Raw genomic sequence first — 55843 nt, 5'->3', positions numbered from 1 at the left:
CCTGGTGACCGGCGCCTCGGCCGCCATCACCGCGATCGACACCGCGATCAAGGGCATCTCGACCGCGCGGGCCACGCTCGGTGCGTACCAGAACCGGTTCGAGCACACCATCAACAACCTCAACACCGCGGTGGAGAACCTGTCGGCGTCCGAGTCCCGCATCCGCGACACGGACATGGCCTCGGAGATGGTGTCCTTCACCCGCTCGCAGATCCTGACCCAGGCCGGGACGAGCATGCTGGCCCAGGCAAACCAGGCGCCGCAGAACGTCCTGTCGCTGCTCCGATAAATCAACAGACCGTGAGCGGAGCCCGACCTACGTTGGGCTCCGCTCAACGGTTTCTTAAGTTTCGATTCGGTGACGGTGGATTCTGTCGATCTCTGTTGACACGTTCCCCACCGGTAACAAAGGCTGCTGAGAGCGCTCTCACGAAGGAGTCTCTCGGTGCGTTTCAGGACAAAGGTGCTCGGTGCGCTCGCCGCGCTCGCCGTGGCGGTGCCGGTCGGCATCGCGGCGATGCCGTCGGCGTCGGCGCTCGGACCCAACCTGCTGCCCTTCACGGTCAAGAACACCACGGGCCGCGGCGACGCGGTCTACCTCTACGTCATCGGTGTCAACCTCACCACCGGCCGCCTCGGCTACGCCAACGCCGGCGGCACGTTCACCAACTGGGCCGGCGGGTCCAACCCGCCCTCCCCGGCGCCGGACGTCGCGATCGCCGGCCCCGGCAACGGCGGCAGCACCACGATCCAGCTGCCGAAGAACATGTCCGGCCGGGTGTACATGTCTCTGGGCCAGAAGCTGAAGTTCTTCCTCACCCCCGACGGGCTCGTCCAGCCGGCGCCGTGGGCCGCCGGCGACCCCAACCACGACATCCTGTTCGACTGGAGCGAGTTCACCTACAACGACGCCGGGCTGTGGCTCAACAGCTCGCAGGTCGACATGTTCGCCGTGCCGCACGAGGTCAGCGTCACCGGCAGCAACGGCGTCACGACCAGGACCGGCGCGCCCGTCGCCAACGGCCGGCAGAACGTCATCAACCAGATCAAGGCCCAGTCCGGCTGGGGCAACACCGTCGTCACCCGTGCCGACGGCACCGTGCTGCGCGTCCTCGCCCCGGGCAAGGCGGCCGACGCCGGGCTGTTCAGCGCGACGTACCTCGACCCGTACATCACCAACGCCTGGAACGCGTACACGTCCAAGACCCTGACGGTGGTGCCCTTCACCGACCAGCCGGGCGTCAAGTACTTCGGCCGGACCAGCGGCAACGTCATGAACTTCACCAACGGCTCGGGCCAGCGGGTCGCGTCGTTCAACAAGCCCAGCACGAGCAACGTCTGGGGCTGCGACGGCACGCTCGGCGCCCCCAACGACCAGGTCGTCGGCCCGATCGCCCGCACGCTCTGCGCGGCGCTGCACCGCGGCACGCTCGGCACCATCGACACCCAGCCCGGCGGCGGGGCGGCGGACTTCTACAAGAGCTCGCTGACCAACCACTACTCGCGGATCATCCACGCGAACATGGCCGACGGGAAGGCGTACGGGTTCGCCTTCGACGACGTGCAGAACCAGGAGTCGCTGGTGCACTCCGGCGACCCGCGGTCCGCCGGCATCACCCTGAGCCCGTTCGTCGGCGGCACCACCCCGCCGCCCACCGGCGGCGGCACCACGCAGCCCCCGGCGGGCAACGTCAGCGGGATCGCCAGCAACTGGCACGGCAAGTGCATCGACGTGCCGAACTGGAACTTCAACGACGGCCAGCGCCTGATCGTCTGGAACTGCACCGGCGGCACCAACCAGCGCTGGACCTGGGTCAACGGCACCCTGCGCACCGAGAACAACAAGTGCATGGACGTCGCCTGGGGCTCGAAGGACAACGGCGCCGCGATCCAGATCGCCAACTGCAGCGGCAACGCCGCCCAGCAGTTCGTCCTGTCCGCCGCCGGCGACCTGGTCAACCCCCAGGCCAACAAGTGCGTGGACATCGCCGGCTGGAACCCGGACAACGACGCCGTCCTGCACCTGTGGGAGTGCACCGGCGGCGCCAACCAGAAGTGGCACAAAGTCTGACCACGCCGTGAGCAGTGGCCCGCCTCAGCCGGACAGGTCGAGGCGGGCCAGTTGCGTGCGGCTGGCCACGCCGAGCTTCGGGAAGGCGCGGTACAGGTGGTAGCTGATGGTCTTCGGGGAGAGGAAGAGCTGGGCGCCGATCTCCCGGTTGGTCAGGCCGGCCGCGACGAGCCTGACGATCTGGAGCTCCTGCGGGGACAAGGCGGCCCCGGCGCTGGCCGGCGGCGACACCGCGAGCTGAAAACCGGAAGCTCGCAGCTCGGCGCGGGCCCGCTCCGCCCACGGGACGGCGCCGAGACGGTCGAAGACCTCCGCCGCGGTCCGTAGCTGGGCGCGGGCCTCGGTCTTGCGGCGTTCCCGGCGCAGCCGTTCGCCGTAGGCGAGGTGGGTGCGGGCCGCCTCCCACGGGTGGCCGCCGAGCGCGACCGCGGCCTCGAAGTGCCGGCTCGCGTCGGGCCAGGACGGCTCGAGCAGGGCGTGGCAGCGGTGCGCGACCGCGTCGGCCCAGTCGAGGCGCGCCGCGGCGGCCCAGTCGGCGAAGCGCGCGCAGGCCGCCTCGGCCCGGTCGAACGCGCCGATCCGCACCGCCGCCTCGACCTGGTCCGGTGCGCTGTAGACGGCCTGGATCTGGTGGCGGACCGGGCCGGCCAGGGCCGCCTCGAGCCGGTCCGACGCCTCCGCCTGCCGTCCCTGCCCCAGGTCCAGCAGGGCGAGGGCCCACTCCGCCCAGGCGAGCCCATTGGCGATGTGGTTGCCGGCGTACCGGTCGTGGCAGCGCGCCGCCAGCTCGGCACAGCGGTCGGTGGAGCCGCTGACCGCGGCGATCCAGGCGAGGATCCCTTCCAGGTAGCCGGCCCGGTTCGGCTGGCCGGTGTCGGTGGCGAGCCGCAGCCCTTCGGCGGCGGTGGCGACCGCGTCCCGGAAGCGGCCCAGGTACAGCTCCGACGCCGCCAGCGTCACGTGGGCGAGGGGCAGCCAGCCGATCGAACCCTCGGCCCGCGACTCGTCGGCGACGCCCTGCGAGATCGCCCGGCCGGCCTCGAAGTCGCCGACGAGACCGGCCACGAACGCCGCGTTGAGCCGCAGGTTCGGCGGGCCGGTCCTGGTGCTGGTGAGGGCCCGCATCGCCGGTACACCCGCCGCCGGACCCTCGAGCAGGAGCCGCGCCGCCGCCGTCACCGCCGCCACCGCCGGGCCGAGGCCGTCGGAGGGTCGCAGGCCGAGGTCGTCCAGCCGCCGCGCCGCCTCGCGCACCCGCGGCGGGTCGCTGAGCTGCCACGCGTTGCGCGCCGCGTCGACCAGCAGGAGCCCGGCGGCCCGGCGGTCCACCGGCGCCAGCGCCGACGCCCCCGCGACCAGCAGGTCGTGCGCGGACGCCGCCGACCCCTCGTCGAACGCCAGCCGCGCCCGCAGCTCGCACACCCGGGCGGTGAGCACCGGGTCGTCGTCGACCGGGTCGCAGGACGCCAGGAACCGGCGGGTCAGGTCGGGCTGGCCGGCGTCGTTCGCGGCGACCGCCGCCGCGACCAGCCGCCGGGTCCGTTCGCCGGGAGCGGCGGTCAGCTCGGCGGAGCGCTGCAACGCCGCCGCCGCGGCGGGGTAGCCCTTGCGGCCGAGGGCCCGCTCGGCGGCGCGTTCCAGGGCGAGCGCCGCCTCCTCGTCCGGCCCGGTCGCGGCGGCGGCCAGGTGCCAGGCCCGGCGGTCGTCGTCGGCGGGAAGTGTCTGCGCCAGCGTCCGGTGTACGGCCAGCCGCCGGTCGAACGTGGTCTGCTGATACGCGGCGGCCCGCAGCAGCGGATGGGTGAACGCGATCCGCCCGGCGGCGACCGTCACCAGGCCCGCCTCCTCGGCCGCGCCCAGGCCGGACGGTGCCACGCCGAGCAGCTCCGCCGCCCGCAGCACGACCCCGAGGCCCTCGTCGGGCGAGGCGGCGGCGATCAGCAGCATCGCCCGGCCGTCGGGCGGCAGCCGGTCGATCCGCGCCGCGAACGCCTCCTGGATCCGGCGCGGCAGCAGCGCCGGCACGAACGGCGGCGCCCCGCGCGGCAGCTCCCGCAGCGCCAGCGGGTTGCCGGCGCTGTCGCGCACCAGCCGCATCCGGATCCGCGGCGGCAGGTCCGGCCGGATGCGCCGCAGCAGGGCGTCCGCGGTCTCCGGGTCCAGCCCGGCGAGCCGGTGCTCCGGCAGGCCCTCCGGGGCGAACTCGTCCCGCGCGGCGAAGAGCATCGCCACGGACTCGGCCTGCAACCGGCGCGCCACGAACCGCAGCGCCTGCGCGGAGGAGCCGTCCAGCCACTGCGCGTCGTCGACCAGGCACAGCACCGGGCGCTCCTCGGCCAGCTCGGCCAGCAGCGTCAGCACCGCGGCCCCGACGAGCAGCTGGTCGCCGCCGGCGGCCGGGCCGAGCCCGAGGGCCCCGCGCAGCGCGGCGGCCTGCACGTCCGGCAGCTGCGACGAGGAGGCGAGCGCCGGCGCCAGCAGCTGGTGCAGCGACGCGAACGGGACCTCGGCCTCGGTCTCCACCCCGGCGCAGCGCAGGACCGTCATCCCCGCGGCGCCGGCGGCCGCGTCGTCGAGCAGGGAGCTCTTGCCGATGCCCGGGTCGCCGCGGACGACGAGGACGGCGCTGTGCCCGGTGCGGGCCCGGTCGAGCACCGCGCCGGTCGCGGCCCGATCGACGTCCCGCCCCCACAGCATGATCATTCGAGGGTACTGGTCACCTGTCCGGTACCGCGACCACGCCCGCCGCTCGTACGGTCGGCGGCATGGTTGAGCTCGAGGCCGTCACCAGGCGGTACGGAAAGAACACCGCGCTGGACGCGGTCACGGTCGCGTTCGCGCGGGGCACGTTCACGGCGGTGATGGGGCCGTCCGGCTCCGGCAAGTCGACGCTGCTGCAGTGCGCCGCCGGACTCGACCGGCCCGACGCCGGCCGGATCACGGTCGCCGGTCAGGACCTCACCGGCCTCAGCGAGCGCCGCCTCACGCTGCTGCGCCGCGAGCGGATCGGCTTCGTGTTCCAGGCCTTCAACCTGCTGCCCGCGCTCACCGCCCGGCAGAACGTCGGCCTCCCGATGCGCCTCGCCGGCCGCCGCCCGGACCGCGCCACGGTCGACCGGGCCCTCGCCGCCGTCGGCCTCGCCGACCGCGCCGGGCACCGGCCGCAGCAGCTGTCCGGCGGGCAGCAGCAGCGGGTCGCGATCGCTCGGGCCCTCGTCACCCGCCCGGCGGTCCTCTTCGCCGACGAGCCGACCGGCGCGCTGGACACCAACACGGGCCGCGACGTGCTGCGGCTGCTGCGCGACCTCGTCGACGAGCACCACCAGACGATCGTCATGGTCACCCACGACCCGGCCGCCGCCGCGTACGCCGACCGCGTGCTGTTCCTGACCGACGGCCGCCTCTCCGGCTCCCTGTCCGCCCCCACCGCGTCCGCGGTCATCGAGATGATGGCCGCCGCATGATCGGCATCGCGCTCGCGGGGCTGCGGCTGCGGTGGCGGTCGTTCGTGGGGACGTTCCTCGCGCTCGCGTTCGGCAGCGCCCTCATCGCCGCCATGGGGCAGGTCCTCGCCACCACCGCCACCGCCCCGGACCGGGCGCCGCAGCGGTACGCGGCCTACCCGGTCGTGGTCGCGCCGCACGACACGCTGACCGTGCCGACCTGGCGCGGCGGCGAGAGCCAGCCCCTCGCCGTCTCGCCCGGCCTGCCCGCGGACGTGGTGGCGGCGCTGCCGGCCGGGCGGGTCGACCGGATCATCCCCGCGCAGTTCGCCGACGGGCCGCCCGGTGCAGGCGCCTATTCCGGGATCGCCCGGCCGTGGGCGCTCGCGCCCGCGCTGCAGTCGGGCCGCCCGCCCGCCGCCGCCGACGAGGTCGCCACCTCGGGCGCACCGGTCGGCGCGCGGATCCGGATCGTGACCGGTGACGGGATCCGCTCGTACACCGTGAGCGGCACCGTCAAGGAAGGACTGTTCTTCACCGACGCCACCGCCGCACAGCTGCGGCCGCAGGTCGACGCCGTCGTCGTCGACGGCGACGGCGAGCGGGTCCGGGCTGCGGTCGGCGACCGGGCCAGGGTGCTCACCGGCGACGACCGCGCCCGCCTCGACCCCGGCCGCACCGCCGACGCCCGGGCCCGCAACAACGCCAACACGATCGTGGGCATCGCGCTGGGGTTCGCCGCGTTCGTCGCGATCTTCGTCGTGGCCTCGACGTTCGCCTTCGCCGTCGGGCAGCGGCGGCAGGAGTTCGCCCTGCTGCGGGCCGGCGGAGCGCTCCCCGGTCAGGTGCGGCGGCTGGTGTACTGGGAAGCCCTGGCGGTCGCGCTCGTCGCCGCCGCGATCGGCGCCCTCGCCGGTCCCGCGCTGGCCCCGGCACTGCTGGATCTGCTGCGCGAGCGCGGCATGGCGCCCGGCTGGGTGCACACGATCAGCCCGGCCCGGTGGCCCATGTGGACCGCCTTCGGCACCGGCGTCACCGTGGCGCTGCTCGGCGCGGTCACCGCGGCGTGGCGGGCCGGCCGGGTCCGCCCCGGCGAGGCGCTGCGCGAGACGGTCGTGGAGTCCCGGACCATGCCGCCCGCCCGCTGGGTCGCCGGCGTCCTGACCCTCGGCACCGCGCTGGTCACGATGGCGATGACGGCGATCGACGACCCGGCGTCCGCGACCAACCGCAAGAGCTACATGCCGGTCGTGATGCTGCTGATCGTCGCCGCGGGCCTGCTCGCCCCGGCGCTCGTCGCCGTCGTCGCCCGCCGCCTCGGCGGCGCCGCCCCGCGGGGCACGGGCCTGCTGCTGGCGGTGCGCAACGTGACGGCCTCGGCGCGCCGGACGGCGGCGGTCGCGGCGCCCGTCCTCGTCACCGTCGGGCTGGCGGCGTCGCTGCTCATCGCGTCCGACCTCACCGACGAGGCGAAGAACGTGCTGCGCGCCAGGCCCGCGCACGCCGACTTCCTGGTCCTGCCCGACGGTCACGGCTTGGACCGGGAACTCGTCGCGGGGCTGCGCGGCGTCCCCGGCGTCGACGTCACCTTCAGCGCCGAGACCACCGTGTACACCCTGGAAGGCGACACCGCGCTGGTCCGGCGCGACGCGGCGGAGGCCGACGACGTGCCCGCCGGCGGGATCAAGGTCGCCGGCGACTGGGGGCTGCGCGCCGGCGACACGGCCCGGCTGTGGCTCGCCGACGGCAGCGAGGCGCGCCTGCGGGTGCTGGAGGTGCTGCCGCCGGGCAGCGCGGTCGACGCCTACCTGCCGGCGTCCGCCGGGACGCTGCCGTCGGTCGCGTACGTGCGGCTGCGCCCCGGCACCGACCCGGCCGCCGCGACCGCGGCGCTGCGGGCCGCCGCCGACGGGCACCGGGCCCGGGCGGTCACGCGCGAGGCGTGGCTGGCGGCCGCGCGCCAGGGCCAGGGGTCGGCGAGCCGGCTCGGGCTGCTGGTGGTGCTCGGGATCGTGCTCGCGTACACCACCCTGGCGATGGTCAACACGCTGCTGATGGCGGCGCCGGACCGGGCGGGGGAGCGGCGGTCGCTGGGCCTGCTGGGGGCCAGCCGGCGGCAGGTCCTGGCGTGGACGGCGGTCGAGACGCTGGTCACGGTCGCGCTGGGGGTCCTGCTCGGGGTGGTCGTCGCGGTGGTCGCGGTGGCCGGCCTGTGGACGACGCTGCTGGGCGTCGCCGGGGCGGTGACGGTGAGCGTGCCGTGGGCGACCCTGGGCGCCCTGACCGGGGGGACGGCGCTGATCGCGGTCACTGCGGCGCTGGTGGGAGCCACTGACAGAGCCACTGACAGGAAGCCCCGGAGGAGCCGACAGGAAGTCCTGGAGAAATAGTGAGACCGGCACCCACGGGGGAAGGCGCCGGTCTACTGCATCCAAGGATAGGCCGCCCGCGGCGCATCCGCCAGTGCCAACCGGATGACGTCCTCCGTGGACGATCGGAGGCTGGTCCATCGCGATGTCGCCGCCCGTTCATCGGACGTTCAGCCGATCGGGTTCTTCGTACACACGTTCCATCCACAGGCTGTGGATAGCACATGTGTACGAAGGTGGTTTGCCTGCTCAGGCCCTGTGGACAACGCTGTGCAGACAGCGAGCGACCCCCGGCCGGGGATGGCCGGGGGTCGCTCGAGAGACGCGGTCAGAGGGCTCGGTGGCCCCGGCCGGCGAAGCCGGCGACCAGCGCGACACCGATGGCGGCCACGATCACCTGGACCAGGAGCTCGCCCCAGTCCACACCAGGCGTGTCGGTCGCGATACCGACGGCGTTGGCGATGAAGGTGCCGATCAGAGCGGCGACGACGCCGATGACCATCGTGAGCCAGATCGGGATGTTCTGGCGGCCAGGGACCACCAGCCTGCCGAGCGCGCCCACGATCAGACCGACGATCAGCGCGGTGATGATTCCGGTGACGGTCACTGTTCCTCCTCGTTTCCCGACGCAGCGGCGTCGATGTGCCGCTGGTTCAGGGGTGCCCGATCACCGATGCGATCAAACACGCGCCGAGGTCTCCGAGGTCTCCGGGGTCTCCGGCGACTCCGGCAGCGGGCGGATCGCGCCCGCCAGCAGGAAGGCGACGGTCAGCAGGACAGGGATCGCGATGAGTGCCCGGAGGACCGACATGTGGTCGCCGAGCACCCCGATCAGGGGCGGGCCGCCGAGGAACGCGCAGTAGCCGATCGAGGCCACCACGCTGACCCGCCCCGCGGCCCGGGCCGGGTCGTCGGAGGCGGCGCTCATCGCGACCGGGAAGCCGAGCGAGGCGCCGGTGCCCCACAGGAGCGCACCGGCGTACGCGGTCGGGGTGTTGGGGCCGAAGATGAACAGCGCCAGGCCGGCCAGGGCGATCACGGCGAGCGCCCGCACGACGGGGACGCGGCCGAAGCGGTCCAACAGCGCCGGGCCGAACCAGCGGCCGGCGGTCATCGCGGTCAGGAACACCGTGAACGCGAGCGTGCCGACGGCGGCCGGGGTGTCGTACCCGTCGATGACGGCCACGGCGATCCAGTCGATGCCCGCGCCCTCGGTGAACGCGAACGCCAGCACGAAGACGCCGACGAGCAGGGTGCGCGGCTCGGTCCAGAACTCCAGCAGCCCACCCTTCTTCTCCGCGGTGCCGCCTTCCGCGGACGCGGGCGCGTCGTCGGGCAGGAACGTGCGGACCATGACGAACGTGCTGGCGCCGGCCAGGACGGCGACGGCGATCAGGTGGGCGGTGACCGGCACCTTCAGCGCCACCATCGCGGTGCCGAGCAGGGCGCCGGCGACGGTGCCGACGCTGTACCCGGCGTGGAAGCGCGGCATGATCGCCCGGCCGAGGCGGCGCTCGACGAGAGCGCCCTGGACGTTCATCGCCACGTCCCAGGCCCCGTTGGCGAAGCCGAACGCGAACAGGCCGAGCACGACCGGCGGCACGCCGAGGTGGTACCCGGCCGCGACGACGGTCAGGCCGACGGCGAGCAGGACCGCCATCGCCGCGACCGTGGCGCGGGAGCCGAGGCGGGCGACGATGTGGCCCGACAGGACGAGCGAGATGATCGACCCGACCGCGATGGCGACGAGGACCAGGCCGAGCTGCGACGGGCCGAGGCGCAGCTCGTCGCGGATCTGCGGGATGCGGGTGGCCCAGCTCGCCATCGCGAACCCGGACCAGATGAAGGCGGCGTAGACGGCGCGGGTCGCGGCGCGCAGTGATCGGTCGGTGGTGAGCGCCGGCCCGGCGGTCAGGGTCATCGCGGGTCTCCGTTGATCTGTGGGTCTTGTGCGGGTTGGTGCAGGACCCGGGCCACGATCACGCGGATCTCCTCGCGTGAGACGGGTGCCGTGGACAGGGTCTTGTGCATGACCAGGCCCTCGATCAGGGCGTCGACGCCCCGGGCGGTGGTCGGGTCGACGAAGCGCTCGAGGACCGCGCGGCTGGTGCGCATCCAGGTCTCGGTGATGGTGCGCAGCTCGGGGTCGCGCAGCGCGGCCAGGTAGAGCTCGTAGGCGATGGCCCAGTCGGCGGTGTCGGCGCCGGCGTCGCCGTGGATCAGGTCGGTGACCGCCTCGACCAGCGCTTCATGCGTGTGTACGTGCAGGAAGTGCGACTCGTAGACGACCGACATCCGCTCGGCGTGCCGCCGGAAGGCCTGCGCCCGCAGGTCGTCGAGGCTGCTGAAGTGGTACGTCAGCGACCCCAGCGGCACGTCCGCCGCCGCCGCGATGAGCCGGTGGGTGGTGCCCGCGACGCCGTGCTCGGCGATCACCGCGATCGCGGCGTCGACGATGCGGTCCTTCCGGTTCGGGTCGTGCCGCCGTGTCCCCGCCGCCAACTCAGGCCGGGCCGGGCGTTGCCATCGGCGCGGGCGTGGTCGCCGGGGTGGCCGGGGCGGCCGCCGGGGCCGGTGCGTCGGTGAGGTGGCGGACGATCCGGGCCGGGTTGCCGACCGCGAGGACGCCCGCGGGGAGGTCCCGGACCACCACGGAGCCGGCGCCGACGACGGTGTCGGCGCCGATCGTGACGCCGGGGCAGACGATGACGCCGCCGCCGAGCCAGACGTTGTCGCCGATGACGATCGGCTTCGCCGCCTCCCACTTGTCGCGGCGCGGGCCCGGCTCCAGCGGGTGGGTGGAGGTCAGCAGCTGCACCCCGGGCCCCATCTGCACGTCGTCGCCGATCGTGATCGTCGCGACGTCGTTGCAGACCAGGCCCCAGTTGGCGAACGCGCGGGCGCCGAACGTCGTCTGATACCCGTAGTCGCAGCGCAGCGGCGGCCGCACGTAGGCACCCTCGCCGAAGCCGCCGAGCAGCTCGGTCAGCACCGCCCGCAGGCCCTCGTGATCGGTGGGGTCCATCGTGTTGAACCTGTGGGTGAGCGCCTGCGCGCGGGCGTCGTCGGCCGCCAGCTGCGGGTCCTCGGCGCGGTACAGCTCCCCGGCGAGCATCCGCTCCCGCATGGTCCTCTCGGTCATGTGTACAACCGTACACTCGCTATGTACATCTGTACACTACGCGTCCACCACGCTGCGCCGCCGGCTGATCAGCGCGGCGACCAGGGCGGCGGGGATCCACAGGTACACCGCGAAGAACCCGGCGAACTTCAGCGCCGCGGCGGTCGAGTAGAGGACCGCGACGACCGGGTTCACCGTGGCGGGGTCGGGCAGCATGACGAAGGAGAGCAGGTTCTCCACCGCGTCGCACAGCGGGGCGAACAGGCCCAGCGCCACGGCGGCGGTGGCGACCCGCCGGCCGCGGCTGCCGGCCGGGAACGCGCGGGCGACCAGCGCGAGGGCGGCCGTGAAGAACAGCGCCGTGGCGGCGACGAAGGCGAAGTCCATGAACTGGGTCTGCCAGTAGACGCCGAGGGTGCCCGCGTCCCGCATCGCCGTGTACCAGCCGGAGAGCTTGCCGGCGCTGAACGACAGCTGGCCGACGTAGTAGGGCACCGGGTAGCCGGACCGGGCGTAGAAGCCGTCGAGGACCGTCTGGGTGACCCGCTGGGCGACGAAGCCCGCCACGGTGGCGCCGGCCAGGACGGGGAGCTTCGCGCGCTGCGCACGCTCAATGAATTCCATGGAATGTATCTTGCGGAGAGCGGTGGGGTGACGTCAAGTGTTCCATGGAATATATTTGCCGCATGACCCCTCAGACGCGCGCTGAGCTGCAAGGGCGGGCGATGCGCGAGCTGTCGATCGCGCACCAGCTCGCCGAGACGCGGCTCAACCGGGCGCTCCGCCCGCTCGGGCTGACCATGACCCACACCGCGGTCCTGATCCACCTCGCCAACGCCGGACCGGGCTCGGTCGGCGACATCGCGGCCGCGATGGAGGTCAACCAGCCCGCCGTCTCGAAGACCCTCAAGACGCTGGTCGACCGGGGCGCGGTGACGATGGAGGCGGCACCCGGCGACGCCCGCCGGCGCTCGGTCGCGCTCACCGCGCTCGGCGGCGAGCTGATCGGGCAGGCCATGCGCGCCATGCACCCCGACGCGACGGTCGCCTTCGCCGGGCTCGACGACGAGCGGCTGCGCCGGCTCGTCGACCTCCTCGCGGAGGTCCGCGCCACCCTGGACGCGGCGCGGCGTTAGCGGCCGGACTGCTTGACCGGGTGGGTGCGGCTGGGCTTGACGGTGCTGGGCTTGACGGTGCCCGGGCGGGAGGCCTCCACTGCGGAGGGCTCGACATTCGCGCCTTCTTCGCCCGGGCGGGAGGCCGCCGGGGCGGTGGGCGCGGGTGTCGGGGTGGTGGGCGCGGGCGCCGGGGCGAGGACGCCCCGGCAGAAGTCGTTGATCCCGGTCGCGCCCTTCGCCGCCTGGGCGAGGGTGCGGCGGTCCTCGCCGCTGACCGGCGGGGCCTGCGGGTTGGCGCGGCTCGCCTCCCACGCGCGGCAGAGCTCCTCGATCCGGGTGGCGCCCGACAAGCTCGCCTGCGGTGACGGCGACCGCGACGGCGCCGGTGCGGCGGCCGGCGACCCGGGCGGCGGGGCGTGCGGCGAGGTGGCCGGCGCGCTGCCCTCGTCGTCGCCGAACAGCGACTCGACGGTGCGCCGCACCGGATCCGGCAGGGGCGCGCCGCTCGCCGCGTACGCGGTGCCGCCCAGCGACACGACCGCCGCGACGGCGCACGCGATGAGGGCGTTGCGCCGCCGGCGCCAGCTGCGGCGGTACGCCCGGCGGAACTCCCGCACGGTGTCGTCCTCGCTGGTCAGCTCGGCGGGCAGGGCCGGCCCCGCGGCGGCGACGAGCAGCGCGGCGACGCCCGCGTGCCGCCCGGCGGCCGGCTCACACAGGTCGAGCAGGCGCTCGGCGACGTCGGGCGTCAGGCCGTCCAGGGCCAGGCCGTCGGGTGCCGGCGCGTCAGGGGTCAGCGCGTCGTGGATCGGTGTCTCGGGCATGATCAGCCGCCTTCCCGCGGATCTGTGCCGCGGTGCGCCTGGACTTCGGGGTGTTCGGCCAGCCGGCGCAGCCCTCGCATCGTCGCGACCCGGACCGCGCCGGGGCGCTTGCCCAGGACCTTGGCGGTGCCGGCGACGTCGAGACCGGCCACGACGCGCAGCATCACCGACTCCGCCTGGTCGGGGGGCAGGGTGCGGATCATCCGCAGCGCCCATTCGGTGCCGGACCGGTCGCCGGCGTCCAGGGCCACGTCGCGGACGATCTCGCCGGCCGCCTCGCGGACCTCGTGCACGGTCTGGTGCGGCTCCTCGCGGCGCCGCCACGCGCGCCGGTTCTCGTCGATGCCGCGGTTGCGGGCGATCCGGAAGAGCCACACCCGGAACGCGGTCGTGCCGCCGCTGAACCGCCGCAGGTCCCGCGACGCCTGCAGCCACGTCTCCGACGCCACGTCCTCGGCGGCGTCGCCGCAGACGACCCGCAGGTACCGCAGCACCAGCGGCTGCAGCGCCCGCCACAGCTCCGCGAACGCCGCGGCGTCGCCGCCGATCGCCCCGGCCAGGGCCACTTCGAGGCGGTCGTCGAGCGTGGTCTCGCCCAGCGCCAGCTCGACCGGCGACATCCCGGTGTCGCCGTCCGCGGGCATCCCGGCGTCGCCGCGCGCGAACGTGCCGGCATCGCCGGCGTCAACCGCCGGCGTGCCGGCGTCGGCGCCCGCCGGGGGCTTGGCGTCGGTGCGCGGGGACGTCCCGGCGTCGCCGCCGGCCGGCGACCGTGCGTCGCCGCGCGCGAACGTGCCGGCGTCGGCGCCCGCCGGAGGCTTGGCGTCGGCGCGTGCGGGCGTCCTGGCGTCGCCGCCCGCCGACGAGCGCGCGGGGCAGCCGTTGGAGTACGGCGTCGGGTGGGTACCGGCCAAGGCGGTCACGGCCGGCCCGACAGATCCGACGGCCACGCCCGGCCGTCGCGCGCCACCCACGGCTCGAAGCCCTGTGGCGCGGGCAGGTCCATGGAATGGGTCGAGGAATGGGTCGAGGAATGGGTCGAGTGCGATGCCCGGTCCGGGTCCACCGTCGGCGCCTGGTGCGGTTCGAGGGCGCCCGGGAGCCCGGGCCCGTGCGGGGTGACGGCGGCCGCGGCGAGGCCGGTGCGGACCGATGCCTGCCAGCGCTGCCGGCCGCCGAGCAGCGCGGCGACGGCCGACTGGATGACGACCAGGTAGAGCAGCTGGCGGTACACCACCTGCTGCAGCGGCACCGTCCACAACGGCCCCAGGGACTCGCGGTCGAGCCGGAGCGCGTAACCGGCGGCCAGGACCTGCAGGGCGGTGAAGCCGCACCACACCGCGGCCACCTGGGCCCAGGGCAGGAAGAGGAGGCTGTAGACGGCGTAGACGTCGATCAGTGGTGCGGTCAGCGGCAGGAGCATCTGGAAGACCGCCAGGTAGACCAGGCCGCGCCGGCCCAGGTGGCCGCGCTCGCCGACGGCCCGGCGGTGCTTCCAGGCCGCCTGCATCGTGCCGTAGCACCACCGGTACCGCTGCCGCCACAGCTGCCGCAGCGACGACGGCGCCTCGGTCCAGGCGATGGCGCGGTCCGCGTACACGACCCGCCACCCGGCGCGCAGGATGGCCATCGTCAGGTCGGTGTCCTCCGCGAGGGTGTCCGCGGGCACCCCGTCGGTGTCCAGCAGCGCCGCCCGGCGGAACGCGCCGATCGCGCCCGGGATGGTCGGCATGCACTCGCCGAGGTCGAACATGCGCCGGTCGAGGTTGAAGCCGACCACGTACTCCAGGTGCTGCCACCGGCCGAGCAGCCCGCCCCGGTTGGCGACCTTCGTGTTGCCGCTGACCGCGCCGACGGACGGGTCGGCGAACGGCTGGACGAGCCGGCCGATCGCGTCGGGCTCGAACACGGTGTCGCCGTCGACCAGCACCAGCAGCTCCCCGCGAGCGGCCGCGACGCCGGTGTTGAGGGCGGCGGGCTTCCCGGCGTTGGCCTGGCGGATCAGGCGGACCCCCGGAAGCGCGAGACGGCGCACCACGTCAGCGGTGTCGTCGGTGGAGCCGTCGTCGACGACGACGACCTCGAGCGCGGGGTAGTCGTTGCCGATCAGCGAGCGGACCGTCGCGGCGATGTTCGCCGCCTCGTTGTAGGCCGGCACGACGACCGACACCAGGCCGAAGGACCGCAGCCGCCCCGCGACGGCGCGGCGCGCGTGCCGGCGGGCGATGGCCACCTGGACGGCGAGCCTGATCAGGGCGAGGACGGTGGCGGCGACGATCAGCCACCACATCGCGGCGCTGATCCAGCCGCCGGCGGTCTGCGCCCAGCGCAGCGCGTGGCCGCGGGCGACGTCGCCGGTGCCGGCGGCCGCGTCCGGCGGCAGGCCGAGCCCCTCGGAGACCGTGACGAACCGCCGCCCGGGGGTGGCGGCGATCCGCTCGACCGCCGCCACGGTCTGCGTGCGGTCGCCGCCGCCGTCGTGCAGCAGCACGACACCACCCGGCGCGGCCGCGGCGACGATGGCGTCCACCCCAGGCCGCTGCCAGTCCTGCGTGTCGCGGTCGGTCATGACGGTGAGGAACCCGGCGGGCAGCCGCTCCGGCACCGACAGGTACGGCGGCCGCAGCAGCCGCACGGTCCGCCCGGTCGCGGCGGCGATCGCGGTGCGGGTGAGGTCGAGCTCGAGCCGCTGCCGCCAGGCGGGCAGCGCGGCGAGGTCGGCGTGGGTGAAGGTGTGCACGCCGAGCTCGTGCCCTTCGGCGACGATGCGCCGCACCAGGTCCGGGTGCTGGTTGACCCGCGAGCCGACCACGAAGAACGTGGCCCGCGCGTGGTGGCGGCGCAGCGCGTCGAGGATCAGCGGCGTCCACCGCGGGTCGGGCCCGTCGTCGAACGTGAGCGCGACCGCGCCGGCCGGCATCCCGGCGGAGCGCACGGTGCCGTCCGCCTGGACCTGCAGCACCGGTCCCAGCTCGCCGGGGGCCGCCGAGGGCGAGGCGCCGGGCACGCCCCGCACCCAGCCGTCGAGGCACAGCTCGGCGAGCAGGACCGCCATGACGAGCAGGAGCAGCAGCCAGTGCGCCCGGGGCGCCCTGCGCACCCGGTGGGATGTGTGCCGGGCCACCGCTATTTCGTCCGGCTCGGTCGCGGATTGCCGGGGTGCGCCGTCTTCCGGTTGTCGTGCGGCTCGTTCGCCGACGGGCTGGGTGACGCGCCGCCACCGGTCACGGGCGCGGCGGCGGGGCGTGCCGAGGTGGGCTTCGCGGCGGGCCGGGCGGGCGCGCCGGAGGTCGGCGCCGTCCCGAGACCGTCCTGGTGGCGACCGATCTGGCCGTTCTCCGGCAGACCGGGCAGCGGCACCGGCGAGGCGCCCAGCAGCCCGGCGATCAGCAGCGCGCAACCGGCCGCGAGCAGCACACCGAGGCCGGCCCCGAGGATCGTGAAGAGCCTCCGGCGCCGGCCGGTGCGGTCCACGAAGACCGGGTCGACCACATCCACGGGAGAAGGAGCGGCGGGACCCCCGAAAGCGTTACGGCGTGATCCCCGTGTTCGTCGGGTCGCGCAGCGCTTCATCGATGTCCGCGGTCGTCCTGGTCATGATCGCCTGGACCTGACCGCGGCCCAGGGCCCCGGGCGCGCTCCACAGCTCCCGCAGGTCCTTCGCGATCACCGACTCGACGATGATCCAGGCCGAGACCGACGGGTACATCTTGCCGTGCGGGATCATCTCCCGGAACGCGGCGTACTCCGGCTCGGTCGCCAGCCTGGTGCCCTCGATCGCCTCGGTGCGGGCCGGCCACAGCCCCGAGTTGACGCTGTAGCGCTGCTGGCTCGCCTTGCCCGTCAGGTACCGGACGAACTCGAACGCCGCCTCGGGATGCTTCGCCTCCTTGAGGATGCCCAGGTTGGAGCCGCCCAGGAAGCCGAAGCGGCCCGCCTTCCCGGCCGGCATCGGCGCCGTCGACCAGCCCGCCTTCAGGCCGGCGCGGGAGGGGTCGGAGGCGAACTCGGCGACCGACTGGGAGTTGTCGATGGTGATGGCGCCGGTACCTTCGGCGAACGCGCGCGGCACGTCGCTGGAGGACAGCGCCATCGCCTTCGGGTCGTCGTAGAGCCCGATGAGCCGCTGGTAGTACGTGACGCCGTCGACCGCGGCGGGCTCGGCGAGCATCGACTTCGTGCCGTCGTCCTTGATCAGGTCACCGCCGGCGCCCCAGATGAACGGGGCCACGTTGTGGATGATGCCGAAGTTGTTCTGCAGGCCGATGGCGAGCGGTGCGACCCCGGCGTCGGACGCCTTGATCTTCTGCAGGGTCTCCTCGAAGGAGTCCCAGGTCGCGAACGCCTCCTTCGGGTCCAGGCCGAGCTTGCGCAGCACGTCCGTGCGGTAGAACAGGGCCCGGATGTCGATCAGCCACGGCAGCGCCGTGATCTCCTGCGACGTGATCAGGTGGCTGGAGCTCCAGCTCGCCTTGGCGAAGACGTCCTCGCCGCCGACCGCCGCGATCTCCTCGATGCTGTACGGGCGCAGTGCGCCGATCGAGCTGAAGCCGGCCACCCAGGTGGTGCCCAGCACCGTCACGTCGGGGCCCTCGCCGCTGGTCGACGCCGTGCTGAGCCGGGTCAGCGCCTCGTCCCACGGCACCCGGACCGCCTTGACCGTGATGTTGGGGTGCGCCTTGTGGAACTCCTCGGTCTCGGTGATGACCGCCTGGTCCTGTACCGGCCCGCCGTACGGCATGTACCAGAACTCGATCGTGACGGGTGGCCGGTCGGCGGCGTACCCGATGCCACCGGCGCCCTCGCCGTTCTTCTTCGCGCACGCCGCGGCGGGCAGGAGCGTCGCGGCGGCGGCCGCCGCGGACATGATCAGCCGGCGCCGGCTCAGGCTGCGTTGCACTGGGGAGCCCCTCATGAAGGGCCAATCGTCCCGAAGCCCCGGGTACTGAAGAATCTCCGGCACAAAACTCGAAGGTCGGCGCGTGCGTGCCGATAGCCATGCCATGCGGAAGGTCGGGAAGCTCGGGTGGCGCTGGCCGCGGGTGCTGGCGCTCGCGATCGTGCTGCTCGGCGGGGTCACGTTCGCCAACGTGTACCTGCACGGCAGGAGCCAGTCCCAGGAGGCCACCCGGTCGCGCCTCAGCGAGCTCAACATGCTGCTGCACGAGGAGAGCTCGCTGCAGTGGAAGACCGTCGCCGACCGCAACACGCCCGTGACGGTCGCCCGCGAGCTCGGCGAGATCCGCAGCCGCGAGCGCGACATCGTCGAAGCGCTCGGCGACCTCGACGCCGCCACGGTGCAGCGGCTGGAGGACAGCGTCAGCGCGTACCACGCCGTGCTGGACACCGAGCTCGGCATGCTCGGCGTCGGCAAGATCGCCGAGGCGCGGGCGCTGGAGAAGCGGCAGACCGAGCCGCAGTTCGGCCGGCTGAACGCCCAGCTGCGCAGCCTCGAGCAGCAGGCGGCCGACGCCGCCGCGCTGGCCAACACCGTCGCCGACCTGTCGCTCGCCGTCGCCATGACCCTCGCCGTCACCGCGATCGGCTGGCTGCTCTACCGCTTCGAGCGCGAGCACCGCCTCACCACCAAGGCCAACGAGGAGATGCTGGAGCAGCAGCAGATCGCCCTCGACACGCTCGCCGAGCACGAGGCGCTGATCCGCCACCAGGCGTCCCACGACCCGCTGACCGGCCTGCCGAACCGCCGCATGCTCACCGAGCTGCTGGAGGGCGGCGACTGCGCCGACCAGGCGCTGCTCCTGGTCGACCTGGACAACTTCAAGCCCGTCAACGACCAGCTCGGCCACGCCGCGGGCGACGACCTCCTCATCGGCGTCGCCGGCCGGCTGCTCGCCGCGGTCCGCGGCGACGACACCGTGGTCCGCCTCGGCGGCGACGAGTTCGCGATCGTCATCGCCGGCGGCGACGCGAGCGTCGCGGTCCGCGTCGCCGAGCGCATCGTCGCCACCGTCGGCGAGCCGTTCGAGATCGCCGGCACCGAGGTCCGCGTCGGCGCCAGCGTGGGCGTCGCGATCAGCGGCGGCGGCCGCGACGGCGGCGAGCTGCTCCGCGACGCCGACATGGCGATGTATCAGGTGAAGCAGGGCACCAAGGGCGGCTTCGCCGTCTACAAGGAGCCGGCCGTCCGGCTGGTCCACCAGGCCGTCCGGTAACGCGCGCGGCGCCACCTCCGCTCCTTCGCGCATGAAGGAAAGGATCCTCGCACTGACCGCGGCGGTTGCCACGGTCGTGTCCGTCGGGGCGGCCGGACCGGCGCACGCCACGCCGACCGGCGAATCGGCGACCGCGACCGTGTTCTTCCCCAACCCGGTGCAGGCCCTCGGACTGCAGAGCCTGGTCGATGCGAAGGACGCCGACAGCCCGGCGTTCGCACCGGCCTACCGTCAGGTCACGCTCACCGACCTCGACGGCACCGGCAAGCTGTCCGGCCGGTACGTGGTCGTGAAGAGCTCCACCGGCAAGGCGGCCCTCGCCGTCGACGGCGCGTTCCCCGCCTGGCATCGCGACGCCGACCAGTTCGAGCAGGTGATGGCCTACCACTGGGTGACCACCGCGCAGCGGTACCTGCAGCATCTGGGCTTCGGCTCGGCGCTCAGGCCGGTCAACCAGCGCCGGATCGAGGTCCGCATCGACCAGTACGGCGGCGACAACTCGTTCTTCCGCGACGACAAGGCCAACATCACCCTCGGCAAGGGCGGGGTCGACGACGCGGAGGACGCCGAGGTCATCGTGCACGAGTACGGCCACTCGGTGCAGGACGGCCAGGTGCCCGGCTTCGGCACGACCCTGGAGTCGGGCGCGATCGGTGAGGCGTTCGGCGACTACCTGGCCGTGGCGGTCACCAGCTGGGCGACCGGGGCGCCGGCCCGCACCCCGGAGGCGTGCGTGGCGGACTGGGACTCCGTCTCCTACACCAGCACCGTGCCGCACTGCCTGCGCCGGCTCGACGGCACCAAGCACTACCCGGAGAGCGTCGTCGGCGAGGTCCACGCCGACGGCGAGATCTGGTCCCGCGCCCTGTGGGACATCCGGGTGGCGCTCGGTGACACCCGGGCCAGCACCTTGATCGTGGAGGCGCAGTTCGCCTTCGCGGTCGACACCACGTTCGCGGCGGCGGCCCAGGCCACCGTGGACGCGGCGCAACGCCTCTACGGCACCCAGGCCGCCAAGGCGACCCGGGCCGCGTTCGTCGCGCGCGGACTGTTGTAGGGGGTTTCATGTCCCGGATCGCCGCAACCCCGGCGATCCGGGACAATGATTGAACCCATGAAGCTGGGGCTGCACTACTGGAACTTCTCGACACCCGCCGACCCGGCGGCCATCGCGCCGACGCTGCGGGAGACCGCCCTCATCGCCGAGCAGGCGGGGGTCGCGTCCTTCACGGTCATGGACCACTACTTCCAGATGGACGGCATGGCGCCCGCCGAGGAGCCGATGCTGGAGGGCTACACCACGCTGGGCTACCTCGCGGCCCTCACCGAGCGCATGACGCTGGGCCTGCTGGTGACGGGCGTGATGTACCGCCACCCGGGCCTCCTGGCGAAGATCGTCACCACGCTGGACGTGCTGTCGGCGGGTCGGGCGCGGCTCGGGATCGGCGCCTCCTGGTATGAGCGCGAGCAGCGCGGCCTGGGCGTGCCCGTCGTGCCGGTGGCCGAGCGCTTCGAGCGCCTCGAGGAGACGCTGCGGATCTGCCTGCAGATGTGGAGCGACGACAACGGCCCCTTCGAGGGCACCCACTACCGGCTGACGGAGACGCTCAACTCCCCGCCGCCGCTCGGCCGCGCCCGCCCGATGATCATGATCGGCGGCGGTGGCGAGAAGAAGACGCTGCGCCTGGTCGCGAAGTACGCCGACGCCTGCAACCTCTTCGGCTCCACGCCGGAGGACGTCGCCGCGAAGCTCGACGTCCTGCGCGGCCACTGCGACACCGAGGGCCGCGACTACGCCGGGATCGTCAAGACCGTGCTGGTCACGCGCCCGCCGCTGGAGGACCCGGACGCCTGGCTCCGCGACGTCGAGGCCTACGCCCGCCTCGGCGTCACCGAGGTCATGACCATGCCCGACCGTCACCCGGTCGAGTTCGCCACCGCCCTCGCCAAGGATGTCCTCCCGCGGATGGACCTCAGCTGAGCAGGGTGATGTCGCGCAGGTAGTGCTCGAGGTCGCCGCGGGCGATGTGGGCGGCGAACGCCTCGTTGCCGGCGGCGGCCTCGGCGCGCATGTAGTCGGTGAGCGCGCGCAGGCGGGGCGCGACGGACGCGAGCGCGGCCTCGCGCAGCGCGGGGTCGGCGCCGTACGCGTCGAAGAACAGGTCGAGGCGCTCGGCGGTGCGTTCGCCGGCGGCGGAGCCGAGCGGGACGAAGCGGTAGACCGCGTACGCCAGGTCCCACGAGCGCGGGCCGGGGGCCGCCCCGTCGAAGTCGATCAGGCCGATGGCGCGGTCGCCGTCGTAGACGCAGTTGTACGGGGCGGCGTCGTTGTGGCAGACGACCTCGACGGGCTCGCGGGCCGGCTGCTGCCAGCCGTCGCGCCAGCTCGCGGCGACGTCGGCGGTCGCGTCGTGGTAGGCCCGCAGCAGCCGGGCGGCGCTGGTCAGGGCGGGGTCGCCGGCGACGGCGGGCGTCCACGGGTCGTGGCCGACGTCGCCGGGCAGGTAGCTGAAGACGTCGCGGCCCAGCGGGTCGGTGCCGAAGGAGCGGGGCGCGCCGGTGAAGCCGCGGGTCTGCAGGTGCTCGAAGAGCTGATGGATCCGCGGGCTCCACGCGCCGGCCGGGCGCCGGACCGTCGCGCCGACCCGGACGACCTGGTTGACGCCGCCGCCGGCGAGCTGCTGTTCGGTCATGCCCACCAACGTCTCACGGATCTTCGGGATTCGCAGACCTCGATGCTGTCCGAAAGGACGGGTTCATCCGGAAAAACGGTGACCTCGTCCGTGGCGTCACCTGCTCCGCCCGGTCGCCGTTGCACCGGTTGATGAGAGTTCTGGTCACCGGCGGCGCGGGGTTCATCGGGGGAAACCTGTGCCGGGAGCTGGTCACCCACCCTGCCGTGCACGAGGTCGTGGCGTTCGACGACCTGAGCACCGGTAGTGAGGGCAACCTCGACGGCGTCGGCGCGACGCTGATCACCGGCAGCATCCTGGACCGGCCCGCGATCGACGACGCGGTCGAGCGGGCCGACGTCGTCATCCACCTGGCCGCCCGGCCGTCGGTGCCGCGGTCCGTCGCGGACCCGCTGCGCAGCCACCTGGTCAACGCCACCGGCACCATGCACGTGCTGGAGGCCTGCCGGCGCGGCGGCACGCCGATCATCACGGCGTCCTCGTCCTCGGTGTACGGGCCGACGAAGGTCCTGCCGAAGCACGAGGAGCTGCCGACCCGCCCGCAGAGCCCGTACGCGGCGAGCAAGCTCGCGGCCGAGTCGTCGGTGCTGGCCTACGGCGCCACCTATGGCCTGCCGGTGCTCGCGCTGCGGTTCTTCAACGTGTACGGGCCGCTGCAGTCCGTCGGTCACGCCTACGCCGCGGTCATCCCGACGTTCGCCGACGCGGCGCTGCGCGGGCAGCCGCTGCACGTCCACGGCGACGGGCGGCAGACGCGGGACTTCACGTTCGTCGGGTCGGTGGCGCGGCTGCTCACCGACGCCGCGGTGCGCCGGGTGACCAGCCCGACCCCGGTGAACCTGGCGTTCGGCACCCGCACGTCGCTGGTCGACCTGATCGACAAGATCCGCGGGCTGGTCGACCGGCCGGTCGAGGTGGTCTTCGACCCCGCCCGGCCCGGCGATGTGCGCGACTCGCAGGCGGAGTCGTCCCGGCTGCGGGAGCTCTTCCCCGGCCACGGGCCGGTCCCGCTCGACCAGGGCCTCGCCGAGACCGTCAGCTGGTACGAGCGGCAGATAGCGTCGGCACCGCGATAGGCGCCACCCCGGGCAGCGCGGCGGTGGCGGCGCTCGCCGGGGCGGCGGGCTCGACGGACGGCACCACGCACAGGTCCGCCAGCTGGCCGACCAGCGCCGCCGGCGAGGACCGCACGTCCAGCGCCAGGGCCAGCGACGGGTCGAGCGGCGGCACCGAGACGTGCGAGATGAGCGGGTGCAGCGGCCGCAGGTCGATCTCGCCGGCGCCGAAGAGCTCTTCGTGCAGCTTCTCGCCGTCCCGCAGGCCGGTGTAGACGAAGTCGACCGGCCGCTCGGCCTGCGCGGCGAGCTGGTGCGCCAGGTCGTCGATCCGCACGGGCGTGCCCATGTCCAGCACGAGCGCCTCGCCGCCGGCGCCCAGCGCGGCGGCCTGGATCACCAGCTGCACGGCCTCCTGGACCGTCATCATGAAGCGGGTCACGTCCGGGTCGGTGACGGTGACGGGCCCGCCGGCGGCGATCTGCGCCTGGAAGGCGGTGACGACCGAGCCGCGGCTGCCGAGCACGTTGCCGAACCGGACGTTGAGGAACGTGCCGGCCGCGACGGTCGAGCGGTGCGCGGTCAGGCGCTCGGTGATCCGCTTCGTGTAGCCCAGGACGCTGATCGGGTTGGCGGCCTTGTCGGTGGAGATGTTCACGAAGCGCTCGACCCCCACCGCGGCGGCCGCCGACAGGACGTTGAGCGTGCCGAGGACGTTGGTCTGCAAAGCCTCGGCCGGGTGCCGCTCCAACAGCGTGAGGTGCTTGAGCGCGGCGGCGTGGAACACCACCTCCGGCCGGCGCTCGGCGAAGACCGCGGCGATGGAGCCGGCGTCGCGCAGGTCGGCGAGGATCAGCTCGGGGCTGTCCAGCAGGGCCCGGCCGTGGATCGACAGCTGCACCGCGTGCAGCGCCGACTCGTCGCGGTCGAGCATCATCAGCTCGGCCGGGCCGAAGCGGTGCAGCTGCCGGCACAGCTCGGAGCCGATCGAGCCGCCGGCGCCGGTCACGAGGACCCGCCGGCCGGCCAGGTAGTCGCCGATCGCGGCCAGGTCGGTGTCGATCTGGCGGCGGCCGAGCAGGTCCGACAGCTGCACGTCGCGGATCTCCGCGACCCCCACGGGCCCGTCGAGGCTCTCGTCGATGGACGGCAGGATCTTGAGGTCGCGCCGCGCGGCGGTCGTCACGGCCCGGACGTCGCGCAGCAGCGCGCCGTCGTCGGCCCGGATGGCGAAGATGACGACCTCGGCGCCGGTCCGGGCGAGCGCGGCGGCGAGCGAGGCCCGCCCGCCGAGCACGGCGACGCCCTCGACGCGCAGGTTCTGCTTGGCCGGGTCGTCGTCGACGATGCCGACCGGCCGGTAGCGGCAGTGCGGGTCGTGCGCCATCGAGCGCAGCAGCCGGTGGCCGGCGGCGCCGGCGCCGTAGACGAGCACCGGCACGGCCTGCGCGGAGGGGGCGACCCGCAGCCGCCGCTCGCGCCGCAGCCGGCCGGCCGCGCGGCCGGTGACCATCGCCAGCAGGGTGGCCATCGCACCGACCCCGGCGACCGCCGCCGGGGCGACCCCGGCGACCCACAGCAGCCCGCCGGTCGCGGCGACGGTGAGCGCGAGCGCCCGCAGCTCGGGCAGCGTCCCGTGGCCGTAGCGGCGCCGGTACAGGTGGACCGGCCACGCGATCGCCGTGTGCGCCGCGGCGGCCAGGACGATCGCGGCGCCCGCGGTGAGCAGCGACGGCCGGTCCGGCCCGATCGTGATCGCCAGCGCGAGGCCGCCGGCCCAGGCGCAGAGGTCGGCGGGCCAGTCCGCGGGCCCGGAGGGCCTGTGGTCGTCCATCGGTTCCCCCTTCGACACGGCGACCATTCTTCACGATTTGGCAGATGAGATCCCGGTAAAACCGGATTGGGGAAATTAGACCGTTTCACCTCCTGCGTCACGACAACATGTCACTCTTCGTGAAGAAGCGAACACGGGAGGTCATGGCGTATGGAGCTGCGCGACTATGTCAGCGCGGTCCGGAAACGCTGGTGGCTGGTGGCCACGACCGCCTGCCTGGCCCTGGTCGCCGCGGTCGTGATCACCGCGCGCACCGCGCCGACGTATGCCGCCTCGGTGACGTTCTTCGTCAGCACCCCGAGCAGCGGCGTGACCGACGCCTACCAGGGCGGCCTGTTCTCGCAGCAGCGCGCCCGGTCCTACGTCAACCTCGTCACCAGCGACCGCCTCGCCCGCGCCGTCGCCACGGACCCGGGCGTCGGCCTGGACGCCGACGGGGTCAAGGCACGCATCAGCGCGCGCACCGTGCCCGACACCGTGCTGCTGGACATCACCGTGCTGGACACCCGCAGCGACCGCGCCTTGCGCATCGCCGAGTCCGTCGCGACGCAGTTCGCCGCCCTCGTCGCGGTCCTGGAGACCCCGCCGGGCGGCGACAGCCCGACCGTCCGCGTCGACGTGGTGACCGGCCCCCGCGTCGGCACCGACCCCGTCTCGCCGCAGCCCGCCCGCAACTTCGCCGTCGCGCTGCTGATGGGGTTGCTCGTCGGCGCCGCCGGCGCCGTCCTGCGGGAGATCCTGGACAGCAGCGTCCGCTCCGCGACCGCGCTGCGGCAGGCCGGCGGCAAGGCCGTGCTCGCCACCGTGCCGCTGGACCCGCGGGCCCGCCAGGAGCCGCTCCTGCTGGAGGACGCCACCTGGTCGCCGCGCGGCGAGGCGATGCGTCACCTGCGCACCAACCTGCAGTTCGTCGACCCCGACCGGCGGGCCCGCTGCATCGTCGTGACCAGCGCGCTGCCCGACGAGGGCAAGTCGACGATCGCCTGCAACCTCGCGATCGTCCTCGCCGAGAACGGGCACCGCGTCCTGCTGATCGACGCCGACGTGCGGCGGCCGAAGCTGGCCGAGTACCTCGACCTGGAGGGCGCCGTCGGCCTCACCAACGTGCTCGTCGGCCAGGTCGACCTGGACACCGCCGCGCAGCCGTGGGGCGACCGCGACCTGTGGGTGCTCGCCAGCGGCTCGATCCCGCCCAACCCGAGCGAGCTGCTCGGCTCGCAGCAGATGGCCCGGCTGCTCGCCACCGCCGGCGAGGACTTCGACTACGTCGTCGTCGACACCTCGCCGCTGCTCGTCGTCACCGACGCCGCGGTCGTGGCCAGCCGCGCCGACGGCGCCGTGCTGGTCACCCGGGCCGGCAAGACCACCGTCACCCAGGTGCGCTCCGCGGTCCTCGCCATCGACGCGGTCTCCGCCCGGCTCTTCGGCTGCGTGCTCAACGGCGCGAAGTCCGGCGGCGACGACGCCTACTCCTACGCCTACTACGGCACCCGGGCCGGCGTGCCGCTGCTGAAGGCCGCCGCCGCCGGCAAGCCGGCGCCGGTCACCCGGGATCTCGACGCGGCCGGCCGGCCAGGAGGGCGATGATGTCCGCGATCGTCCCGGCGCAGACGCGGAACCCCTCGACCGGGCCGCCGAACGGGTCGGTCAGGTCGTCGTCGAGCGGTGAGCCCGCCCGCAGCCGCCCCCGCACCCGTGCGATGTCGCGCAGCGTCGTCGGCTCCGGCGGCAGCGCCGCCAGGTACCGGCCGAACTGGCGCAGCGTGAACGTCCGCGCCGCCGTCGCCGGGGCGAGCGTCACGCAGTGCGCCCGCTCCGCCCGCGTCGCGGTCAGCACCAGGTCGGCGCCGGCCAGCAGCGCGGCGTCGACGCGCCGGCTGGCGAAGCCCGCGGGGTCCGCGCCCCGCTCCAGCAGCACCGCCTTCGCCTCAGGCGGCATGTCCAGACCAGGCATCGCGTGCGTGCCGGCGCTCGCGGCGTCCAGGCCACCGGCCCGGGCCAGCCGCTCGGCCATGGCCGAGCGGCACAGGTTGGCCCGGCAGACGAACAGCATGGAAAGCCCCCGATGAACTCACGCATCTTCCTGTCCGCGCCCGACATCTCGGGCACCGAGGAGCGCTACCTCGTCAACGCCTTACGCTCCGGTTGGGTCGCGCCCGTCGGGCCGGATCTCGACGCGTTCGAGGCCGAGGTCGCCCAGCGGTGCGGCACCGCGCACGCCGTCGGCGTCAGCTCCGGCACCGCCGCGCTGCACCTGGCGCTGCTCGCGATGGGCGTCGGCCCGGGCGACACGGTGATCGTGCCGACGCTGACCTTCGCGGCCACCGCCAACGCCGTCGTCTACACCGGCGCCGAGCCCGTCTTCGTCGACAGCGAGCCCGACACCGGCAACATCGACGCCGCCCTCGCCGAGCGGGCCGTCGCCGACCTGCGCCGCGAGGGCAGGCGCGTCGCCGCGGTCGTCCCGGTGGACCTCTTCGGCACCTGCGCCGACCACGAGTCACTCCTGAAAGTGGACGTACCGCTGCTGGAGGACGCGGCCGAAGCGCTCGGCGCGACCCGGGACGGCCGGCCAGCGGGGTCCTTCGGGCGGGCCGCGGCGCTGTCGTTCAACGGCAACAAGATCATCACGACGTCCGGCGGCGGGATGCTCGTCACCGACGACGCGGCGCTCGCCGAGCGCTGCCGCCACCTGGCCACCCAGGCCCGGCAGCCGGTGCCGCACTACGAGCACGCCGACGTCGGGTACAACTACCGGCTCAGCAACCTGCTCGCCGCGGTCGGCCGCGCGCAGCTGTCCCGCCTCGACGGGATGCTCGCGCGGCGGCGGCAGCTGCGGGAGCGCTACGCCAAGACCTTCGCCGGCGTGCCCGGCGTGCGGATCGTCGGCGACGGCGAACACGGATCCAACTGCTGGCTGACCGTCGTCGCGGTCGAGGAGCGCGAGTCCGGCTGGTCCGCCGAGGCGCTCGGTGAGCATCTCGCTCGGCACGACATCGAGACGCGGCCGGTGTGGAAGCCGATGCACCGGCAGCCGGTGTACCGCCAGGCCCGCAGCTGGCTGACCGGCGCCGCCGACCACCTCTTCGCGACCGGCCTGGCGCTGCCCAGCGGCTCGCAGCTCGGCGACGCCGCCCAGCGGCGCGTCTTCGACGCGATCGACGAGTTCCTGTGAACCGCGCCCTGGACCTCGCCGGCGCCGCCGCCGCCACGGTCGTCCTCGCCCCCGTCATCGCCGCCACCGCCGTCTTCGTCCGCTGCACGATGGGGTCGCCGGTGCTGTTCCGGCAGGAGCGGACCGGCCTGCACGGGCGGCCGTTCACGTTCGTCAAGTTCCGCACGATGCGCCCGTCCCCGCGCGGCTTCGACCCGGGCAGCGACGCGGAGCGGCTCACCGCCGCCGGCCGCTTCCTGCGCGCCACCAGCCTCGACGAGCTGCCCGCGCTGTGGAACGTCCTGCGCGGCGACATGAGCCTCGTCGGCCCGCGCCCGCTGCCGGTGGCGTACCTCGGCCGGTACACCGAACAGGAGGCGCACCGGCACGACGTGCGGCCCGGCATCACCGGCCTGGCCCAGGTCCTCGGCCGCAACAACCTCACGTGGGAGCAGAAGTTCGCCCACGACCTGCACTACGTGCGGGCCCGGTCGCTGCGGATGGACCTGCGGATCCTGGCCGCGACGGTCCGCACGGTCGTGCGCCGCGACGGCGTCACCGCGGCCGGCTCCGCGACCAACCACGAGCTGCGCGCCGTGCCGGAAGGGCGGCAGGCGTGAGGAACGGTCTCGTCATCGTCGGCATCGGCGGCCACGGCCGGGAGATCCTGACCATCGCCCGGGCCGCCGGCATGCCCGTGCGCGGGTTCGTCGACGACAGCCCCACCCAGCGCAACCTCGACCGGGTGACCGCGCTCGGCGTGCCGTTCCTCGGCCCCAGCACCCGCCTCGGCGAGGAGCGCCCCTCGATCGGCTACGTGATCGGCATCGGCGACCCGCGGATCCGGGCCCGCCTCGACGAGCAGCTGCGGCCGCACGGCCTCGCCGCGGCCACCCTGATCCACCCGGCCGCGACGATCGGGCCGGACGCGTTCCTCGGCGAGGGGTTCGTCGCGTTCGCCGGCGCCCGCGTCACCACCGACGTGCGCATCGGCCGGCACGTGCACCTCAACCAGAACTGCACCGTCGGCCACGACACCGAGCTCGCCGACTTCGTCCAGGTCAACCCCCTGGCCGCGATCTCCGGCGACTGCCGGATCGGGTCCGAGGTGCTGATCGGCACGACCGCCTGCGTGCTGCAGGGCCTGCGGGTCGGCGAGGGCGCCACCGTCGGCGCGGGCGCGTGCGTCACCCGCGACGTCGAGCCGAAGGCGACCGTGAAGGGGGTTCCGGCGCGGTGAAGGTCGCGATGATCATCAAGACGGACGACGGCGGCCGGTGGACCGTGCCGCAGCTCGACGAGCTGCGCCGGCGCGGCCACGAGGTCGTCGCCGTGCTGCCGCCCGGCAGCGAGGGGCAGCTGCGCAAGGCGCTGCACGACCGGGGGATCGACGTCGTGCAGTCCGGGTTCGACTTCCGGTTCCGCCCCACCCCGGCCACCGCCGCCGGTCTGCTGCGGCTGCGCGGCCAGCTCCGCGCGCTCGCCCCGGACGTGCTGCACTACCACCTGTACGCGTCCGCGCTCGCCGCCCGGATCGCCAGCGTCGGCCTGCCCGCCCGGCGCGTGCACATGGTGCCCGGCCCGCTGTTCCTCGAGTCGCCGCTGATCCGCACCGTCGAGCGGGTCCTGTGCCGCCGCGACGAGGTCGTCATCAGCGGCAGCCGGCACACCGCGACCCTCTACCGCGCCATCGGCATGCCGGACTCGCGGGTCGTGCCGGTCCACTATGGCACCGACGTCGAGCACTTCTCGCCGCCGTCGGCCGCCTACCGGGCCGCGTGCCGGGACGCGTTCGGCCTCGCCGACACGACGTTCACCGCGTGCATGGTCGCCTACGTGTACCCGCCGAAGTGGCTCACCCACCGCGGCCGCGGCATCAAGGGCCACGACATCCTGCTCACCGCGTGGCGGCGCTTCCGCCGCGACGTCCCCGACGCCAGGCTGATCCTGCTCGGCGGTGGGTTCGACGCCGCCGGCGAGGCCTACCGGCAGCAGCTCATGCGCCGGTTCGGCGTCACCGGGGAGCGGGGCCGCGGCGGCGTCGACTGGCACGAGTCCACGCTCGACGTCCGCGACTGCTACGCCGCCGCCGACGTCAGCGTCAGCCCGTCGCTGTCGGAGAACCACGGCGCCGCCCGCGAGGCCGGCGCGATGGGCGTGCCGAGCATCGTGTCCGACGCCGGCGCCCTGCCGGAGACCGTCGACCCCTCGTCCGGCTGGCTGGTGCCCCGCGACGACGTCGACGCGCTCGTCGCCGCGCTGCACGAGGCGCACGCGGAGTTCCTCGCCGGCACCCTGCGCCACCGCGGGGCGCTGAGCCGGGAGCTGGTGGTCGACAGGTTCGCCGAGGGGCCGGCCGCCGCGGCCGTCGCCGACGTGCTGGAACGGGTCGTCCGAAGATGACACAGCTGCGGTCACCGAAGACGCCCGTCCGCCATGCCGCCCCGTCGAAGCGCCGGCCGTCCTTCGCCGGCAACGTCGGCTGGGGGGTGGTCGGCAACGCCGGCTACGCCCTGTGCCAGTGGCTGGTCCTGGTCGTCGTCGCCCGGCTCGGCACCGAGTCCATGGTCGGCGACTACGCCCTCGGCCTCGCCGTCGGCGCCCCGGTGGTGCTGCTGGCGAACCTGTCGCTGCGCACCGTCCTGGTCACCGACACCTTCCACGAGCACCCGTTCCGCCGGTACCTGCGGGTCCGGCTCGCCGGGATGGCCGCCGCGACGGCCGCGATCGGCGTCGCCGTGTGGGCCTTCGACCTGCCGCCGGCGGTCGTCGTCCTCGTCGGCCTGGCCAAGGCGTTCGACGGCGTCGGCGACATCTACCTCGGCCTGCTGCAGCGCCACCACGACCAGCGGGGCATCGCCGTCGCGCAGCTCGCCAACGGCGCGCTCACCATCGCCCTCACCGGCGTCCTGCTCGCCGCGACCGGCAGCGTCGCCTGGGCCGCCGCCGGCTCCGCGATGGGCTCGCTGATCGCCTGGCTCGGCTTCTGCGCGCCGCTCGCCTCCCGGCTGCTGGACGCCACCGCCAAGGCGAGCCTGAAGGCCGACCCGCCGAAGCGGCACACGCACCGGTTCAGCCCGCCCGGGCCGGGGGCGCTCGTGTGGACGGCGCTGCCGCTCGGCCTCGCCTCCGGGATCACCTCCCTGACCGCCAACGTCCCCCGGTACGCGCTGCAGGACCGCCTCGGCGCGGCCGCCCTCGGCGCGTTCGCCGCCGCCGGCTACCTCGTCCTCACCGGCAACCTGCTCGTCTCCGCCGTCGCGCAGACGCTCCTGCCGCGCCTCGTCGAGCTGCGCGCGGCCGGCGCCCGGGAGCGGTTCGCCGCGCTCGTGCGGCAGTCGCTCATCGGCATCACCGTCGCCGGGGTCGTCGCCGTCTGGGCCGCGGAGCTCTTCGGCGCGAAGGTGCTGCGCGCCGTCTACGGCGAGGAGTACGCCGACGAGGCCGGCACCCTCACCGTCCTCACCATCGCCACCGCCGTCGCCGCGAGCTGCTTCGTGCTCGACGCGGCCCTGTCCGCGGTGCGCCGCTTCACCGGCCAGCTCGCCGTGAACGCCGCCGTCCTCGCCGCCACGGTCCTCGCCGCGCTCGTGCTCGTGCCCCGCTACGGCGTCGCCGGCGCGGCCTGGGCGACCGTCGCGGCCGCCGCCGTCCACGCCGGCCTCAAGTGGGAGCTGCTGCGGCGTGACCTTTGATCCCTGGTACGCGGTGCTGCTCGCCGGGCTGGTGATCCCGGTGCTGCTGCTCGTCGGCGGGGTCCGCGACGTCCTCGCCTACGTCGCCGCGTACTTCTTCCTCTTCGGCTTCGGGCCCGTCGTCAGCTACCTGCTCGGCGGGGCGATCTACTTCGGCACCAACACCGCCCTGATCGGCCGGGCGGCGCTGGGCCTGCTGCTCGCGTTCGCCGGGGTCCTGGCCGCGGGCCTGCTGGTGCGCCAGCGCCACGACATCGCCGCGCCCGCGACCACCCACCGCTTCCCGCTGCTGCCCGTCGTCCTCGCCCTGCTCACGCTCTACGCGACGACCGTCCTCGTGCTCGGCGGCACCAGCTTCCTCGCCGGCACCAAGCTCGACCGCATCGACGTCGCCGGGCCCGGCCACTACGACTACCTGCTGTTCGAGATGTTCGCCTGCGCGCTGTACTACATGGCCGGCGGCAGCGGCGCCGGGCGCTTCACGTACCGGCTGAACTTCGCCGTCTACGTCGTCTACTGCCTCAGCACCGGCGAGCGCGACTTCGTCTTCGTGATCTTCAGCCTGATCCTGCACCGCGAGCTGACCCGCGGCGGCTCGTTCGCCCGGCCGGTCGGCTACGGCGCGCTGCTGCTGGTCGGCGCGACCATGATCTTCAGCCTCCGCGGCGACGGCCCCGCCGACACCAGCCAGGTGCTCAACCAGGGCTCGGTGCTCTTCGTCGACACGTGGGTGATGACACACGTGCCGTCGGTCGAGCCGTTCGCGCGTGGCGCCACCTACCTGCACGCGCTCGTCAACCTGCTGCCCGGGCACGCGCAGCCGGCGCTGTCGCAGTGGCTCGTCGACCGGTACGCGCCCGGCAGCGCCTCCGGGTACGGCTTCTCCCTCACCGGCGAGGCGTACCTCAACTTCGGGCTGTGGGGGATCCCGGCGCTGTTCGCCGGGCTCACCGCCGTGCACCGGCTGCTGATCAACCGGCTCGACCGGGCGCCGGTCTACGCGTACGCCAGCGTGCTCTTCACCGTCGCGTGGATGTACGGCTTCCGCGGCGAGAGCGGCAGCCTGCTCAAGACCTGCGTGTACGGGCTGCTGTTCTACGGCGCGCTCCGCCTGGTCTCGGTCCGGGTGGAAGAACCGACCAGTGAGGAACCGGAGGCGGTGCCCGCATGCGTCTCGTCGTGAGCTGTGAGCAGCGGTACGCCCGCACCCCCGACGGGCGGGTGTGGAGCACGACCGGTGCCGCGTACGACTTCTGGCAGCGCTACCTCGCCGTCTTCGACGAGGTCCGGATCGTGGCCCGGGTCGCCGAGCGCGGCGGCCGGCAGCCGGACGCCGAGCGCGTCGACGGCGACCACGTCACCGTGCACGCGGTGCCCTACTACGTCGGCCCGCTGCAGTACCTGCGGCGGCTGCGCGCGGTGCGGGCCGCAGTCCGCGCCGCCGTCGAGCCCGGCGACGCCGTCCTGCTGCGGGTGCCGTCCGCGATCGGGACCCTGTTGCACCGGGCGCTGCGCCGAGGGGCCCGGCCTTTTGGTCTGGAGGTCGTCGGCGACCCCTACGACGTGTTTGCGCCCGGGACGATCCGCCACCCGCTGCGCCCGCTGCTGCGCGCCTGGTTCACCGCCCGGCTGCGGGCGCAGTGCCGCAGCGCCGTCGCCGTCGCCTACGTCACCGAGCGGGCGCTGCAGTCGCGCTACCCGGCCGCGCCAGGTGCGGTGACCGCCGCGTACTCCAGCATCCAGCTCGACGAGGCCGCGTTCGTCGACAGGCCCCGGGTGGAGGGCTCGCCCAAGGTCGCGGTCCGGCTGGTCTCCGTCGGCTCGCTCGAGCAGCCGTACAAGGGGATCGACACCCTCATCGAGGCGCTGCCGCTGCTGGTGAAGGCCGGCCTGGAGGCGCACCTGGTGCACCTCGGCGACGGCCGCTGCCGCCGCGACCTGGAGCGGCTCGTGCGGGAGCGGCGCCTCGGCGGGCGGGTCGCGTTCGCCGGCGCGGTCCCGCCCGGCGCGGCGGTGCGGCTGTTCCTCGACGACGCCGACCTCTTCGTGCTGCCGTCGCGCACCGAGGGCCTGCCCCGGGCGCTGATCGAGGCGATGGCCAGGGCGCTGCCCGCCGTCGGCACCACCGTCGGCGGCACCCCCGAGCTGCTCGACCGCACGCACCTGGTGCCGCCCGACGACCCCGTCGCCCTCGCCTACGCGATCACCGCGCTGGTCGCCGACCCGGAGGCGCTCGCCGCCGCGTCGGTGCGCAACCTCGCCCGGGCGCGCAACTACGCCGCCGACACCCTCGGCCGGCGCCGCGCCGACTTCTACCGCGCGCTGCGCGTCATCACCCAGCCAGAGAAGGTCAAGGAGGTCGTCGGCGGTGCACGGCAGCTCGACTGAGATCACCGGTGCTTCTGCCCACCTGCGTTCGCTGCTGCGGACCCGGCGGCGCAAGGTGGTGCTCGCCGTCGCCGTCGTGCTGCTGCTCCTCGCCGGCGCCGGGGTGCGGCTGATGGTCGTCGCCGAGTCCGCCGCCGGGCACCTGCGGCGCGCCGCCACCCTGGTCGGCTCGCTGGAGACCGCGCTGCGCGCCGGTGACCTCGCCGCTGCCCGGCGCACCACCGCCGACCTGCGCCGGCAGACGGCGGAGGCCCGGTCCGACACCTCCGGTCTGACGTGGGGCATGGGCCGGTCGGCGCCGATGGCCGGCGACGACCTGACGGCGGTCGCGGCCGTCGCCCGGATCGTCGACGACCTCGCCACCCGCGTGCTCCCGCCGATGCTGGACGTCGCGGGCGGGCTGCAGTCGACGCTCGCCGGCCGGGACGGCCTCGCGGCGGTGACCGGTGCGGCGCCCCGGCTCGCGGCGGCGGATTCGCTGGTACGGGCCGCGCAGGCCCGGCTGGCCGCGCTCGACCGCGGCGGGCTGGACGGGCGGGTCCGCGCCGCCGTGCAGCGCCTCGACGACGCGCTGCGCCGGGTCGCGCCGCTGCTCGCGCCGGCCGCCCGCGCCGCGAAGCTGCTGCCCGCGATGCTCGGCGCCACCGCGCCCCGGACCTACCTGGTGCTCTTCCAGAACCTCGCCGAGGTGCGGGCCACCGGCGGGATGCCGGGCGCGTTCGTGGTGCTGCGGGTCGACAAGGGCGCGATCACCATCGAGCGGCAGGGCGCCGCCGCCACCGACATCCGCGAGTTCGCCGCGCCCGTCCTGCCGCTGGACGCCGACCAGGAGGACCTGCACACCGACCGGCTCGGCCGGTTCCCCGCCGACGTGAACCTCACCCCGGACTTCCCGACCGCGGCGGCCCTCTACCGCGAGATGTACCGGCTGCGCTCCGGCCAGACGGTCGACGGTGTCCTCGCGACGGACCCGGTCGCGCTCGCCTACCTGCTGCAGGCGACGGGACCGGTCGACGTGGCCGGCGGCCCCCCGCTCACCGCGCCGACGGCGGTCCGGCGGCTGCTGTCGGAGGTGTACCTGACGATCGCCGACCAGAAGTCGCAGGACGCCTTCTTCGCCGACGCCGCCAAGGCGGTCTTCGACAAGCTGACGGGCGCGCTGACGGACACCTCGAAGCTGGTGCCGGCCCTGCGGAAGGCCGCGGACGAGCGGCGGCTCCTCGCGTGGAGCGCGCACCCCGAGGAGCAGGCCGAGATCGCCGCGACCGTCTTCGCCGGCACGCTGCCCGCCGACGACGGCGCCCGGCCGACGGTCGGGGTGTTCCTCAACGACGGCACCGGCGCGAAGCTCGGCTACTACCTGACCCGCGAGGCGGAGCTGAGCGCCGGGGAGTGCCTGGAGGACGGCTCGCGGCACCTGCGGCTCACCGTGAAGCTCGGCTCGACGGCGCCGACGAGCGGACTGCCGCGCAGCGTGCTCGGGCTGGGGCTGGCCGGCGACTACACGGTCCGGACCAACGTCATGGTGTACATGCCGACCGGCGGCGCGCCCGTGGACGCCACGCAGGACGGCGCGCCCGTCGACTACGGCAGCGGCTTCGAGCTGGGCCGGACCGTGGCGGTCTTCACCGTCGACCTGAAGCCCGGGCAGAGCAGCACGCTCGCGCTGAACCTCATCACGGGCCCGCTCCCCTCGCCGTCGGCCGCGTTCACGCCGCGGCTCGTCACGACCCCGGGCATCGCCCCGTGGACGCTTCGGTTGCAATCCGCGCCGAGATGCGGCAAATGATGAAAAATGCCCATATCGGGGTGATGCGAAGTCTACGGTGAAATTCATGCGACCCCGAACAAGATCCGCACTGACCGCCCTCGCGGGGGCAATCGTCGCGGCGGCAGTGCTGGGAGCACCGACCGCCGCCCACGCCGAACCCGGCGGTGGAGCAGCGGCCGCTGCTGCCTATCCGGCTCCCGAGCCGGTCCTCAGGGTGAGCTCGGCCTCTGTGAGCACCGGTGGCGTGGTCTGCATCGCGGGGAAGCGGTTCCTTCCCGGCGAGCCGATCTCGATCCGCGTCCAGTACCGCGTCACCCGGCACTCCGGCGGCTTCGACGGCCCGTTCCCCGCCAGGGTGAGCGGCGACCGCCGCACGGACGACGACGGCAGGTTCGAGGCGAACGTCCGGCTCACCTCGCCGGGCTACGCCACCATCAAGGTCACTGGCAAGAAGTCCAAGCAGACGGCGACCGTCACCGTGCGGGTGCTCGCCTGGCGCGGCAACTACAGCTTCGGTGGCGACGACTTCTTCGCCGGCACGCCGCTCGGCAACGGCGTGCGCCACGACGGCGGGGGCGACAAGTGGGACGGCGGCGACCGGCCGGCCGGCTTCTTCGGCCCGTTCTTCGGCGGCTGGAGCCCGTTCCGGCTGTCGGCCAACGAGACCAGCCTGACCGACTCGTCCTCGACGGCCTCGTCAACCGGCGCGGCCACCGAGTCCACCGACCTCGCCGCCGGCGACACGCAGCACCGCGGCGCCCCGGGCGCCGACCTGCTGGCGGGCCTGCTCGGCCTCACCGCACTGGCCGGCAGCGGCTTCGTCATGCGCCGCCGGCGCGCCTCCTGACACCGACACCAACCAACACCACCAACTCGCATCTGCGTTCGACCCGTCGGCCTCGTTTCGGCCGGCGGGTCGAGTGTTCCCACCCTTAGGATGATCATGGGCAAAACAGTCATCATCGGGCAGGGCTACGTCGGCCTTCCGCTCGCCATCCGAGCGGTCGAGGCGGGCGACGACGTCGTCGGGCTCGACGTCGACACCGACCGGGTCAAGTCCCTCGGTGCCGGCATCTCCTTCGTCGAGGACGTCCCGGACGACCTGCTCACGTGGGCGCTGGAGACCGGCCGGTACCACCCGACCGAGGACTACGCGGACGCCGCCGGCTTCGACACGTGCGCGATCACCGTGCCGACCCCCCTCACCGACGGCGTGCCCGACATCAGCCACATCGAGCAGGCCGCGCTGCAGCTCGCCCCGCACCTGCGGCCCGGCTGCACGGTCATCCTCGAGTCCACCACCTACCCCGGCACCACCGAGACCGTCCTGCGGCCGCTGCTGGAGCACGCCTCCGGGCTCAGCGCGCCCGACGACTTCTTCCTCGGCTACAGCCCCGAACGCATCGACCCGGGCAACCCCACCTGGCACCTGGACAACACCCCGAAGCTCGTCTCCGGCATCGACGAGGCGTCCCTGGTCGCCACGACGCGCTTCTACCAGCGGTTCGTGCAGCGGCTGGTGCCCGTCTCCGCGCCGCGGACGGCCGAGCTGACGAAGCTCTTCGAGAACACCTTCCGCCACATCAACATCGCGCTGGTCAACGAGCTCGCCATCGTCGCCAACCAGCTCGGCGTCGACGTCCGCGAGGCGATCGGCGCGGCCGCGACCAAACCGTTCGGGTTCATGGCGTTCGACCCCGGCCCCGGCGTCGGCGGGCACTGCCTGCCGATCGACCCGTCGTACCTGTCGTGGCAGGTCAAGCGCGAGGTCGGGCAGCGCTTCCGGTTCATCGAGCTGGCCAACGACGTCAACGAGGGCATGCCCCGCTACGTCGTGCAGCGCCTCGCCGCCGGCCTCAACGACCGGTACAAGCCGATCAGGGGCAGCCGGATCCTGTTGCTGGGCCTCGCGTACAAGAGCAACGTCGGCGACCTGCGCGAGTCGCCGGCCCGCGCCGTCGCCGAGCTGCTCGTCGCGCAGGGCGCCGAGGTGCACGCCGTCGAGCCGCACGCGGCGCAGCGCGACACCGGCAACGTCAGCGGCGTGACGCTGGTCGACCTGACCCCGGCCGAGCTGGCCGCCGCCGACGCCGTCGTGCTGCTCACCGACCACGACGACTTCGACTACGACATGGTCGAGCGGCACGCGAGCTACATCTTCGACACCCGGGCCCGCTGCCACGGCGCGACGGTCGAACGCCTCTAGGTTTCTCACCCTGCGGCGGCGCCGCGGTCGTCGGGTAGCTTGGCCCGGTGATCGTGGTGCCGCTGCTCACATTCGTGGCCGTCGCGTGCCTGTGCCTGCGCCTCGGCGGCGGCGTGCGGCTCGCGCTGCTGCGGGCCGCCGTCATCACCGGCGGCGCCGCCTGCCTCGCCATCGAGGCGCTGTCATCGATCCACGCCCTGCACCGGCCCGCCGTCATCGTGGCCTGGCTGCTCGCCCTCGCGGTGCTGTCCGCCTGCTGCTTCTGGTTCGTCCGCCGCTCCACGCCTGCCGGCTTCTTCCGGTTCATCAGGCGCTCCGCGCCCGCTGAACCGGAGATATCAGCATTCGCCACTTCGTGGTGCTCCGCCCGCGCCCGGTGGGCCGGCCTCGCGCGGGTCGAGCGGCTCATCGTCGGCGTGCTCTGCGGGCTCTTCCTGCTCGACCTGGTCGTCGCGCTCGTCGCACCGCCCAACAACTACGACTCGCAGACCTACCACCTGCCGAAGATCGAGCACTGGGTCCAGCGGGGCGACGTCGACTTCTACCCGACGATCATCGACCGGCAGCTCGCGATGGCGCCGGGCGCGGAGTACCTGCTGCTGCACCTGCGCCTGCTCACCGGCGGCGACGGCTACTACAACCTGGTCCAGCTCGCCGCCGGCGTCGGCGTCGTCCTCGCCGCGTCCCGCATCGCCGGCCAGCTCGGCGGCGGCACCCGGGCCCAGCTGATCACCGCGCTCATCGTCGGCACCACCCCGATGGTCGTGCTGGAGGCGACCAGCACCCAGACCGACCTGGTGGTCGCGCTGTGGGTCGCCTGCGTCGCCACCTTCACCCTCGACGGCCTGCGCGCCCGCTCCGGCACGCTCGACACCCTGCTCATCGGCACCGCCGCCGGGCTGACCCTGCTGACGAAGGCGACCGGCCTGCTCGCCGCCGGGCTGCTGCTCCTCGTCTGGGTCGGCGCGCAGCTGCGCCTGCGGTGGTGGCGCGGCCTGGTCGCGGCCCTGGCGACGGGTGCGCTGATGCTGCTGCTCGCGGGTCCGTCCCTGCTACGGGTCCAGCAGACCTACGACAACCCGCTCGGCCCGGCGCACCTGCGCGAGTCGATCTCCATGCAGCGGCACGACCCGGCCTCGGTCCTCGTGAACGGCCTGCGCATCGCGGAAACGGCGCTCCAGACCCCGATCGGCCCGCTCAACGACGCGTTGGCCGCCGGCATCATCGGGATCGCCGGCGTCCTCGGCGTCGACCCGCAGGCCCGGGACATCACGTACTGGAACGAGAAATACCCGTACATGTCATGGCCGCCGGACGAGGACCGCGTGTCGCTGCCCGCGCAGGGCGTGCTGATCCTGCTCGGCGCGCTGCTGCTGGCCTTCCGCAAGGGAACCAGGCTGTATGCCGGCGTGTTCTGGCTGGCGCTGCTCGCCTACGTCATCACCGTGAAGTGGCAGCCCTGGGGCAACCGGCTCATCGTCTTCCTGATCGTCCTCGGCGCGCCGCTCGCCGGCCTCTGGATCGCGAGCCTGGCCGGCGGTCGTGCCGGAGCTCCCACCGGCGGCGGTCGCTTCGCGAGCCTCACCAGCCCTGCCGACGGTCACGCCGGCGGCGGTCGCGTCGGAGCTCTCACCGGCGGCGGTCGCGTCGCGGGGGTCACCGGCCGCCGGGCCGCGACCTGGATGACGACCGGCGCGCTCGCGGTCGGGGTCGCGGCGGGTGGTTTCGCGGTCGCCTACGGCTGGCCCCGCCGCCTCGTCGGCCACGGCTCGATCTTCACCACCTCCCAGATGGAGCAGCGCTTCATCCGCGAGCCGCAGTGGCAGCGCGACTACGAGTGGGCCGCCGCCGCGGTCCGCGCCTCGGGAGCCCGCCGGGTCGGCCTCGTGCAGGGTTACAACACCTGGGAGTACCCCTGGTGGATCCTGCTGCCCGGCACCGAGATCGTGTCCCTGCAGTCCCTCCAGCCGAACCTGCCCGCCGCGTCGAACACCACCGTCGACGCCATGGTCTGCGTCAAACCGATCCGCCCCTGCGAGTTCTACAGCTCACCCACCTGGCAGGTCCACCGCCAGGGCGACGTCGCCTACGTCATCATCCGCAGCCGGTGAACCCGCCGGCTTCGGCCACGGACATCACCTCACGCGACGCGGACCCCCGGTCGTCATGACGGCCGGTCCGGTGCTTGGATCACCACGTCGATGGCCGTCAGGCCGATGGGCACCAGGCCGGTGGACGCGGCGGCGTTGTGAGCGCCGGCCGGATCGACCGTGGTCGGCCCGCGGTGCGGTGGTCAGCTGCTGGAGCTGACGATGCTCGGGTTGGCGGCGACGAAGGCCGGCACGGTCTTGGTGCGCACGGCGCTCAGCAGGTCCAGGGTGGTCTGGTCGAGGGCCTCGGCGCCAGGGTTCTCCGGGGAGGCGTGGAAGCCGCCGTCGTTGGTCTTCAGGGTCAGCATGCGGTCGCCGTCGATGCTGCGCATCGCGAAGATCCAGTCGTCGAGGCCGATGCTGCCGGTGTCGATGGTCATGGCGCGGCCGATGACCTCGAGGACCTTGTTGAGGGTGCTCGGGTTGCCGATGACCTCTTTGCTGGCGATCTTCTTCAGCAGCGCCTTGATGAACTGCTGCTGGTGGCGCTGGCGGTCGTAGTCGCTCTTCGGGAGGGTCTCGCGCTGGCGGACGAAGTCGAGCGCCTCCCACGCGGCCAGGTGCTGGTAGCCCACCTCGTACACCTTCGGCGTGACGCCCTTGATCGGGATCAGGACGGTGCCGCCGTTGGGGCCGTCCTTCTGCTCGAACGGGACCTTCGTGTTGCCCTTGGCGTCGTGGCCGATGTGGACGGAGACGGTGCGCTGGTCGACGTACATGTCGACGCCGCCGAGGACCCGCACGACGTCCTGGAAGCCGACGAAGTCGACGATCGCCGCCGCGTCGAACGTGACGCCCCAGTTCTGCTTGATCGTGGCGGCGAGCAGCGTCGTGCCGTGCTTGCGCGCGTCCTTGCCGGTGAGGCCGTAGCCGCCCTCGGCGAACGCGCCGTTGATCTTCGACTTGCCGCCGTTGTAGGTGCGCTTGCCGTTGCTGTACTTCGGGATCGCGACCCACGTGTCACGCGGGATGGAGATCAGGAACGCCATGTCGTGGCTGGCCGGGATGTGCAGGATCAGGATCGAGTCGGAGCGGATCGGCTCCGTCGGGTCCTGGTTGGGCCGCGGGTCGATGCCGATCAGCAGGAGGTTCTTCGCGCCGTTGACCGAAGCGTGCTTGCCCTGGTCCGACGGCAGCAGGTCTTCCTTGTTGACGCTGCGGGTCGCATAGCCGAAGACGGCGTCCTTGAGCACGAACGTCGCGCCCGAGACGATCATCAGGAGCGCACCGGCGATCACGAGGATCCGCGCCCACAGTGGATCCCGCCGGCCGCGACCCTTCCGCCGCGCCACGCCCTTCGTCAACTCCCCGCCACTCCCCGTATTCGGCAATCACCTTCCGTTATGAAGGCCGGCCCCGGAAGCCTTCTGCACCGTACCTGGACGACGCGATATCGTCACCTCCCGTCGGCGACGTTGCATCGCCGGTGCCCCCGATCGATACGGAGCGTGTTGGTGATCCGCAAAACGGTGGTGGCGCTGGCGCTCGCCTGGCTCGTCCCGCTCGCGACCCACCAGCTGCATCTGGACTTCGTGCTTCCGGTGCTGGTCCTGGCGGGCGCCGTGGCGATCCAGCGGGGCACGACGAGCCTGCTGGACCGGGTCGTGACGGCCGGGAGCCAGCTGTTCGGCGCGGCCTGCGTCTTCGGGATCGCGATCACGCTGTGGCCCGGCCACCTGCATCCGACATTGATCGCCGGCATTGCGCTGTCGGTGTTGGTACTGATCGCGGCGGCCACGGGTCGGGTGCCCGAAATGCCCCCGATGCGCAAAGACGCACTCCTCGCCGTGGCCGTCGCCGCGGTGTCGCTGGTGGCCCTCGTCCCCTACGTCGTCCGCGACCTCGGCGGCCGCCTCGGCCTCCCGCTCGCCGGCGAGGACATCGCCCGCCACTACCTGCTGTTCGACGTCATCGGCCGCACCGGCGGCTACCTGTTCATGCGGCCGGAGGCACTGCGCCCGTTCGTGCCCGACGCCGAGCTGACCGGCATCGCCAACTACCCCCAGGGCCTGCACTTCAGCTACGCCGTCCTGGACCGCTTCGTGCGCTCGTCGGGGCACAACGCCGCGCCCGCGACCGCCGTCGACGTCATGGTGTGGCTGCTCGTCGGCACGTACCTGCTGCTCGCCCTCGCCGTGCTGTGGGCCGCCCGCCGCATCGCCGGCCCGGGCACGAGCCCCGCCCGCCTGCTGCCGGTCCTCGCGCTCGCCGCCGCCTGGCTGGTCCTCGGCGACCCGGTGACCGTCCTGTCCCGCGGCTACCCCAACGAGCTCGCCGGCCTCACCTGCGCCGCCGTCCTCACCGCGGTCGTCGCCCGCCCCCTGACCCGCCGCGGCGAGCAGACCGCGACGGTCGCGCTGCTGCTGGTCGGCGTCTCGTTCACCTACTCGCTGTTCCTGCCCTACGCGGGGATCGTCGCCGCCCTGTGGGCCGTCCGCGCCCGGCTGTGGCGGTTCTGGTGGGCGTGGCTGGTCGCGGTCGCGGTCGCCGGGCTCGCCGCGATCGGCCCGCTGACCGCGGCACGCGCCTCCAGCGGCGGCCAGCTGCTGCTCAACGGCACCGCCCGGGTCGTCGACCGGCCCGCCACGGCGCTGCTCGTGGTGCTCGCCGCGATCGGCGTCCTGGCGCTGCGCAGCCCGCGGTTGCGCGCCGCCGGGTTCGCGCTCGCCACCGCCGGGCTGATGGCGGCCGGGCTCGGCGCGTACCAGCTGGCCACCCTCGGCAGGACGGTCTACTACTTCGACAAGCTCCTGCACCTGCTGATCGTCGTCGCGCTGTGCACCCTCGGCGGGCTCGCCAGGCTCCGCTTCAAGGCCACCGCCGCCGTCGCCGTGCCCGTCGTGCTGCTCATGGTGGTCGCCGGCGGCAAGTGGCACACGACGCCGGTCGCGCCGGGCGTGAAGCTGGCGCTCGGCAAGGACCGTGGCTCCCCGGAGGCGGCCCGCGACGCGCTGCTGATCGCCAGGATGTTCCCCGACGGCGGCGGCGCGATGAACGTCAACCTCATGAGCACGCCCTGGCGTAACTGGTCCGGCACGCTCGGTGCCGCCGCCCTGCAGGGCCAGTACCGGAACTTCCCGAGATGGTCCGGACTGCTGTACCCCGGCGGCAAGGGCGGCACGATGGCCGACCTCGACCGGCTCGTCGCCGACAGCCCGGTGCCGGTCCGGTTCTTCCTGCACGACCCGGCGGCCAGCCTGCTCGTTGTGGATACGGATCACCCGAGCCGCCCCGCGGTGCGGGCCGGACAGCCGCTGCCGGTAGCCTTCGGTGATCCGGCGGCACCGTCGAACATCGAGGCAGCGCGCGCGCTCGCCGCGAAGTATCCGACAAAAGTGCAGCTCGTGTACGCTACGCCAGCGAACCCTTAAGGATCGCCGAGACGGATTGGTCATCGTGCAAACACCCGTGGTGAGCGTCGTCATTCCGACGCGCAACAGGCCCGAGCTGGTGGTCCGGGCCGTGCGCAGCGCACTGGACCAGACGCTGCGGGAGATCGAGGTCGTCGTCATCATCGACGGACCCGACGCCGCGACAGTCGCAGCCCTTCGCGAGATCGGCGACGAGCGGGTCCGCTGGGTCGAGCGGGAGACGTCCGGTGGGGCGCCCGCAGCGCGCAACCACGGCGTCGACGTCGCCGCCGCCGAGTGGGTCGCGTTCCTCGACGACGACGACGAGTGGCTCCCGGAGAAGCTGGAAACCCAGCTGTCCCGGGCGAAGGCGTCCGGGGTGCCGCTGCCGATCGTGGGCAGCCGCCTCTACATGCGCACGCCGCGCGCCGAGCTGATCATGCCGCGCCGCGTCCCGGCGCCCGGCGAGCCGATCAGCGAATACCTGGCCGTGCGGCACGGGCTCTTCCACGGCGACGGGTTCATCCAGACCTCCACGATCATGGCGCCGACGGCGCTGCTGCGGAAGGTGCCGTTCGCCGACGGGCTGCGCCGCCTGCAGGAGCTCGACTGGACGCTGCGCAGCCTGCAGGAGGAAGGCGTCGACCTGATCTACGCCGAGGAGCCCCTCGTCATCTGGTACGCCGACGAGAACCGCCCCAGGATCAGCTTCGACGCACCGTGGAAGCAGTCGCTGGTCTGGCTGCGCGAGACCCGCCCGCGGGTCACGCCCCGCGCCTACGCGGCGCTCGCGATGAGCGTCGTCGGCTCGATGGCCGCCGCCAGCCGCAGCCCCCGGGTCTTCTTCGACCTGCTCGGCGAGGCCCGCCGGCACGGCAAGCCCAGCATGACCGACTACGTGACCTTCCTGCAGGTCTGGCTGGTCCCCGCCGGGCCGCGGCGGGTCGTGCGCGACTTCTTCCTGAGCCGCAGCCGGCGCAAGGGCAAGAAGCAGCTGCAGGCCAGCGCCCGATGAGCAGGCGCACCGCGATCCCCGCGGGCGCCGTCGCCGTCGTCCTGGCGGTCCTCGCGGCGATCCTGGAGCACGGCCGCACCGGCAGCGTCAGCGAATCGGCGGAGGCCTTCGCCGCCGCGGTCATCGCGCTCGGCGTCATCGGCCTCGCGGCCAGCCTGCGCGGCATCACGCTGCGCGGCGCGGTCACCGGCGGGCTCTTCACGCTCGCCGGCATCCTCACCTGGACGTCCACCCACCACCCGATCGTCATCTGGGCCGTGCTGTTCGTCGAGGTCGTCGTCTTCGCCGTCTGGGGCCGGCCGTGGCTGCGCACCCTGCGGGAGCTGCCGGGCCTCGGCGGCGCCTGGCTCGGCCTGTCCTACTGGGTCTTCGGCGTGCTGGGCGCCCTGTTCGTCCTGCGCGCCGGCCACCTGACCGTGGCGGCGCAGCGGCTGGCGTACCTCGGCGTCTTCACCCTCGCGGTCCTGGCCCTCGTCGCCACGACCCGGCGGGACCGCGCCGGCGACTCGGCCGGCGACTCTGCCGGCGACTCTGCCGGCGACCGGCACCGCGACCTCAGCGTCGGCATGGCCGCGGCGATCCTCGTCGGCATCGGCGCGCTGCTCTACTTCGGCGCCGGCAGCCTCTTCGACGAGCTGCACGCCATCCCCGACAGCGCCTCGGCCCGCATGATGCGCAACCGCTTCTGGGGCGGCTCCGGCCTCTTCTACCACCCGAACTCCCTCGCCGGCCTCGTGGTGATCGCCGCCGTGCGGGTCGGCTTCGACCGGGCGTTCGCCGCCTGGCAGCGCGTCGGCGTCGCGGCCGTCGCCGCCCTGGTCCTCTCGATCAGTGACTCCCGCACCGGATTCGTGTTCGCCACAGCCGCCGCGTGTGCGTTCGCGGCAGTTGTACTGCTCCGCCACTGGACGGGCCGGAAGAGCCTTGGTGGCCGGACCGGCCACGCCGCCGGTTCCCAGCCTTCTGAGCAGCGCCGGAGCGAGACCACGGCCGGCGGGCAGGACGGCGACCTCGACCGCTGGGGGCGGCCCGCGCTGGTGGCGGTCGCGATGCCGTTCCTGGTGCTGGTGGCCGTCTTCACCATCGGCGGCGGCAGCGACTTCCTGCTCCGCGACCGGTTCACCGACGGCGGCAACGACGTCACCAGCGGGCGCACCGACACGTGGCGCCAGGTCTGGGTCGACTGGGAGCACGCCGGCTGGGCCGAGAAGACCTTCGGCGACGCCCGCACCTCGCGGGCCGTCGTCCACCGGGTCGACGACGGAGCCCCCAAGGAAGGCCCGCGCCGCGACCTGAACACCGACAACGCCGCGGTCGGCGCCTTCCGCCGCGGCGGCGTCCTCGGCGCGATCGGCTTCCTCATCGGCGTGGCGCTGCTGCTCTGGCACGCCCTGCGGGGGCTCTGGCAGGCGGTCGTCCTGCGCCGCCCCGGCGTCCGCCACCCCGCGACCTGGTTCACCGTGGCCGCGGCCGCCGCCGTACCGACGATCATGACCGAGGACTGGGTCATCGGCGGCACCAACGGCGCGATCTGGCTCGTCCTGCTCGCCGGCGAGGTCCGCTCCAGGCGCACCGCCGAGGCCCCCGCGATCGTCCCGGTCCAGACCCCGTCATCCGCCCCGACCGAGCCCGCACAGTCGGCCGCCCCCGCGGCGTCGGCTGATCCTGCGCCGTAGGCCGAGAGCGGTCACGAAACGTCCCGGGCCTGATCCGCTCCCAGCGGACCGCATCGGCGCGCCGGACCTGTCCGTCGCGGTCGCCCCGGGCCTGATCCGTTCGGGGTGGACCGCATCGGCGGGCCGGGTGTCCGTCGCGGTCGTCCCGGGCCTGATCCGTTCGGGGTGGACCGCATCGGCGCGCTGGGCTGTCCGTCGCGGTCGTCCCGGCCCCGGGACCGTCGAAGCCCTCGGAGAAGTCGGGTCCGGAGAGCGGCCGGGGCGACGGGGTTCGTTGCGAGCGGTCGCGGCGCATTCAGCGTCCGATCCCGTTTTTCGGTCCAATTCCGGCATTGTGGGGCATTGACCGGCGTCTGTGCAGCGCGAACGGCCCGGAGGATGCGACATTGCATTCCTCCGGGCCGCAGACGCTTGCGGACGGTGACGGTTACTCGGCGAGCGCGGTCAGCTCGGACCGGAGGGTGCGCAGCGCGCCCGCAAGAAGGCGGGACACGTGCATCTGGGAGATTCCGAGCTGGGCGGCGATCTGCGACTGGGTCAGATTGCCGTGGAACCGCATCGCGATGATCTTCTGCTCGCGCTCGGGCAGTTTGGCCAGGATGGGGCGCAGGGCCTCGCGGTTCTCGACGTTGACCATGTCGGGGTCCTCGCCGCCGAGCAGGTCGCCGAGGCCGTTGGCGCCGGCGTCCGTGCTGTCGCCGGCGGGGGCGTCCAGCGACAGCGCGCGGTACGCCTGCCCGCAGTCCAGGCCCTCGATGATCTCCTCCTCGCTGACGTTGAGGCGGGCGGCGAGGTCCGCGACCGTGGGGGAGCGGCCCAGGTCCTGGGCGAGGTCGCCGGAGACCTTCGAGATCTCCAGGCGCAGCTCCTGCAGGCGGCGGGGCACCCGGACGTCCCAGCCCTTGTCACGGAAGTGGCGCTTGAGCTCGCCGACGATCATCGGGATGGCGTAGCTGGTGAAGGCGGCACCGCGGCCCGGGTCGTAGCCGTCGACCGACTTGATCAGGCCCAGGTTGGCGACCTGGACGAGGTCGTCGAACTGCTCGCCGCGGTTGCGGAAGCGCCGGGCCAGGTACTCGGCGAGAGGGATGTACAGCTCGATGAGGCGAGCCCGGACGCGGTCGCGGTCGGCGCCGGCGGGCAGGTCGCCGAGCAGCGACAGCAGGGCCTTGGCCTGGGCGTCGTTGGCCCGCGTGCTGCTGCTCTCGGTCGGGGTCTCGTGGCTCTTGGCGATGGCGCGGCTGACGTCCCGGGAGGCGGGGACGGACGGCGCGGACACGGCAGCGGTGCTGGAGACAGAGATCGTCATCGGGATGACCTTTCGGGGGCGTTTGACCGGAACAGCGGTGACGGCACGGTCGTCATAGCCGTGCGGGAAGGGGTTGCGTCACCGTGCCGGGGCAGGCGCTGAGCGCACTGGAGCCGGCGCCGGTCGGGAATCGCTCTCGACACCCGTTGTTTGAGTGCCGGTGCAAGACCTGCGAGGTCAGCCTGAGGGCCGGTCCGCCGCTGCTGGACGGGAGCCCTAAATCGTCCGTTCGGACGAGGTGACCGAGCCCGACTGTACTAGAGCGATGCGCCAAATGCGAGATGAGCGCTCCCACGAGGTGTGGAGAGGCCGCATTGTCACTGACTGTTGAGTGAGTCAATACTCTGTGTGTACGGAAGGAATGGTTGTGCATTTCGATTCGGTAGTGGATCCGGTCCGTATGCCGATACCGGGGCTGCGTTTTCGTAGCGCGCAAGCTACCGTCTCACCCGTGGCGTGCACCTGATTCAACATTGATCCGTGAGGTGCGGGTCGGGGTGTCGTCGCTAAGGAGTTACACGTGGCATCAGGCACGGTGAAGTGGTTCAACTCGGAGAAGGGCTACGGCTTCATCTCGCAGGACAACGGTGGACCCGATGTGTTCGCGCACTACTCGGCGATCCAGGCCACCGGCTACCGCGAGCTGACCGAGGGTCAGAAGGTCGAGTTCGAGATCACTCAGGGCCAGAAGGGTCCGCAGGCCGACAACATCCGTCCGGTCTGACACACCCTTAGTCGTAGGCCGAGACCCGCTTCACGGCCGAAGGAGTATGCAAGCCCCCGTCCGGCGCGTCCGGCGGGGGCTTTGCGGTTCCTGTACACCCGCGGCGGTCCGTGGATGGCTGCGGCGGTTCCTGGACGCCTGCGGCCGGCCGGTTCGTGCGCGGCCGCGGCCGGTTCCTGGACACCGCTGGGTGGTCCGTAGCCGCCGCCGGGGCGGTTTCTGGAGGCCGCCGCGGCGCTTCCGGGGCGCCGCGACGGGAAGAAATTTTCAGGCCAGCGCGGTCGGGCGGGCGAAGACCTCGGGAGTGCACGAGTGGGCGTACGCCTGCCGGATCATCCGCAGCGCCCAGTTCATCCTGGGCGAGGCGGTCTCCGGGTGGTCACCGAACTCCGCGGCGACCGTCGCGACGCAGCCCTGCACGCCGATCTGCCGGAGCGTGGTCGTCACCGCTGCGCGCACGTCAGCCTCCGCCGGAACCTGGGACATCTGCAGCGTGGAGGCGAAGAGTGCTTCAGCGCGGACCGCTTCGAACGTCGACTCCATGGTGGTGACCTCCTGCTCTTTGCTCCCCTGCTGTGGTCCAGCTAACTCCTGACCGGGTGCCGGGATGTTCCGAGTTCGGTTGCTAAACGGTTAGGCCGAACGTCTCCAGCAGCCCGGTGAGCTCTAGCAACCGGTGGACGGCGGGGCTGGTGCCGATGATGCGCAGTTCCCCGTCGATGTCCGCCTGGGCGGCGACGAGGACCTGAATGCCGGTCGAGTCCATGAACGGCACGCCGGTGAGGTCGAGATCGACCCGGGAAGGCGCGTACGCACGGATGGCGTCGCGCAGCGACTCGATGAGGGTGGGGGCGCTCGTCATGTCGAGCTCGCCGGTGGCGGTCACGAGGACCGCGCCGTCGCCGGCGGGAGAGACCAGTGCGGCGAATGCGGTCACAGTTGCTTCACCACCCTGAGCAGCAGGCCGTCGCCGCCGACGTCGACCGTGTCGGCCAGGCTCGAGACGACCTGGAGAGACGGTTGCGATGGCAAAAGCGCGTCAGGGGCATCCGGCGGAGACGTGACTTCGATCACGCACGCCTTCTCATTGACAGTAGCGCGGACCTGGAAGGCGACGCCCACCCGTACGTGACTGATCACGTTGGCCCAGGTCTCGGAGACGATCAGGCCGATGTCGGCGCGTGTCTGCTCGCCGACGCCGAGACCGGCGAGCGCGCCGTCCAGCACGTGCCTGAGAGTGTTCATGCGATCAAGATCGCGTGGCAGGTCGACGGTCAGGCGCAGGTCCACAATCGCAGTGTTACCGCACAGCGGAGATCGGAAACGCGCCGCAGGTCAGCCGGCGTATGCGAACTCGCGGGCGGCCAGCTCCTGGTAGGCGGCGTCGATCATGTTCAGCGCCCAGTTCATGCGGGCGGCCGCGGTCTCCGGGTACTCGCCGAACTCGCCGGCGACGCGGGCGGCGCAGCCCTTGATGCCGAACCGGCGCAGCGTGGAGGTGACCGCGGAGCGGATCTGGACCGGCGACGGCTCCTGCGAGGCCTGCAGGGCGGAGGCGAAGAGGGCCTCGGCGCGGACCGTGTCAAACGTGCTGTTCATGTCATCCCCCCGGCTGCTGTGCTTCCCGACTGCAAACAGCGTTTCGCCGGGATGGTGCGGCTTGGTCCGCCGTACGGTTGCCGGAAGGTAGCGTGTCGACTACGGACAGATACTTGCTCTGGAGGGCTTGACGAGCTACGGTCAAGCGAGTCCCGCGGAAGTCGGCAGTCTGTCGCCCGGGGACCACCTTTCTCAGACGCGTGTCACGCCCTCTCGCAGGAAGCCAAGGTCACACGCGTTTCGGCCAGTGTTCTCAGGGACACAAGCCACCTCACACGCCAGTCCCGAGGAGGACGCCCATGGCCCCAACCGAAGTGTTGGATCGATCCGCCAAGCAAAGTCACGCAACGAAGCCTCGCCGTACCAGAGCGGCACAGCGCAACCGGGACCACAGCCGGCCCGGAGGTCAGCCCCAGCCGCCCGAGTCGGGTGAGGCCCGGGACGTCGCCGGCATCGCCGACATCGTCCGCGACAAGATGATCCTGAGGGTCGACAGCTACAGCCCCGGCCCCGACGACGTCGCCATCCCGGCGGCGATGGTCCGCCGGTACGGGCTGCGCCACGGCGACGCGATCACCGGCAGCGCCAACGGCTCGACGCTCACCAGGCTCGACACCGTGCACGGCAACGACCCCGAATGGGCCCGCAGCCGGCCCGAGTTCAGCAAGCTGACCGCGCTCTTCCCGCAGGAGCGGCTGCGGCTGGAGACCGGACCGCGGCAGCTCACCAACCGGCTCATCGACCTGGTCATGCCGATCGGCAAGGGCCAGCGCGCGCTCATCGTGTCGCCACCCAAGGCCGGCAAGACGATGGTCCTGCAGTCGATCGCCAACGCGATCGCGCACAACAACCCCGAGGTCCACCTCATGGTCCTGCTCATCGACGAGCGGCCCGAAGAGGTCACCGAGATGCAGCGGTCCGTGCAGGGCGAGGTCATCGCCTCGACGTTCGACCGGCCGCCGTCGGAGCACACCGGCATCGCCGAGCTCGCCGCCGAGCGCGCCAAGCGCCTCGTCGAGCTGGGCCACGACGTGGTCCTCCTGCTCGACTCGATCACCCGGCTCGGGCGCGCCTACAACAACTCCGCCCCCGCCTCCGGCCGCATCCTCACCGGCGGCATCGACGCCAACGCGCTCTACCCGCCGAAGCGCCTGCTGGGCGCCGCCCGCAACATCGAGAACGGCGGGTCCCTCACGATCATCGCGTCCGCGCTGGTCGAGACCGGCTCCACCGGCGACACGGTCATCTTCGAGGAGTTCAAGGGCACCGGAAACGCCGAGCTCAAGCTCGACCGCAAGCTCGCCGACCGCCGCGTCTTCCCCGCGATCGACATCGACGCCTCCAGCACCCGCCGCGACGACGTCATCCTGCACCCCGACGAGCTGCTGGCCGTCTCCCGCCTGCGCAAGGCCCTGGCCGCAGCCAACGGCGGCGCGACCGAGCAACTGCTGGACCGCCTCGCCAAGACCCAGTCCAACGCCGAGTTCCTCACCATGCTCCTGCGCGGCAACGCCACCTGACCTCACCTCCAACTACAGAAGGTGACGCCCCGCCCACGATTGAATGATCAATTTTTTCGTGCGGTGTAGCGTAGGTATGCAGGACGCCGCCGCCGGCGCCTTCACGATCTGCCAGCGGTGGGGCGCGCTCGAGACCCCTTGTCGTGGCACCGTCCGCCACGCCGTCAGCACAACCCGCCGTTCCGCGCCGCCCGCGCGAGGGGGGTTGGTGAGGGGTAGGACGGTTCGCGCCGCCAGCGCGAGTGCCGGTTCGGGAGGGCGTGTGGGACTTCACGCCCGTCCAGCGCGATGCGAGCGGGGCTCCGGGTGAGAACGGGCTCCGTGAGCGGGCTCTGGGTGAGGTGAGTGAGCCCTGGGTGAGAGCGGGCCCTGGAGGGCGATGGTGGTCTCCTGGGATGGTGGTCTCCTGGGGATGAGAGCGAGTCTCCTGGGATGAGAGCGCGGCCCCGGCGTGGAGGGAGCGGGACGCGTTGTCGACGGGCCGCTGGTCACGTCGCCAGCGCAGCCGTCTGTGAGAATGCCGGACGCCGCGTCCACGGTTCGCCGGCCAGGGCTGGAGCCCGGCGCGGGGCGGGCACGGGCCGGTCCGCTGTTTCGCGTCGCCGGCGCGAGGACGTCCGTGAAGGGGGAAGGCATCGCGCCTGGTCGGCGCGGATGGCTTGGATTCGCTCCCGGTCAGTGCCGGCGGCTTCGGGTGTCAGCACGAGTGGGCTCCGCGCGGGTGTGGCTCCGGGGGCCAGCGCGAGCGGGGCGGCATCGAGAGCCTTGGGCCTGCCGAGAATCCAGGGCGGCGCGGTGCGGGACCTCCGGGGTGAACAGAGCGGGCGCCACGTCCCTGGGCCGCTGGTCGCGGTGCCACTGCGGCCATCCGTGGTTGCCAACGCGGCTCCCGCGAAGGGGGCGAAACGCTGCGGACTCGCGGCCAAATTCGCGGTGCCGGCGTGGTAATTCGCGGTGCCGGCGTGGCGATGTCCGTTGCGAGGGCGGAGACGCTGTGTGCACGCGCCGCTGGTCGCGGCGCCCGGGGCTAGGGCGGCCGTGATAGAGCAAGACGTCGTGGCCGCGGTTGCGGTGCCGGGGTGGGGCGTCCGTGACGGAGCAAGACGTCGCGGCCGCTGTTTGTGGTGCCGGGGTGGGGGCGTCTGTGACGACGGCGGGACGCCGCGTCCTCGAATCCGCTGGTCACGGCGCTGGCGCTAGGGCGGCCGTGGAAGAGGGCAACCCGGCTGCGCCCGGTCAGCGCGAGCGGGCTCCGGGAACAGCCAGGCTCCGGGAGAGGGGTCGGCGCGCGAGCGGGGCTCCGGGGGTCAGCCGGGGCTCCAGGAGGGCAGTCGGGCTGCGGAAAGGACCGGTCGCGGTTCTGGAGGGGTCAGCGGGAGCGGGCGCCGGGGGTGAGGCGGACCAGGGCGTCGTCTGCGGACAGGACGCCCAGGGCTGAGGCGTACGCCATCTCGCGGCCCCAGGAAGCGACGTCGGCCGGAGCCAGGTCGGCCACGCCCTCGACGGTTGTCAGGTGTTCGCGCAGGCCCAGCCAGCTCTCCGTCGCGGCCACGCCCTCGGGGGTGGTCTGGTCGGCCCAGTTGAAGTCGACCACGAAGTACTGCGCCAGGTAGACCGCGGCGGCGCCGATGATCGCGCCGGTGACCTGGTCGGGGACCTTGGCGCTGAGCTCGCTGTCCACCCACCACCAGGTGATGAACATCAGGAGCGCGGGCAGGATCGCGCCGAGGAGCAGGGCGCGGCGGGTCTTCGGGGCCAGGCGGGGGGTGCAGAGGCCGCGGGTGCGGGCCTCGGCGACCACGGCGCGGTAGAAGGTGCGGCGCCACCTACGGGCCTCTGTCCAGCTGTCGAACGCCAGGCTGGTCAGGGTCGTCTCCCCGTTGACCGACAGGTGGTGGACCCGGTCGAGGATCTGCTGCTCGTACGGCGTCAGGCTCCGGCCGTCGCCCTTGCGCAGGCGGGCCGTCGTCTGCGCGGGCTCGCCGGCGGCCGGGGAGCCGGTCTCGCGCAGCTCCAGAAAGCCCCGCGCGGCCAGGTCGAGCAGCGTGCTGTCGATCGCGTCCTCGTCGGAGCGCCACCGGTTGACCATCAGGCTGACCACCGCCGGCGGCTCCTGCCCCGGCAGGTCGGTGCGCGCCGGCCCGGGCTCGGGCAGCCGGGGGCGGGAGCGCCAAAGGGTCACCGCCACCGCGGCGGCCCAGACGGCCAGCGCGGCGGGCACGCTGAACTCAAGGAACGGTGGCCAGTCCACGATGATCCTTCCCACGGGGGATGGGGAGATGCCATCACTCTAGCGGCTCAGCCACCACCACCTTGCCGACCATATGTCCGTCTTCAACCATTTCGTGGGCACGTGTGAGCGACGCCGCGTTCAGGCCGTCCAGCCGGGTCGTCAGCGTGGAGCGGATGGTGCCGGCGTCGACGAGCGCGGCGACCCGGTCCAGCAGCTCGTGCTGGGCGATCATGTCCGGGGTCTGGAACAGCGGCCGGGTGAACATCAGCTCCCAGTGGAAGCTGATGCTCTTCGCCTTGAGCGGCAGCAGGTCCAGTCCCGCAGGCTCGTCGATCGCGGTGATCGCCCCGCCGGGCCGCAGGATCTCGGCGAAGCGCTCGATCAGGCCGGGCCGGCCCGTGCTCGGCGAGAAGATGTAGTCCACCTCCGCCGGGAGGTCGTCGTGGTGTACGACGTCGTGCGCGCCGAGCGAAAGCGCCCAGTCGCGCGACTCGGCGCGGGACGCGGTGCCGATCACGGTCAGGCCGGTCAGGGCCCGCGCCAGCTGGATCATCATCGAACCGACCCCGCCCGCGGCGCCGAGCACCAGCAGCGTGCCCGTCGACTGTTCCGAGAGGCGGAACCGGTCGAACAGCGTCTCCCACGCCGTGATCGTCGTCAGCGGCAGCGCGGCCGCCGACGCGAAGTCCAGCGAGCGCGGCTTGCGCCCCACGATCCGCTCGTCGACCAGGTGCAGCGCCGAGTTGGTGCCGGGGCGGTCGATGCTGCCCGCGTAGTACACCTCGTCGCCCGGCGCGAAGAGCGTCACCTCGCCGCCCACGGCCACGACCACCCCGGCCGCGTCCCAGCCGAGCACCCTGTCCCCGCCGCCCTTACGGACCTTGTGGTCGACCGGGTTGACCGAGACCGCTTTCACCCGCACGAGCAGGTCCCGCGGGCCGGGTGCGGGCGCTGGCAGTTCGACGTCCCTGAGGCCGTCCGCCGTGCTGATCACGGCCGGCATGTTCGTACTCATGCCGCCGACGCTATCCAGAGCGCCCTAGTTACCCGCAAGGGTGATGAGTTTCCATTGGGTACTGTTGGCCGCGTGCCCGACGACGTCTATGCGGCCTGCTGCCCGTGCCGCGACATGCTCGACCTGCTCGCCAACAAGTGGAGCGCGCTCGCCCTCGGCGCGCTGGAAGACGGGCCGCGGCGTTTCGGTAGCCTACGGACCCGACTGCAGGGCATCAGCCCGAAGGTCCTCACCGTCACCCTGCGCAAGTTGGAGGAGCACGGGTTGATCACCCGGAAGGTGTTCGCCGAGGTGCCGCTGCGGGTCGAGTACGAGCTGACCCCGCTCGGCCGGGACGCGTGCGCGCCGCTCGCGCACCTGCGGACCTGGGTCGAGTCCAACATCCATCGCTTCCCGGCAGCGGCGGCATGATCCTTCCGCTGCTGCCCGAGCTCACCCTCGACCTTGCCGACGAGGACGCGGGCCTGTTCGACGCCACCGGGGGTTCGTACCGCAGCGAGGAGCCCCCGCCGTTCTGGTCGTTCGCGTGGCCCGGCGGGATGGCGCTGGGTCGCTTCCTGCTGGATCAGCCGCTGTACGTGGCCGGCCGCAGCGTCATGGACCTGGGCGCCGGCTCGGGGCTGGTCGGCATCGCCGCGGCCCGCGCCGGCGCCTGCACGGTCACCGCAGTCGACACCGACCCGGCGGCCCTGGCGGCCTGCGCCCGCAACGCCCGGGCCAACGGCGTCGACATCGTCACCTCGTCCGTCCCGGTCGACGCCGAGGTCATCGTCGCCGGCGACGTCTTCTACAGCGGCCCCGTGGCCGAGCGGGTCCTCGGCTTCCTGCGCCGCAGCGGCGCGGAGGTCCTGGTCGGCGACCCCGGCCGCGGCTACCTGCCCACCCGCCTGTTCGAGGCGCTCGCCACGTACGAGGTCCCGGTCCGCGTGAAACTCGAAGACCAGTGCGCGATGCGCACCACCATCTGGCGCCTCCGCTGACCGTCGCTGCATAGACGTCGCGCGATCCAGGCCACTGACGGACGCGGCGGTTCGCGACCCGCGTCCGGTGAGTGGGTGCGGAACGGCCTGGGAGCAGGGAAATCATGCTCCCAGGCCGTCGCGGGGATCGCTACTTCTTGTTGAGGCCGTCGAGGCCCTTGTCGAGGCCCGCCCGGCGGAGTGCGTCGGCGAGGGCGCTGTTCTGCAGGCCGCCACCGTCGCGCTGGCGACCGCCACCGCCACCGCGGGAGTCGCCGCCGCGGCCGCCCGAGCCGCCACGCTGGCCGCCGGACCCACCGGCGCCGCCCGAGCCGCCGCCGCGCCGGCGGGAAGTCGGATCGTAGCCATGTCGTTCTG

The 55843-nt window shown here is 73.3% G+C and carries 50 protein-coding genes and 1 pseudogene; 28 read left to right on the top strand and 23 right to left on the bottom strand.

All coding sequences use genetic code 11. From position 1 onward, the window contains the following. Together ABD332_RS57610 and ABD332_RS57605 are read left to right on the top strand one after the other, a co-directional pair. The coding region (locus tag ABD332_RS57610) for a flagellin (protein ID WP_344515262.1) at positions 1–289 on the top strand (289 nt) is incomplete at its 5' end. Positions 290–445: 156 nt separating this feature from the next. Continuing rightward, complete coding sequence (locus ABD332_RS57605) at positions 446–2071, top strand: beta-1,3-glucanase family protein (protein ID WP_344515260.1); 1626 nt, start codon at positions 446–448, stop codon at positions 2069–2071. A 24-nt stretch (positions 2072–2095) separates the two neighbouring features. Here the strand turns inward: ABD332_RS57605 and ABD332_RS57600 are convergent, their stop codons facing one another. Further along, the gene (locus ABD332_RS57600; RefSeq protein WP_344515258.1) at positions 2096–4768 is read right to left on the bottom strand and encodes a LuxR C-terminal-related transcriptional regulator; all 2673 of its coding nucleotides are present in this window, start codon (positions 4766–4768) and stop codon (positions 2096–2098) included. Between the two features lie 68 nt (positions 4769–4836). Between ABD332_RS57600 and ABD332_RS57595 the strand changes: the two genes are divergently transcribed. Together ABD332_RS57595 and ABD332_RS57590 are read left to right on the top strand one after the other, a co-directional pair. Then, on the top strand, positions 4837–5535 hold the full coding sequence (locus tag ABD332_RS57595; RefSeq protein WP_344515257.1) for an ABC transporter ATP-binding protein: 699 nt from the start codon (positions 4837–4839) through the stop codon (positions 5533–5535). Beyond that, positions 5532–7904 carry an ABC transporter permease gene (locus ABD332_RS57590; protein WP_344515255.1) on the top strand — a complete coding sequence of 791 codons (2373 nt, stop codon included), beginning with the start codon at positions 5532–5534 and terminating at the stop codon, positions 7902–7904. Before ABD332_RS57595 ends, ABD332_RS57590 begins: the two co-directional genes overlap by 4 nt. A gap of 307 nt (positions 7905–8211) precedes the next feature. On the opposite strand, the gene ABD332_RS57585 is transcribed toward ABD332_RS57590, so the two are convergent. The 5 genes from ABD332_RS57585 to ABD332_RS57565 all read right to left on the bottom strand — a co-directional run bounded on the left by ABD332_RS57585 (position 8212) and on the right by ABD332_RS57565 (position 11628). Next, a complete protein-coding gene (locus tag ABD332_RS57585; RefSeq protein WP_344515253.1) occupies positions 8212–8490 on the bottom strand; it encodes a GlsB/YeaQ/YmgE family stress response membrane protein in 279 nt (92 codons plus the stop codon). A gap of 72 nt (positions 8491–8562) precedes the next feature. After that, positions 8563–9804, bottom strand: a complete 1242-nt coding sequence (locus tag ABD332_RS57580) for an MFS transporter (protein WP_344515251.1) — start codon at positions 9802–9804, stop codon at positions 8563–8565. Then, on the bottom strand, positions 9801–10385 hold the full coding sequence (locus tag ABD332_RS57575) for a TetR/AcrR family transcriptional regulator (RefSeq protein WP_344515249.1): 585 nt from the start codon (positions 10383–10385) through the stop codon (positions 9801–9803). The genes ABD332_RS57580 and ABD332_RS57575 overlap by 4 nt, the downstream gene beginning before the upstream one ends. A gap of 1 nt (position 10386) precedes the next feature. After that, positions 10387–11025 (bottom strand): sugar O-acetyltransferase, encoded by a 639-nt coding sequence (locus ABD332_RS57570; RefSeq protein WP_344515247.1) that lies wholly within the window; start codon positions 11023–11025, stop codon positions 10387–10389. A gap of 36 nt (positions 11026–11061) precedes the next feature. Next, positions 11062–11628, bottom strand: coding sequence for a hypothetical protein (locus tag ABD332_RS57565; protein WP_344515245.1), 567 nt, complete (start codon positions 11626–11628; stop codon positions 11062–11064). Between the two features lie 62 nt (positions 11629–11690). Between ABD332_RS57565 and ABD332_RS57560 the strand changes: the two genes are divergently transcribed. After that, complete coding sequence (locus ABD332_RS57560) at positions 11691–12140, top strand: MarR family winged helix-turn-helix transcriptional regulator (RefSeq protein ID WP_344515243.1); 450 nt, start codon at positions 11691–11693, stop codon at positions 12138–12140. Here the strand turns inward: ABD332_RS57560 and ABD332_RS57555 are convergent. The 5 genes from ABD332_RS57555 to ABD332_RS57535 are packed head-to-tail and all read right to left on the bottom strand — an operon-like array spanning position 12137 to position 17861. Beyond that, complete coding sequence (locus tag ABD332_RS57555; RefSeq protein ID WP_344515241.1) at positions 12137–12946, bottom strand: hypothetical protein; 810 nt, start codon at positions 12944–12946, stop codon at positions 12137–12139. The genes ABD332_RS57560 and ABD332_RS57555 overlap by 4 nt on opposite strands. A gap of 2 nt (positions 12947–12948) precedes the next feature. After that, entirely contained in the window at positions 12949–13869 is a 921-nt protein-coding gene (locus ABD332_RS57550; protein ID WP_344515239.1) for an RNA polymerase sigma factor, read from the bottom strand. Continuing rightward, positions 13866–16046 carry a bifunctional polysaccharide deacetylase/glycosyltransferase family 2 protein gene (locus ABD332_RS57545; RefSeq protein ID WP_344515237.1) on the bottom strand — a complete coding sequence of 727 codons (2181 nt, stop codon included), beginning with the start codon at positions 16044–16046 and terminating at the stop codon, positions 13866–13868. The genes ABD332_RS57550 and ABD332_RS57545 overlap by 4 nt, the downstream gene beginning before the upstream one ends. Positions 16047–16072: 26 nt before the next feature. Beyond that, complete coding sequence (locus ABD332_RS57540) at positions 16073–16444, bottom strand: hypothetical protein (protein WP_344515235.1); 372 nt, start codon at positions 16442–16444, stop codon at positions 16073–16075. A gap of 31 nt (positions 16445–16475) precedes the next feature. After that, entirely contained in the window at positions 16476–17861 is a 1386-nt protein-coding gene (locus tag ABD332_RS57535; RefSeq protein WP_344515233.1) for an extracellular solute-binding protein, read from the bottom strand. 88 nt (positions 17862–17949) lie between these two features. Here ABD332_RS57535 and ABD332_RS57530 point away from each other — a divergent pair, with 88 nt between their 5' ends. From ABD332_RS57530 to ABD332_RS57520, 3 genes are read left to right on the top strand one after another with little or no spacing between them, the layout of a single operon-like run. Continuing rightward, positions 17950–19119: a diguanylate cyclase domain-containing protein gene (locus tag ABD332_RS57530; protein WP_344515231.1), complete on the top strand. Its 1170-nt coding sequence runs from the start codon at positions 17950–17952 to the stop codon at positions 19117–19119. Between the two features lie 31 nt (positions 19120–19150). Beyond that, complete coding sequence (locus tag ABD332_RS57525) at positions 19151–20176, top strand: M36 family metallopeptidase (RefSeq protein WP_344515229.1); 1026 nt, start codon at positions 19151–19153, stop codon at positions 20174–20176. 57 nt (positions 20177–20233) lie between these two features. After that, positions 20234–21100: an LLM class F420-dependent oxidoreductase gene (locus tag ABD332_RS57520; protein WP_344515227.1), complete on the top strand. Its 867-nt coding sequence runs from the start codon at positions 20234–20236 to the stop codon at positions 21098–21100. On the opposite strand, the gene ABD332_RS57515 is transcribed toward ABD332_RS57520, so the two are convergent. Then, positions 21093–21812, bottom strand: coding sequence for a phosphotransferase (locus ABD332_RS57515; protein ID WP_344515225.1), 720 nt, complete (start codon positions 21810–21812; stop codon positions 21093–21095). The genes ABD332_RS57520 and ABD332_RS57515 overlap by 8 nt on opposite strands. Positions 21813–21943: 131 nt before the next feature. Between ABD332_RS57515 and ABD332_RS57510 the strand changes: the two genes are divergently transcribed. Continuing rightward, on the top strand, positions 21944–22888 hold the full coding sequence (locus ABD332_RS57510) for an NAD-dependent epimerase/dehydratase family protein (RefSeq protein WP_344515223.1): 945 nt from the start codon (positions 21944–21946) through the stop codon (positions 22886–22888). On the opposite strand, the gene ABD332_RS57505 is transcribed toward ABD332_RS57510, so the two are convergent. Beyond that, the gene (locus tag ABD332_RS57505; RefSeq protein ID WP_344515222.1) at positions 22848–24701 is read right to left on the bottom strand and encodes a polysaccharide biosynthesis protein; all 1854 of its coding nucleotides are present in this window, start codon (positions 24699–24701) and stop codon (positions 22848–22850) included. The two genes, ABD332_RS57510 and ABD332_RS57505, sit on opposite strands and share 41 nt — an antisense overlap. A gap of 150 nt (positions 24702–24851) precedes the next feature. On the opposite strand from ABD332_RS57505, the gene ABD332_RS57500 reads away from it, so the two are divergent. After that, positions 24852–26288, top strand: a complete 1437-nt coding sequence (locus ABD332_RS57500; protein ID WP_344515220.1) for a tyrosine-protein kinase domain-containing protein — start codon at positions 24852–24854, stop codon at positions 26286–26288. Here ABD332_RS57500 and ABD332_RS57495 read toward each other — a convergent pair. Further along, the gene (locus tag ABD332_RS57495; protein WP_344515218.1) at positions 26245–26754 is read right to left on the bottom strand and encodes an arsenate reductase/protein-tyrosine-phosphatase family protein; all 510 of its coding nucleotides are present in this window, start codon (positions 26752–26754) and stop codon (positions 26245–26247) included. The genes ABD332_RS57500 and ABD332_RS57495 overlap by 44 nt on opposite strands. Positions 26755–26766: 12 nt before the next feature. On the opposite strand from ABD332_RS57495, the gene ABD332_RS57490 reads away from it, so the two are divergent. The 11 genes from ABD332_RS57490 (at position 26767) to ABD332_RS57440 (ending at position 40026) form a co-directional block, all read left to right on the top strand. After that, entirely contained in the window at positions 26767–27876 is a 1110-nt protein-coding gene (locus ABD332_RS57490; RefSeq protein WP_344515216.1) for a DegT/DnrJ/EryC1/StrS family aminotransferase, read from the top strand. Further along, positions 27873–28475, top strand: a complete 603-nt coding sequence (locus tag ABD332_RS57485; protein WP_344515214.1) for a sugar transferase — start codon at positions 27873–27875, stop codon at positions 28473–28475. Before ABD332_RS57490 ends, ABD332_RS57485 begins: the two co-directional genes overlap by 4 nt. Then, positions 28472–29095, top strand: a complete 624-nt coding sequence (locus ABD332_RS57480) for an acetyltransferase (RefSeq protein ID WP_344515212.1) — start codon at positions 28472–28474, stop codon at positions 29093–29095. Before ABD332_RS57485 ends, ABD332_RS57480 begins: the two co-directional genes overlap by 4 nt. An 8-nt stretch (positions 29096–29103) precedes the next feature. Next, positions 29104–30258 (top strand): glycosyltransferase, encoded by a 1155-nt coding sequence (locus ABD332_RS57475; protein ID WP_344515210.1) that lies wholly within the window; start codon positions 29104–29106, stop codon positions 30256–30258. Beyond that, on the top strand, positions 30255–31550 hold the full coding sequence (locus tag ABD332_RS57470; protein WP_344515208.1) for a lipopolysaccharide biosynthesis protein: 1296 nt from the start codon (positions 30255–30257) through the stop codon (positions 31548–31550). Before ABD332_RS57475 ends, ABD332_RS57470 begins: the two co-directional genes overlap by 4 nt. Beyond that, the gene (locus ABD332_RS57465) at positions 31540–32733 is read left to right on the top strand and encodes a hypothetical protein (RefSeq protein ID WP_344515206.1); all 1194 of its coding nucleotides are present in this window, start codon (positions 31540–31542) and stop codon (positions 32731–32733) included. The genes ABD332_RS57470 and ABD332_RS57465 overlap by 11 nt, the downstream gene beginning before the upstream one ends. Further along, entirely contained in the window at positions 32718–33938 is a 1221-nt protein-coding gene (locus ABD332_RS57460; protein ID WP_344515204.1) for a glycosyltransferase family 4 protein, read from the top strand. The genes ABD332_RS57465 and ABD332_RS57460 overlap by 16 nt, the downstream gene beginning before the upstream one ends. After that, entirely contained in the window at positions 33919–35727 is a 1809-nt protein-coding gene (locus ABD332_RS57455; RefSeq protein WP_344515202.1) for a DUF4012 domain-containing protein, read from the top strand. The genes ABD332_RS57460 and ABD332_RS57455 overlap by 20 nt, the downstream gene beginning before the upstream one ends. Positions 35728–35938: 211 nt before the next feature. After that, complete coding sequence (locus ABD332_RS57450; protein ID WP_344515200.1) at positions 35939–36556, top strand: hypothetical protein; 618 nt, start codon at positions 35939–35941, stop codon at positions 36554–36556. 96 nt (positions 36557–36652) lie between these two features. Next, on the top strand, positions 36653–37915 hold the full coding sequence (locus tag ABD332_RS57445) for a nucleotide sugar dehydrogenase (protein WP_344515198.1): 1263 nt from the start codon (positions 36653–36655) through the stop codon (positions 37913–37915). 47 nt (positions 37916–37962) lie between these two features. After that, on the top strand, positions 37963–40026 hold the full coding sequence (locus ABD332_RS57440; protein ID WP_344515196.1) for a hypothetical protein: 2064 nt from the start codon (positions 37963–37965) through the stop codon (positions 40024–40026). Positions 40027–40208: 182 nt separating this feature from the next. On the opposite strand, the gene ABD332_RS57435 is transcribed toward ABD332_RS57440, so the two are convergent. Continuing rightward, positions 40209–41369, bottom strand: a complete 1161-nt coding sequence (locus ABD332_RS57435) for an LCP family protein (RefSeq protein ID WP_344515194.1) — start codon at positions 41367–41369, stop codon at positions 40209–40211. Positions 41370–41519: 150 nt separating this feature from the next. Here ABD332_RS57435 and ABD332_RS57430 point away from each other — a divergent pair, with 150 nt between their 5' ends. From ABD332_RS57430 to ABD332_RS57420, 3 genes are read left to right on the top strand one after another with little or no spacing between them, the layout of a single operon-like run. Next, entirely contained in the window at positions 41520–43436 is a 1917-nt protein-coding gene (locus ABD332_RS57430) for a hypothetical protein (protein ID WP_344515192.1), read from the top strand. 40 nt (positions 43437–43476) lie between these two features. Continuing rightward, entirely contained in the window at positions 43477–44430 is a 954-nt protein-coding gene (locus ABD332_RS57425; protein WP_344515190.1) for a glycosyltransferase family 2 protein, read from the top strand. Further along, on the top strand, positions 44427–46106 hold the full coding sequence (locus ABD332_RS57420; protein ID WP_344515188.1) for a hypothetical protein: 1680 nt from the start codon (positions 44427–44429) through the stop codon (positions 46104–46106). The genes ABD332_RS57425 and ABD332_RS57420 overlap by 4 nt, the downstream gene beginning before the upstream one ends. Positions 46107–46533: 427 nt before the next feature. Here ABD332_RS57420 and ABD332_RS57415 read toward each other — a convergent pair whose 3' ends face one another. Beyond that, on the bottom strand, positions 46534–47415 hold the full coding sequence (locus ABD332_RS57415; protein WP_344515186.1) for an RNA polymerase sigma factor SigF: 882 nt from the start codon (positions 47413–47415) through the stop codon (positions 46534–46536). Between the two features lie 520 nt (positions 47416–47935). Between ABD332_RS57415 and ABD332_RS57410 the strand changes: the two genes are divergently transcribed. Beyond that, positions 47936–48139 (top strand): cold-shock protein, encoded by a 204-nt coding sequence (locus ABD332_RS57410; RefSeq protein WP_033363591.1) that lies wholly within the window; start codon positions 47936–47938, stop codon positions 48137–48139. Between the two features lie 267 nt (positions 48140–48406). On the opposite strand, the gene ABD332_RS57405 is transcribed toward ABD332_RS57410, so the two are convergent. The 4 genes from ABD332_RS57405 to ABD332_RS57390 all read right to left on the bottom strand — a co-directional run bounded on the left by ABD332_RS57405 (position 48407) and on the right by ABD332_RS57390 (position 49738). Next, on the bottom strand, positions 48407–48682 hold the full coding sequence (locus tag ABD332_RS57405) for a hypothetical protein (protein ID WP_344515183.1): 276 nt from the start codon (positions 48680–48682) through the stop codon (positions 48407–48409). Between the two features lie 82 nt (positions 48683–48764). Further along, complete coding sequence (locus tag ABD332_RS57400) at positions 48765–49076, bottom strand: STAS domain-containing protein (RefSeq protein WP_344515181.1); 312 nt, start codon at positions 49074–49076, stop codon at positions 48765–48767. Then, complete coding sequence (locus ABD332_RS57395; RefSeq protein WP_344515179.1) at positions 49073–49429, bottom strand: ATP-binding protein; 357 nt, start codon at positions 49427–49429, stop codon at positions 49073–49075. Before ABD332_RS57395 ends, ABD332_RS57400 begins: the two co-directional genes overlap by 4 nt. Before the next feature lie 45 nt (positions 49430–49474). Then, a complete protein-coding gene (locus ABD332_RS57390; protein WP_344515177.1) occupies positions 49475–49738 on the bottom strand; it encodes a hypothetical protein in 264 nt (87 codons plus the stop codon). A gap of 356 nt (positions 49739–50094) precedes the next feature. Here ABD332_RS57390 and rho point away from each other — a divergent pair. Then, positions 50095–51258, top strand: a pseudogene (gene rho, locus ABD332_RS57385) (transcription termination factor Rho); the annotation flags it as partial. Positions 51259–52627: 1369 nt separating this feature from the next. Here rho and ABD332_RS57380 read toward each other — a convergent pair. Next, entirely contained in the window at positions 52628–53509 is an 882-nt protein-coding gene (locus tag ABD332_RS57380) for a DUF2207 family protein (RefSeq protein ID WP_344515173.1), read from the bottom strand. Positions 53510–53543: 34 nt separating this feature from the next. Next, a complete protein-coding gene (locus ABD332_RS57375; RefSeq protein WP_344515171.1) occupies positions 53544–54506 on the bottom strand; it encodes a zinc-binding alcohol dehydrogenase family protein in 963 nt (320 codons plus the stop codon). Between the two features lie 72 nt (positions 54507–54578). On the opposite strand from ABD332_RS57375, the gene ABD332_RS57370 reads away from it, so the two are divergent. Together ABD332_RS57370 and ABD332_RS57365 are read left to right on the top strand one after the other, a co-directional pair. Next, the gene (locus ABD332_RS57370) at positions 54579–54917 is read left to right on the top strand and encodes a winged helix-turn-helix transcriptional regulator (protein ID WP_344515169.1); all 339 of its coding nucleotides are present in this window, start codon (positions 54579–54581) and stop codon (positions 54915–54917) included. Next, on the top strand, positions 54914–55486 hold the full coding sequence (locus ABD332_RS57365) for a class I SAM-dependent methyltransferase (RefSeq protein WP_344515167.1): 573 nt from the start codon (positions 54914–54916) through the stop codon (positions 55484–55486). Before ABD332_RS57370 ends, ABD332_RS57365 begins: the two co-directional genes overlap by 4 nt. Before the next feature lie 130 nt (positions 55487–55616). On the opposite strand, the gene ABD332_RS57360 is transcribed toward ABD332_RS57365, so the two are convergent. After that, positions 55617–55843, bottom strand: a 227-nt coding sequence (locus tag ABD332_RS57360; RefSeq protein WP_344515165.1) for a hypothetical protein, incomplete at its 5' end; no start/stop codon positions are given.

The organism is Dactylosporangium maewongense, assembly GCF_039531485.1.
GTDB lineage: Bacteria > Actinomycetota > Actinomycetes > Mycobacteriales > Micromonosporaceae > Dactylosporangium > Dactylosporangium maewongense.
This window is presented reverse-complemented; position numbering and strand designations above follow the sequence as displayed.

Bases quoted from the DNA above. Each gene is read 5' to 3' on its own strand.
- ABD332_RS57600 (WP_344515258.1), bottom strand. From the start codon at position 4,768: ATGCTGTGGGGGCGGGACGTCGATCGGGCCGCGACCGGCGCGGTGCTC.
- ABD332_RS57595 (WP_344515257.1), top strand. From the start codon at position 4,837: ATGGTTGAGCTCGAGGCCGTCACCAGGCGGTACGGAAAGAACACCGCG.
- ABD332_RS57590 (WP_344515255.1), top strand. From the start codon at position 5,532: ATGATCGGCATCGCGCTCGCGGGGCTGCGGCTGCGGTGGCGGTCGTTC.
- ABD332_RS57580 (WP_344515251.1), bottom strand. From the start codon at position 9,804: ATGACCCTGACCGCCGGGCCGGCGCTCACCACCGACCGATCACTGCGC.
- ABD332_RS57570 (WP_344515247.1), bottom strand. From the start codon at position 11,025: ATGACCGAGAGGACCATGCGGGAGCGGATGCTCGCCGGGGAGCTGTAC.
- ABD332_RS57565 (WP_344515245.1), bottom strand. From the start codon at position 11,628: ATGGAATTCATTGAGCGTGCGCAGCGCGCGAAGCTCCCCGTCCTGGCC.
- ABD332_RS57560 (WP_344515243.1), top strand. From the start codon at position 11,691: ATGACCCCTCAGACGCGCGCTGAGCTGCAAGGGCGGGCGATGCGCGAG.
- ABD332_RS57555 (WP_344515241.1), bottom strand. From the start codon at position 12,946: ATGCCCGAGACACCGATCCACGACGCGCTGACCCCTGACGCGCCGGCA.
- ABD332_RS57535 (WP_344515233.1), bottom strand. From the start codon at position 17,861: ATGAGGGGCTCCCCAGTGCAACGCAGCCTGAGCCGGCGCCGGCTGATC.
- ABD332_RS57530 (WP_344515231.1), top strand. From the start codon at position 17,950: ATGCGGAAGGTCGGGAAGCTCGGGTGGCGCTGGCCGCGGGTGCTGGCG.
- ABD332_RS57525 (WP_344515229.1), top strand. From the start codon at position 19,151: ATGAAGGAAAGGATCCTCGCACTGACCGCGGCGGTTGCCACGGTCGTG.
- ABD332_RS57520 (WP_344515227.1), top strand. From the start codon at position 20,234: ATGAAGCTGGGGCTGCACTACTGGAACTTCTCGACACCCGCCGACCCG.
- ABD332_RS57515 (WP_344515225.1), bottom strand. From the start codon at position 21,812: ATGACCGAACAGCAGCTCGCCGGCGGCGGCGTCAACCAGGTCGTCCGG.
- ABD332_RS57510 (WP_344515223.1), top strand. From the start codon at position 21,944: ATGAGAGTTCTGGTCACCGGCGGCGCGGGGTTCATCGGGGGAAACCTG.
- ABD332_RS57505 (WP_344515222.1), bottom strand. From the start codon at position 24,701: ATGGACGACCACAGGCCCTCCGGGCCCGCGGACTGGCCCGCCGACCTC.
- ABD332_RS57500 (WP_344515220.1), top strand. From the start codon at position 24,852: ATGGAGCTGCGCGACTATGTCAGCGCGGTCCGGAAACGCTGGTGGCTG.
- ABD332_RS57495 (WP_344515218.1), bottom strand. From the start codon at position 26,754: ATGCTGTTCGTCTGCCGGGCCAACCTGTGCCGCTCGGCCATGGCCGAG.
- ABD332_RS57490 (WP_344515216.1), top strand. From the start codon at position 26,767: ATGAACTCACGCATCTTCCTGTCCGCGCCCGACATCTCGGGCACCGAG.
- ABD332_RS57475 (WP_344515210.1), top strand. From the start codon at position 29,104: ATGATCATCAAGACGGACGACGGCGGCCGGTGGACCGTGCCGCAGCTC.
- ABD332_RS57470 (WP_344515208.1), top strand. From the start codon at position 30,255: ATGACACAGCTGCGGTCACCGAAGACGCCCGTCCGCCATGCCGCCCCG.
- ABD332_RS57460 (WP_344515204.1), top strand. From the start codon at position 32,718: ATGCGTCTCGTCGTGAGCTGTGAGCAGCGGTACGCCCGCACCCCCGAC.
- ABD332_RS57445 (WP_344515198.1), top strand. From the start codon at position 36,653: ATGGGCAAAACAGTCATCATCGGGCAGGGCTACGTCGGCCTTCCGCTC.
- ABD332_RS57420 (WP_344515188.1), top strand. From the start codon at position 44,427: ATGAGCAGGCGCACCGCGATCCCCGCGGGCGCCGTCGCCGTCGTCCTG.
- ABD332_RS57415 (WP_344515186.1), bottom strand. From the start codon at position 47,415: ATGACGATCTCTGTCTCCAGCACCGCTGCCGTGTCCGCGCCGTCCGTC.
- ABD332_RS57405 (WP_344515183.1), bottom strand. From the start codon at position 48,682: ATGGAGTCGACGTTCGAAGCGGTCCGCGCTGAAGCACTCTTCGCCTCC.
- ABD332_RS57390 (WP_344515177.1), bottom strand. From the start codon at position 49,738: ATGAACAGCACGTTTGACACGGTCCGCGCCGAGGCCCTCTTCGCCTCC.
- ABD332_RS57375 (WP_344515171.1), bottom strand. From the start codon at position 54,506: ATGAGTACGAACATGCCGGCCGTGATCAGCACGGCGGACGGCCTCAGG.
- ABD332_RS57365 (WP_344515167.1), top strand. From the start codon at position 54,914: ATGATCCTTCCGCTGCTGCCCGAGCTCACCCTCGACCTTGCCGACGAG.